The following is a 57,671-nucleotide window of genomic DNA, read 5'->3' as shown; positions in this document are numbered from 1 at the left end:
TGCATATACAAAAACCATAAAGACAGACAAAGGATTTGCGGACAAGCCGGAAACCGCTCCTGCTTACGACCCATATGACCTGATGCAAATCATGCAGCTGCAACAAACAGAAATCCTCTCGGAGAATCTGGTGCTGGCGTTCAGCAAGGAAACGGTGGGAGTGGCACGGACCAGCTTGCAGCACCAACCCCTGGTGCCGTATCTGTCCCTGAAAAGCGGGGAAACAAGAACTGCTGCCGAGATAGCGGGGAAGTTATATGAATGGCTTACCTATACCGCCGGAAAAAGAGGTATCTGGCTGAATGGCTGGACGAGAAAATAATATTTAAAAATAAAAACTCCGCGCATGCGCGGAGTTTTTATTTTTAAGGTAAGCTCGTACCGGCTATCCTATCAGCCCATTCTTCAGCAGGTACTCGCCAATCTGAACCGCGTTGGTGGCGGCACCTTTACGCAGATTGTCGGCTACTATCCAAAGGTTCAGCGTTTTCGGCTGGCTTTCATCCCGGCGGATTCTGCCTACAAACACTTCGTCCCTGCCATGCGCATTCATCGGCATCGGATAGATAAAGTTCGCCACATCATCCTCTACCACTACACCCTCGGATTTTTCCAAGAGGGAACGTACCTCTGCCAGGTCAAAGTCATTTTCAAACTCGATGTTCACGCTCTCACTGTGACCGCCCATCACCGGAATACGGATGGTGGTTGCCGTCACCCTGATATTGTCATCGCGCATGATCTTATTGGTCTCTTTCACCATCTTCATTTCTTCCTTGGTGTAGCCGTTTTCCAGAAACACATCTATCTGCGGAATCACATTCAGGTCAATCTTGTATTTATAAGCCATCTCATCCGAGGAGCCGTTTGCGCGTTCGTTCATCAGCTGGTCCACCGCTTTTTTGCCGGTACCGGTCACCGACTGATAGGTAGAAACCACCACGCGTTTGATCTTGAATTTCTGATGCAGCGGATTCAATACCACCACCATCTGTATCGTAGAACAGTTCGGATTGGCGATAATCTTGTCGTCTTTTGTCAACGCATCCGCATTGATTTCCGGCACCACCAGTTTTTTCGTCGGGTCCATTCTCCAGGCGGATGAATTATCCACGACGGTAATGCCCGCTTCGGCAAACCGGGGCGCCCACTCCAGCGACGTGGAACCGCCGGCGGAAAACAACGCCAGATCCGGCTTCATCTCAATGGCCGTTTGCGGCGTGACCACCGTATATCCTTTTCCCTGAAAGGTGATGGTCTTTCCGGCGGAACGCTCCGAAGCTACCGGTATCAATTCCGTAACGGGAAAGTTTCTTTCTGTCAGGACTTTCAACATTTCTCCACCTACCAGACCGGTGGAACCTACTACTGCTACTTTCATTTGTTTCTTTTTTTATGGCGTAAATACAACATCTTTTTTGGTTTTCTGCAGCTATGCTGCATTATACCGGATTATTGCATAAACTGTTTATAATAACTTACAAAAATATGCAATTGGCGGCATTCATATTTTTAATTTAATATTACCAAAAGGCACGGTTTTTGAACACTTCGATGCAAGTTATATTTTAAATGATTAATTTGTTGTATCAATCCATCCTGAAACAGATGTTCCGCCCTTTTTCCATATCTCTACTTTTTTGCATGGCTGTATCAACTTTCGGAACAACTTCGTGTAAAAACAACAGTTCGAAAGCCGAAACCATACAAAGCAAGGTGCTGATTCCAAAAGATGAAATGGAATTTCAGAAAGACATGTCAATTGTTCTGGGCGAGTATATCGGTACATTTCCCGCCTCGGATAAAAACAATACACGATACCTCGGATGGCAGGAACTGGTGAGAACCATATACGAACAGCATAGTTTTCACCCTGTCTGGGTGAACAAGGATGGTTTGTCCGCCAAAGGGAAGGAAATGCTGCATGTCTTGAGTACAGCCGAATTTCTGGGGTTGAACAAAGAATTGTACGGATATGAAAAACTGCGGAAATTAGCGGATTCCGTTGCGCTGATCCAGCCTGGCATAGATTTCAGCATATCCAAACAACTGGAAGTCGGGCTGACGCGCTCCTTCCTGCAGATAGCATTGCACATGGATGACGGTATGTTTGCGGACACCAGCATCGGCATTACCTCCAATTTTATTAAGCATAAAGAAGACTATATCGCCTTACTGCAGAAAACCACCACCGACTCCATCGCACATGTCATCGCCTCACTGGAACCCAACAACCCGATGTACAACCGCTATATGGCGGCATTAAGGGATTTCGTAGCGAAAAACAATATTTCTTCCAGGCCCATTCACATCCGTAATCCCAAGCAAGACTCTCTGGGTGCCGTAACTGATACGCGAATGGCATTGGTCTATCATCATTATCTGATTGATTCCCTGAAAAACAATGACTCCGCCTACCTTATTGCCATCAAACGTTTTCAAAAAGACAACAACCTGAACAACGACGGGGTGATTGGCGCGAATACGATAAAGGCGCTGGAAAGGGATAATGCCAAAAAATTCCAGTTGCTGGCCATCAATGCGGACCGCTGGCGCAAAGAACATATCCTTCAACTACCCGAACGATATGTATGGGTGAACCTTCCTTCCTACAAATTAAAGATTGTGGAAGCAGATACCGTGCGGCTGGAAAAACGGGTAGTAATCGGAAAATCCAACAAAAAAAATGAAACACCCATTCTGGAAAGTGCTATCAACCAAATTGTATTATGGCCCACCTGGACCGTTCCGCAAAATATCGTAAAACAGGAGATGAAAAGTTTCAGGGGGTTTATAGTAACCCGGCATGGAAACTGGACAACGGTAGTACAACCTCCGGGCCCCAATAATGCCCTGGGTACCGTAAAGATGCTGTTCCCCAATAAGTATTCCGTGTATATGCATGACACACCTGCCAAAAGTTTTTTCAACTCTGATGTTCGGGCGGGCAGCCACGGCTGTGTGCGTTGCCAGGATGCACTGGAAATCGCCTATAACCTGATGGTGATGGATACCTTTACCATATCAATTGATACCCTAAAAGCGATTAGGGACAGAAAGATTGAGACACAAGTCTTGCGGCTGAAAACACCGGTTCCGGTCTATTTCCGCTACTTTACGGCAGAAGCAGATTTTAACGGCGTAATCAGATTTTATGCAGACGTGTACAATAGGGATAAACAGATGATCAATTTCATTTTTAATGGCAAGAAACCGCATGTTTATACAAAAGAAGAACTGCGCGAACGGGCCGTGGCGGACTCTCTGTCCATCCTTAAGAAAAAGAAAGCAGATGCTGCTTTGGCGGAAGCAAAGCTGAAACAGGAAAAAGAAAGGCTATTGAGCCCGAATGTAATGAATTACCCTTCTAAGCCGGATACCACTTCTGCCAGGCATGATTCACTGTAGTGTTTTAAGATTGGTGAATGTGTTCTGTAGTAATTGTTCGGATGATAAATAAAAAAGCAGGAGCCGCCATTTATCAGGCTGATGATTTTCTGGTACCTATCCATCGGCAAAGCGGGACACCCCTGGCTTCTGCCTAATCTTCCGGTACTGTTGATGAAGGATTTGCTGACATAATCCGCGCCATGTACTACCACACCTCTGTCACGAGCCTTGTCGTTGATACCGGCTTCTTCCCCGTCTAAGCGCAGCGAATAACCGTGTTTGCCGTCATAGGTTTCATTGGCGATATAGAAGCCTAAACTGCTCTGATAGGATTCGGCATTGTTGGAGAATTTTTCTGCGAAATTTTCCCCGCTGTTTCTGCCGTGGGCGCATAAACTTTTAGCGATGATACTTTTAGTTTTAAGGTTGATGACAAACAAGCGTTCCTGAGTGGACGGTTTGCTGAAATCAACGATTGTGATGATGTCTTTTTGCAGAATTCTGCCTGCTTCATTCAAGGCCGCATAGCCGGTCAGGGCATATTTCATCGCCTCTGCAGAAACGGCGGAAAACCCATCCAGAAAACAGCTGACAGCATTTCCCGAAACTTTATCAGATATATTATCAGGCGTAAAAAGGTAAGGAGACGATATGCCTGCCATTGCATCCTCCGACGATGCATCTGATGCATACGAGGGGAGGTTATTTAACGGAAAAAATATAACCAACGCTATCAAAAAGATAGTTCTTTTCTTCATGCCAATAATTCTTAAAAATGTTTACGTCTAATAAAAGAGCCTATAGCTGCGTTTTGTGTTTTAAAGTTAATCATCTATGCCTGCAGCGCCAACTTATAGCTGTTAGAAAATACTTAAATACTTGTTAAATGGATGTTTTTTAAGAGTTTTTTAAGACACCTTTTGATATATGTCAAACAAAAAAATGAGCTACTGGAGAGTTATAATAGCAATCCTTCGAAATAGGATCTCTGCAACAACCAAAGAGTGGAAAGATTGCGGTGGTATTTCCCGCTGAACAGAAAACGGAGATTCATCCTGAAAAAGAAATAAAGGATATTGTACCACGCCCTCAGTGTCTGTTGCTTGCGCAGATAATAGACGTGGTTCCGTGTAATAAGATGTATGTAAAAATCATTGAATTTGAATTTTCTGGCATTACCTTCCTTCATATTGGATAACCCACCAACTTTATGATAGAATTTTACAAACGGATAATAATATAAATGATGCTTTCCCTGTTTATAAATCCTGTAGAAGAAATCGGTATCATCGTAATAGGCGAAGTATTTTTCATCCATTAAACCAATGTCATCCATCACTTCTTTCCTTAGCAGCACACAACATGTCGGGGCATAATCCATCGGTTCGGTCTTGTCAAACTGCCCCCTGTCTTCCTGTTGTATGCCGATATGGTTTGTCATACAACCATCTTTATCAATAAACTTCGTTCCTGCCCACCAGATCAGGTTGGTCTCCGGGTAATACATCATCTTGGGCGCCACCAGACTGCAATTCAGTTCTACCAGTTGTCGGGATAATTTCTCGAGTAAGGTATGCTCAAATTCAACATCGTTATTGATGATTAAGATTTCTTCACATCCATCCTCCATGGCGCGTCTGATTCCCTGATTATTGCCGGCAGCCACCCCTACATTCTTGTCATTTGCCAGCAGAATAATCCTTTCATCCTTGTATTTGCGCAGCAAATCAAGCGTATCGTCGGAAGAAACATTGTCTATGATATACAAAATAAAATGGGAATGCGTCTGCCGCAATACACAATCCATAAAAGGCTCAATGACCTGAGCGCTGTTGTAGGTAATGGTAACAATGCCTATTTTATTCATAGGATATCTTAAATCTGAATCGATTGTTCTATTTCATCAGGCCTTTCGCCTTCATCTCCGCGAGAGATTGTTCGTACTTATCCGACTGGATGGCCTGTATGCTCACCCATTGGCAGAACTGTCGGATACCATCTTCGAAAGAAACTGCCGGAGCAAAGCCGAGTTTATTTCTAATCAGCCCTAAGTCTGCAAAATTATGGCGAATATCTCCTTTTCTGTATTGCCCTGAAACTTCCAGCGAAACCTCTATACCGTAATTGCTCATCAGCGCTGTAGCCACATCCAATACACTGCTTGCTGCGCCTGTGCCCACATTAAAAGAATAGAAGTCCGCTTCCTGTTTCTCTATTCCGAGCATCGTTGCCTGTATCACATCATCTATGAACACAAAATCCCGGCTTTCCTTTCCGTCTTCAAAAACATTGATTGGCTTTTGCTGTTTGATCCGGTTTGAAAAGATAGACAGGATACCCGTATATGGATTGGTCAGCGACTGACCGGGCCCATATACATTTTGATAGCGGAATGCGACGCAGGGAATATTAAGGGATTTACAACAAATCATCAACGCCTGCTCTTGATGGTATTTCGTCAATCCATAGATAGAATTAGGCTGAATACGGCTCTGTTCGTCCGTAGCACAAACTTCCAGAAACTCACTTTCATCATCCGGATTGCGCAGTTCAAAAATTCCGTTCTGCAAATCCTGTTCATCTCTGCCGGCTGGATAATAATATTGATTTTTTTGTGCGGAAAAATATTTTCCTTCGCCGTAAATGGCGCGTGAACTTGCCACGATTACCTTTTCCACTGCATGTTGCTCATTGGTCAGATAATCCAGCAAGATGGCTGTTCCGCCCACGTTGACATGCGTGTACCGTTCAATTTCATACATGCTCTGTCCGGTACCGGTTTCCGCAGCAAAATGAACGATTATCTGCTGTTCGGGCAGGGACTTTTTCCAATCGTCTTTATCGGTGACATCCCCTTTGATAAATCGTACCTTATCTCTTAAAGAGCGATACAATGGAGAGGTGGTTTCAGGGTCTTCACCATGAATCTGCGGATGAAGATTATCCAGAACGGTCACCTGATAACCTTTCTCTGTCAATGCTAAAGAAAGATGGGAACCGATAAAACCCGCGCCGCCTGTAATAAGAATATTCTTCAAAATGGTTTACGTTAGAATGAATGGCAAAATAAGACAAAATTCCCCAATCTAAAAATTTGCCTCTGCCAAACTGCAGTTTATGCCCTCAAAATCATCTTGAGGCTATGCAGGAAGGTAGTCCGGTAAAATCTATGTTTTATAAATATTCTCTTTCTGCTAAAGCCACTGGTATTTTCCAGTTGAGAAAAATCTTTAAGCAGTTGCGTTTGTTCGGCTGTAATCAGGCCGGCCGTTCTTTGCAGCAGCGCTTTAGCCTGCTGTACCCTGATGTGAATAAAGTAGTCATACTCATCGGTGGAGAAAGCGTTGGCAATAAACCGTCTTAACTTATCCGCGACACCGGTTTGTTTCCTCGTCACATTTGAACCGTGATTTCTCAGCAAAACGGTTGGCTCCGGAATGGCAGCCCATTTGCCGCAGGCTGCTGCCAGCAACGCTATCCAGTGGTCGTGCAGGATGGCTTCCGCCGGAACCGGACTCGCCAGATTGCGCATGGATTTATTGATAACCATCGTACAACCATGTGGAATATTTTGAATGAGTAACCGGTTCAGCGTGAAATATCCTGTTGCCAACATTAATTGCCGCCAAACAGAATCTGCAATGACAATACCTTCTTCGTCGATGGATTTCATATCGGTAAAAACCATACACGGTACTGTCGGACCGTCTTTCTCCAGCCGCTTGATTGTTTCCAGCGAACGCTCCATCTTATCTTCCAGCCAGACATCATCCTGATCGCAGAAGAATATATAATCGGCAGCAGACTGCTCTAGCAGCAAGCCAAAATTCTGCGCGGCTCCGACATTGTTTTTCATGTCCTTCACCAGTTGAATTCTATCCGGAAACCGTTGCTGATAACCGGCAATGATTTCTGCTGTATTGTCAGATGAACCATCATCCCTGATTAATACGCTAAATGCCTGAAATGTCTGCTTAAACAGACTGTCCAGCTGCTCCGCTAGAAATTTACCGCCGTTATACGTAGCTAATACTATTTGAATGGCAGGCTCTTGCATCACAGGTGACCGTACCCCAATTGCTGCATCAGGGGATTGATTTTTAATTGCTGATAAACCCGCATATATTCTTCGTTATTCATAAATGCAAAGGCTCTGGCTGGCTGAATTCCGGCAATGGCGGCATTTAACTGCTCCTCTGAAGGCTTTAAACCGGAAAAAAGTGCCAGTTGTTTCAGTTTTTCTTTGGGTTGTTCTAAAAAATCTTCATACCGCACCGCTGTGTACTGTCCGAATTCATCTTTTAAGGAAAGCGCCTTGCTGACATACTCTTCCCATAAATCATATCCTTCGTTCAGGTTATACAATCGGAAGTTTTCGTGAAAATTCTTACTGATGAGCCAGTCACGTTTCAGCCTTTTTTTCCAGTTCCACTCAAACCTGTTCTTTAGTGCCAGGTCGCGTTCTATATAACTGGAAACAGAGTCGATGGGGTTTCTGTAAATATGGATTATTTTCGGATTTGGAAAAACATGTTTCCAAAAGTCAATGGTAAACGTATTTTTCGGATCTTTCCAGCCAAACGGTACATCTACCTCTTTTATGTTTTTATAGCGGGATGTCAGTCCGCCGAGATAGTGCTTCCGTTTTCCGGACTGTACAAAATATTCAAGTGATTCGTGAATTATTTTGCGGCATGCCGGATTGGAATATCTTAAATTATGGGGCTTTTCGGGCGTGGCCGTGTGGATGTCAAATATCCAGTTATTGATTTTCCAGAAAAACAAGGCTTCGTGGTTTATCTCCTTTTCTACGCCGACAAATAACCCGAGGCTTTCAAGCATTTTGGTAATCATCGTGGTACCGCTGCGATGCATGCCTAAAATTATGACCGGCTGATTATTCATTCTACGAATTTAAGCTAACTTTGGTAAAGTTTAAAACATTACCCGTTCGTTATGCCGGAAATCTTATACGAAGACAATCATATCATCGCCGTCAACAAAAAAAGCGGTGATATCGTACAGGGGGATGAAACCGGCGACAAGCCGCTGGTGGATTTTATCAAAGATTATATTAAGGAAAAATACCAGAAACCCGGTGAGGTGTTTTTAGGTGTGGTGCACCGCATTGACCGGCCGGTGAGCGGCATCGTATTGTTTGCACGCACCAGCAAAGGGCTGTCCAGACTGAATGAACTGTTCCAAACCAAAGAAATTACCAAAACCTACTGGGCGGTGGTGAAAAACAAACCCGGGGAAGATTCCGGCACCTTAATTCATTTCCATTTGAAAGATTCCGCACAACGCAAAGCCAGGCTGTTTGACAAAGAAGTGGCACATTCCAAAAAATGTGTACTACACTACAAATTATTGGCAAGTTCTGACAACTATCACCTATTAGAAATACAATTAGAAACAGGGCGTTTCCATCAAATCAGGGCACAACTGGCAAAAATCGGCTCACCGATAAAAGGGGATATAAAATATGGTTTCGACAGGCCCAACGAAAATACAAGAAGCATACACTTGCATGCCAGAAAAATAGAATTCATGCATCCTGTGAAAAACGAGAAGTTAGTAATTTCTGCTCCCGTTCCGGAAGAAGTTATTTGGAAATTTTTCGAGAAAAAAATGTAATCCGATGCTTAAGAGCGCTGCCGCAAGGCCTCAAACAACACTACTGCCGCAGCATTCGATACATTCAGGGAATCATTCTGTCCGCGCATGGGAATAATAATGTTGGCCGTGGAATGCTCTTCCCAAAAAGCATGCACACCCTCGGCTTCCGTTCCAAATACAAAGGCGGATGGCTGCCGGTAATCTTCTTCCAGATAATTTTTAGCCGCTTTTAAGGATGTGGTATAAACAGCATTATTATTTTCTTTCAGGAAAGCCAGACATTCTTCTTTACTGCTGACAGCTATTTGTTTGGTAAATACACAACCCACCGAAGAACGAATGGTGTTTGGGTTGTAAATATCGGAATGCGTATCGCAACAAATGACGGCATCCACACCGGTGGCATCTGCGGTGCGCAGGATTGCACCCACATTGCCGGGTTTTTCAATTCCATCTAACACTATAACCAATGGGTTTTTCGATAATTTTAAATCAGACAGTGTATTGTTTTTAGGTTTGGCGAGTGCCACCACTTTACTCGTGTTTCCCCGGTACGAAATCCGGTCGAACACTTCTTCCGAAATTTCCAGGACATTTTCAACCTCCAGTTCGTCAAAGTTTAATCCAAATCCTTTTCTGAACAGGATGGTATCCATTTCAAAACCATTGGCAATGGCCAGTTGAGTTTCCTTCCATCCGTCTATTACAAATAAATTTTCTTCCTTGCGTTCGCGGGATTTTTCCTGCAAGAGCAGGACTTTTTTTATCAATGGATTTTGCAGGCTGGAAATCGTCTTCACGTTACAAAATTGCACAAAGATTTTTGTAGTTTTATGTTATGGGTAAAAAAGAAATCATCCGCTGCAACTGGTGTGTCGGGAAACCATTATATGAACAATACCACGACGAAGAATGGGGTGTTCCCGTTTATGACGACCAGAAACAGTTTGAATTTCTGGTGCTGGAAAGCGCACAGGCCGGCCTGAGCTGGTGGACCATCTTACAGCGCAGGGATGGTTACCGCAAGGCATTTTCCAACTTCGATTACAGGAAAGTAGCCAAATTCACTCCTGATAAGGTAGAAAAATTATTGCAGGATAGCGGCATTATCCGAAACAGGGCCAAGATAGAAGCGACCGTCAATAATGCACAGCGATTTATGGAGGTACAGAAAGAATTCGGTTCATTCAGTAAGTACATCTGGAGTTTTGTCGGCGGAAAACCTATGGTCAGCCAATTAAAACAGCTTAAAGAAATTCAGCCCACATCTCCGGAATCGGATGCACTGGCGAAAGACATGAAGAGACGTGGGTTTAAATTTTTAGGTTCCACCACTTTATATGCGCATATGCAGGCCACCGGACTCGTGAATGACCACCTGATGGATTGTCACCGGTACAAGAAATGCAGGTAAGCTATCGAACGGGGCTTCTTAAATAATCCTCTCTGGATAACCCATATCGATAGGTTTCCACCATCGTATGATCGTGCATCGTGTGACTTTTAAAGAATGCCCCCTCATATTTCAATCCTGACTTCTCCGCTGCTTTCTGGCTGGCGATATTATCGGAAACGATACGTGCAAAAACGTGATTGAGTCCGATATCTTCGAAACAAACGGAAAGCATCCGGCAAATGACTTCCGTTGCAAGGCCTCGTTGTTCGAATCCCGCATCAATAAAATAAGCAATCTCGCCCACGCCTGTCTTCCAGTCTATTTCTTTCAGGTTAAAATGCCCGATCAATTCGTGGTTTGACTTATACACGATTATCAGTGCATAGTTTTTATTTTTATTCCAGTCATTTATTTTCCGCTGCATAAACTCTTTTGTGTCCGTATCGGTTTCCGTAGATTTCAGCAGATTCGGGAAGCTGTCGGACAGTCTGGTTTTATTTTTCTGAATGAGCCGGAAGAACGGTTCATAATATTTTAATGCATATGGATACAGCTGTATTCTCTCGGTTTCTATTATTCGTCTGGAAAATTTTATCATTAAATCCTATGCTATAGTTATAAAAACAATTTTAAATACTAAATTTAAGAAGACAATTTAACCAACAAGATAATGAACTTAACGTATTTTTCAGAAAATGAGAAACTGCCGTTCCTGGTAACACCTGAAAGGGAAGAACAAGGGAAACAACACCTGCTCAACTGGATAGGCAACCATCATTCCATGATTGATGAGAAGCTAACGACATCCGGCGCTGTCTTATTCAGGGGATTTGATATTCAGACACCGCAGGATTTTGAAGATGTCGCCAAATCTATAGATAACGACCTGAAGGATGATTATATGGGTACATCCCCGCGCGACAAGAAGTCCGGCTTTGTTTTTTCTGCCAGTGAATTACCGCCGCATTATCCCATCATGCAGCATTGCGAAATGAGCTTTCTGCCTTCTGCTCCTAGGCGTCTGTTCTTTTATTGTCACATTGAACCGGAGTACGGAGGAGAAACTCCGATATGTGACTTCAGGAAAGTATACCGGGACGTAGACCCTAAAATCCGGGAAGAGTTCGAGTGCAAAGGGGTAAAACATATCCGTAACTATTCATCACCCAACAACAAAAGTACAGCCGGGTTTCAGCTGAAAAGCTGGCTGGATATGTTTCATACCACTGACAAGGCCATCATTGAAAAAAAATGTGCGGAGAATGACATTATCTGTGAATGGAAAGAAAATGACGGCCTGCGGTTAATTAATAAAAGCGATGCCGTCAAAAAGCATCCCGTCACCGGTGAAATGGTCTGGTTTAATCACACACAGGTATTTCATCTGAGTGCCGCTGCCATTGAATACCATAAAATCCATGAGCGTCAGAAGAGATGGGAAACTTTTAAAACCTGTTTGTTGCTGGAAGCTATGACTTGGTACAAGAAACTCACCAAGAATCCGCATGAACAAAGCATGCATGTCACCTTTGGAGATGACTCATCCATTCCGGATGATTATGTGAAACATATTCAGGATGTCATCTGGAAGAACATGGTCATACAGCCCTGGAAAAAGGGAGATATTATCTGTATCGATAATTTTTCCACTTCACACGGAAGGCTGCCTTATTACGGACCACGGGAGATAATGGTAAGCTGGACATCTTAACGGGCTGCTAAACGGACACTGCTGGCAACCCCTTAACCGTTGGCTTAGGTTTTAGAATTGTCTTTTCCTTGATTTCTTCCTGTTTTTCTCTGTCTGCTAAAATAAATAATGCAATAAAATAGAAAGGCATTAAAGGAATCTTATAGCGAACCAGCGAACCGAAGTTATAACTGGTAAAACCTACAGAGAAGGCGAAGATGAGAGAAAATACCAAACAAAACTGAACTTCCGGATTTGTCAGAATGAGTCTGGTAAAACGAATGAAGCCGGACTTGTACAGCAAGCGTATAGTCAGGAACAGGGAAATCAATCCCTCCAATGCTGCCGGAATAAGTATGGGCTTTCGGGCCTCCCAGATATATGGCCTGAACAATGTAACATTTATGGCCTTAGGGGCTATTTTTAATAACCCCTTCAACGTGTAATCCACCTCCCCCAGAGTATAGCCGGACCCCCCCTGCATTTGGGAAGAATAATAAATCCAGTTTTGCGTGTCTTTGGCTGTACGTACCAAATTCTCCAGTGCATATTTATTAGAAATCTGTGCAATCTTTATAAATACAAAAACGCCCATTATGCTGGAAGCGGCAAACAACATCGGACTCATCAATGCTTTTATAAATTTGCTGTTAATATTTTCCTTAAAATGAAAAATCAACCAGAAGGAGTAAGCAGGAAGAAATGAAAGCAGAATATACACCTTTATCACCTTTATCATTATCAGGCAAATCGCTATCATGATTACCCTCCTTACTACTTTATCTCTGTCAAAGAAAAGCCGGTAGGCATGATATGTCAGTGCTCCCAATGCCCCCATACACAAAGGATCCTTGAGGATGCCGCTGCCCCAGAAACCTACAGATGGCAGGAAAAGGCAGGCTACTGCCAGTTCTTTTTCCAGATGCGGGTATAATCTGTGAAAGAGCTCAAATATCTTCCAGCATCCGTACAGGCAGAACATGGAAAATGTCAGCGCTATCAGCATATATGTCTTTAAAAGCGGGAAACTCAGCAATGCACCAATACGAATCACAGCATATACGCTCGGATCTGCATAAAAATAGGTGGAACGCCCCAGGTATTTTTCGTATTCAAAGAAATCGGGTTGTATGGAAAATACAATCTTAAAAAACATCAGCGGGTTTTCATAAAAAACATTGTGAACATTCTGTATATTCAGGAAATAGGTATTGGTATCTCCTCCTCTGTAATAATACTGGTATATGGCGGCAAAAAATATGGTGCAGAAAACCTTAAACCAGAATGCCTTCAACAGGTATCTTCGTTTAACTTCTGAGGGCTTTATGTTTATCCTGTACCTGACCAGGAGCATTAACAGGAAGATGAATATGGGTGCGAACAAATAATCATTTAAAAAAATAAATCTGTTTTGTTCAACATGTGTAAACCAACTACCCATCAATAAAATAATTTGTACATTAGTATATAAAAATCTATACCTTCAGTTATATGTGTAAATATAAGCACTTTGCAGTAATAGTTGGCGGTTTAATTATCCTGGCGGTTATAGGTTGTTTTACATTATCCTACGACGGAAATGACGATCAGCTAATGCAGTTTATTGTTTCCGGCACCCTCACCGGCACACCGGACAGCAATATTATTTTTCAGCATACCTTGATCGGAATGATGCTGCGTTTTCTTTATACCCTTGCGCCAAACATAAACTGGTATGTATTCTTCTTAATCAGTATTCACTTTCTCTCCGCAGGCATGATTATCACCGGTTTGTTCTGCCGGAAAAACACCCAACACAGACACCTTCTTCTCTGGGCACTCTTCTTCATCTTTTTATTCGGCTATTATGCCTTATACCTTGTTGCCATCCAGTATACCACCACTTCCTTTCTTATAGGCATCGCAGCTTTAACTTTGCTTTCCAGCGAATTGCAGCTGTCAAAAAAACTGTTCTTCGTAACTGTCGGATTTCTTTTTTGCATGCTTATCCGGGAGCAGGTCTTTTATCTGATTTTGGTTTTCAGCATTCCTGTTCTATTTCAACACTGGACCTCAAAAGAAAGGAATCCGCTGTTAATCACATTAGGCATCTCTGTACTTATGTTTTTTATCTTAAGCCATATCAACAAAAGTCATTCGGCATACCTGCAAAGCAATTACTCCCGCTATATTTCTGCAAGTGAAATTATCATCAACCGTCCTTTGAATATAACTTCTCAGGCATTGGAAAAATATCACCTGACCATAGATGACATCCTGCTGATTCAAAACTGGTATGGAGCTGATGTGCATTACAACACCCCTGATCTGTTTAACTTTGCTGAAGAAACATTGACCGTCAGGCCTTTTGATGAGGCCCTGCCGCTCTTTAAGTCATTTATCAGAGATGAGCGTTATATGCTGGCGATGTATCTGCTTTCACTTGCAGCTGCATTGCTCTTCTGTGTACAAGAAAAAAAATGGGCCATCTTGAATTTCATCCTGTTTTCTGTCGTTTTTATCTACTTGTTATATAACATGCGCATTCCCCGGAGAGTTGTATCTCCGCTCCTCTTCTATATCTCCTGGTTTAATTTAATGCTGTTACTAAGAAGCACTGCTCCATCCCCCTTAAGGACGACGGTTCTGACTTTACTCGTTTTATTATCCGGGTATAAATTCTATTGCGTATATCATCTAAACTTAAAAAACAAAACTAACGCTATTAGGTTTGAAGCGCTGACTGCTGAGATCAACCGGAACCCATCATCCTTGTTTATCATACAGTCACTCCCTCTGGAATTGATGAAAGTGAATTTTCACAATCAGGATATTTTTACACAGAATAACATCCTCTTCACAGGGTGGTATATCAATACTCCGAATTATCTCCAATTGCTCAAACAGCATCAGCTCACCAACTTAACATCAGGCATAAAAGGAAGAAAGGATATCCTGTTCCTGACTAATTCCAATGCCTTTGAAGCTGCGTTCATCCGCGTAATGCAGCAGCGTTACGCCTCTAAATGTCATTTTGAAGATGCGAAGGCAGGTTTCACCTTTCTCCATCCCAGGAAATTGGTCTTTGATAATTAGGCCAATACTGCCGCATAGATGGCTGCGTATTTTCCAACGCCCTGTTCCAGCGAGAAATAATCCTGTGCGCCGTTTAGGATACCCGCTGAATTAAAATTACCATCCATCTCCCGGATGGCCGTTCCATAGGCTGCCGGAGTAAAATCAGTTACAAGCACCCCGCTGTGATAATCTCTCACTATCTTATCGGTATCTCCGACATTGGTGTTGCAGACAATTGGTTTTCCCATCGCCATTATTTCCCCCTGTTTGGTCGGAGAGGATGCCTTTTTAGAGTAGGAAGGTAAAATAAAGAAGATGGAGGATGAACAGATTGAAATCAAATACGGAATCTCCTCCCGTGCTCCGGGCCGCAGAATGATGGCGTCCTTCACCCCATACTTATCTGCCGTCTGTAAAATGCGTTCCTGTTCATCTTTGGTTACAAATAAGAACCTGGCGTGTGGTTTTTGGTCTTTTAATTTCCGGAAGAACTCCAGCATCTCGTCCAGCATATACCATGTCCCGATTGAACCCAGATATAATAAAACATAGTCTTCCGGCCGCAGCTTCAGTTCCTGCATAAACTGCGCCTGTCTGTCTTTCTGAATTTGTTTGGTATTGAATAGATTTAAATCCACGCAACAGGGAATCACTTCCATCTTCACCCTGTTTTTATCTAAATGCTTCCATGACAAGATTTCATTCTTTGCATTGTGCGTTAAACTGACCGTATAATCGGCATTCTCTAAAAACTGTTTTTCCTTTCTTTTAAAATATCTGTAAACCATCTTGTATAAGGGATTCTTTAAATTCCATAATTTTCCATCCACCCGCTCGTCCGCCCACAAGCCACGCATATCAAAGATGAATTTCACACGAAACCGGTATTTCATCTCCAATCCAACGAGTGAAGCAATATAACTCCGGCAATGAATGATGGAGAAGCGGTTCTTCTGATGTAATTCGATTGCTTTTCTTTTAAGCCTGCTTACATCGTACATTGATGATAATACCGGTGGGTTTTTGGTATAGGATAAAGGCTGCCAGTCTATGGGGTATGCCGAGAGAAGCTTTTCAATTTTAGCTTTGTTATTTTGGAAATTGACTTCCTTCTCACAGCTGAGCAGCGTGAATGAATATCCCCTCTTTGTTAAGCCTATTAAATAAGGTATGACCTGCGACTGTCCAAGTGGGTCTGTCATACCATCATAAGAGATATATAGTACAGAAACCGCCATCATGCATTCTCTTCCAGCCACCAATGCAATAAAATGATTGTCCACAAACGGCCATATAAATAATCTTCCCCCGCCATAAACCGATCCTTCAGGTCCTGAACATATAAATTGGTGAGAATATCGTAATTATTTATAATCGTGCTGTCCAGGTATTTATCCAGCAGGTAATTGAATCTGCCTTTCATCCAGTGCGGCAACGGAAGTGCAAACCCCCACTTTGGCCGGTCAAATAATTCGCGGGGCAGATAATCGTATAAGATTTCCTTTAGAATGTATTTTGATATGCCCTTATGATATCTCAGGTCTGCATCAATATTGACGGCATATTCCACCACGCGATGGTCTAAATAAGGAACCCTGCTTTCCAGAGAGTATCGCATACTCGCCCTGTCTACCTTTACCAGTAAATCATCCTTCAGGTAATAATTAATATCCCAGAAGGACTGTTTTCCTTTTGGCGTCAGGGTTCTTTTACCGGAATCCCCTTCTTTGTTAAAGCGGTCAAAGGAAAAATTCTCCTCCAGCAAGATGTGCTTCAGGTCTTTCTCACTGTTCAAATACTGTTCCTGTGAAAAAATATGACTGCGTATATGTTCAAGAGATGAATAATCCAGGAGCAACCCTCCTCTTTTGATGATGGAATCCGCATGTTGGGTAGCAAAAAATACGGGTTTTCTGAGTAGCTGAACGGCAGGATTGGCTAATCTGGATGCCCATTTATACATACCATATCCCAAAAATAATTCATCGGCACCATCTCCGGACAGTGTTACGGTAACATGCTGTCGCGCCAGTTTGGATACGATCATCGTCGGGTATGCCGATGAGTCGGCAAAAGGCTCATCGTACTGAAAGATGATGTCAGATAAAATTTCCTCCACCTCGTCTTCCGTTAAACGAAACGCGTGATGTTCCGTGCCCAGATGTTTGGCAACCTGTAATGCATATTCCGACTCGTCATATTTTTTAGTGTCGTATCCGATACTGAACGTCTTGATCTTATCTTTCTTTAATTTGGAGGCAATTGCGGTAATAAGGCTCGAGTCTATCCCTCCGCTCAGGAAAGTGCCTACAGGCACATCACTGATAAGTTGCTTCTCTACCGAATCTATCAGCAACTCTTTTAATTGTTTTTTGGTGGCCGTAAAGTCTTTTACGGCAACAGGCTCAATGGCATCTTTCAGTCTCCAGTAGCTGTTTAGCGGAATGGTAAAATTGGGTTTATAAATATCCGTCAGTGAAAAGATACTGAAATGCGCTGCCGGAAATTTGGATACATGCTTATAAATCGTGTATGGCTCCGGAATAAACCCAAGATGCAGAAACTCAGGAATGGAATCGTTGTTTATGGCTTTGTTAAAGCCTGGCAATGCTTTCAGCATCTTTATTTCAGAAGCGAACGCAAACTGTATTCCGTCCCAATAATAAAACAACGGCTTAATTCCGATTCGGTCCCTGCATAAGATTATCTTCTGTTCGAGTATGTCAAAAATGGCAAAAGCAAACATACCATTGAGCATCTCAAATGATTTTACACCTATCTTGGCGTAAGCCTCAAAAATTACTTCGGTATCACCGGTGGTTCGCGTTTCAAGCTGCAGCTGTTCTTTTATTTCCTTATAGTTATAGACTTCTCCGTTGTACACCATGACATATCTTCCGCAACCGGAAAAAAACGGCTGATTGGAGGCGGGAGAAAGGTCAATTATGCTTAATCTCTTATGCCCCAGAAATAAGGAGTGCTGTTCATTCTCATAATAACCTTCCGCATCCGGGCCCCTGTGCCGGATAGCATTTGTGGCACGGACAAAATCTTGTTTATCCAGTTTTCCGGGTGAGGAGATATATCCTGAAATGCCGCACATAAGTTACTCGAATGAAGCTAAAATATTTCTTTTGATTAACGTCTTGATAATTCCGAAAAAACGTTTGTCCAGCATCGTTCTTGGGTTTGTCTTGATGGCTCTCAGTAAATAATTAAATGAAGACCTGTTTATTTGGGCAATTGCCAAATGCAACGAAATATATAAGAGACAGTGTGATACAAACACATCTTTCTTAACTCCATATATTTTTCTGACGACCTTATCTCCGAAGGAATACTTAATCAGAAGTTCAATTCTTTTGACCAGCGTTTCCTCTTTAATGTTATGAATCACACTCCGTTCTTCGTGTGAATGCAAGGAGCAGGTGATGACATCCTGCGTATGAACCCTGAAACGCGCCGCCATTCTCAGCCACAGTTCGTAATCCTCCGAACCGGATAAGTCTCTGTCTCCGTTAAAGGCATATTTCACCGCCACGTCTCTTCTTAATATAATACCGCTGCAGCCCATAAAATTGCCGTTTACCATACGGTCGTTTACATGTTCGGGCATTCTGGCAATCTGCAGGGTATGTTTATTCGAATCTACCACATCATAATTAAACCGGATAACCTCCGGGTTTTTATGAGAACGGATATAATTGGCTGCCGCCTCCAGGTGATTCGGATAAAAGTAATCATCTGAATCCAGCAGGGTGACATAATCGCCCTTTGCCAGGTTAAAACCCGTATTTCTGGCAATCGCCCTTTCTTCGTTCGCTTTTTTGTGATAAACAAATCTCGGATCTGTGACAGACCTAATGACCTCCACGGTATTATCTGTACTTCCGTCATCTACCAATATGACTTCAAAGTGCGGATATGTTTGGGCAAAAGCAGATTCCAATGTCTCCAGAATCATGTGCGCCCTGTTATATGCCGGAATAATTATGGAGAAAAACAAATCCCTTTCCATCGTCAGCTGCTGTATATCTTTTCTAATTTATGAATCATCAAAGGTAGTGAAAAAAGTTGTTCAACATCTTTTTTACCGTTTATGGACAGTTTATCCCTTAATTCTTTATGTCCCAGTATATCGCATATCGATTCATAGATCTGTGCTGAATTCTGGAATTCAACCACCAGCGCATTTTCTCTGTGCCGGATAAATTCACAGGCAATACCGGACATGGTAAATATGCTGGGTACTCCGACGGCCAATGCCTCCACATAGATTTGGCCGAATGCTTCAATCTCCGCGTCTATCGGAACATGTACAAATACATCAAACAGCTTAAACAACGCTGCATTGTCCTGTTCAAATACTATCTCTGTATAAGTTTCCTTTGGAAATTTTGTTATAGTCAATCTGATTTCTTCATCCTCTCCCTTGGCGTTTGCCAGCACCAGCAGGGCGTTGGGATATTTTACCAATAATTCTCTATACGCACTCAGAACATATTTTATCCCTTTCCATTCGGTGTATCTGGAAATAACCCCGATTACCGGATGTCGATTGTTACGATTGTATTTTTGTCTGATTCGCTCGAGCCTTTTATCCGAAACGTCATTAAACAACGGCAAGTCAAATCCATGATGGATAAGAAACACTTTCTCCGGCGGAACCTGTTCTTTTACAATCAGGATGTTTTTTACATTTTCACTAATGGCAATAATATGCGTTGCCAGCCTGTTGCAGTATCTGTCATACTTAATTCCCTTCGGAGAGGTGGTATGGTGAAAGGTAGAATGGTGTCTGGTAAAGATTCTTTTTTTTACTCCGGCCAGCCATGCTGCAGAGAGCCCAATAATATTGGCTTCAAAAATATGGCAATGTACGGCATCGGGCTTTATTGCCCTTAAGATAGCATATGTCTTATAAATGGCGGCAGGCATGTCTTTTTTACCCTGATAATCAATTCTGTAAAAAGGCATCTTCCTGTCTGAACAAAACTGTTCCAGGGGCGAATTTTCCGGAACGGCAATGGAGATGAAGGACAGTTCAAAACGGCTTTTATCAATATGGTCAATAATCCACTCAAACGCCAGCGCCTTGTTTATTTGAAATAAAATATAGGTAATCCTGGTTTTCAATCTTTAATCGTTGTATATCCCTCAAAAATAGCGGTTGCCAGTAAGACATTCGCTATTTTTTCATAAAATCTGTCCATTCGCTCTGTATTGGGCAATAACTGCAATAACCACATCCAAAGAACTTTTGTGCACACCAGAAAGGATAAGACCATTTTCTTTCCTCCCGAGTAGTCTAATGTCAGTTCCTCATTTCCCCTCAAAACGGCATGCTTGCGGGTTTCTCCGCCCCTGCGTTTTCTGTCCAGCCAACGCTTCAGTTCCAGCCGGTCCGTTTCATTGTGATAGATGGTATCCTGCGGCCATACAAAGAAGCGGATTCCTTTTTCTTTCAGCCGTTTGGCAAAGTCATAATCTTCAAATCCTGCATGCGGGAATGTTTCATCGTATCCGTTTACCAGATGGAACGTCTCTTTATAAATACAGAGAAACTGGCTGGTAACGCCATGGTTCTCAAACAACTCCGTATCACTCCAGGGTTTTCCGATATTCCAGCCCTTCAGCGTTGTGAACCCTGTATGATGCAGATACCTGCCAAATTTTGTTTGCAAAATTTTTTCCAATAGTTCCGGAGGATATACCCAGTTGATATTGATGGTACGCTGCGGGGTTACCAATTCCATTGCTCGTTTCACTGCATGCTCATGAATCAGCATATCGTCATCCATGAAAATCAAAAGCTCCGATTTGGCATTCTTTGCTCCAAAATTCCTGGCGGAAGCGACTCCCGATTTTGGGTTTTTAACCACCCGAACCGTTTCCTGCCATACATCCGGAATCAATGGCTCATTTCCTCCGTCATTAACTATGATAATCTCCGCATTCAATTTTTCAATCGCTTTCACGGCATATTGCAGCGAATGCAGCAGTATTTCTTCTCTGTTCTTGGTGGGTATGATGATGCTTACTTCCACTATCGGGGGTTATCGTTTATTGACAATTTTTTTCAGCCACGCCGGCATCAGCGCCGTCCTGATTTTCAGCTGACGGAGTTCGCTCCTGTCTTTGGCTTGTAACATTCGCTTATCGACCAGCTTTAAAAACCTGGCCGCTAATGCCAGTTCATTATCGGCATACTTCAGCCGACCTTCCAGAAAAAGAAAATAATGAATGATTTTTTTGAGCAAAGTCATATCTGCTATCTGATTATATTGCAGAGAATCGATGTATGCCACTTTAAATTCAGATTCCAGCATACAAACCTCTTCCTTAAGATTGTTCTGCCGGGCGATAGAGTAATACACATTCAAGGCTTCTTCGCTGAATAGATTCTGGAAGTTATAAGACTTGGAATTCTCGTGTAACCGGAAATTCACCAAAAGATCCTCCACCTTTTTTACCCTGTCCTGCCCGAAATGCAGCAAAAACCGTATCCACCACTCTCTGTCCATCACATAATGCAAGTCCGTATTCAGCAATCCCATCTTTATGATGGCGCTGTGCCGGAAGAATGTTTCCGGCTGGTCAATCCGCGCCCAACCTACCGTTTTTTCAAATTCCGGATAAATATCTGCTCCCGGATTGGTATTTCTTATCCTATTATCCTGCCAGACACTCCCTTTACCGCTGACAACCAGGATATTTTCATCTTCAAAAGCCGAGGCCACCTTATGCAGTGTATCGGGATAATACCAGTCATCACTGTTAATCCAGTTCACCACTTCTCCGGTTGCTAACTTGAGACCTTTATTAATGGCATGACTTTGCCCCTTATCTTTTTCACTTACCCAATAAGTGAGGTATTTTGCATACTTTTTGATAACCTCGACAGAATTATCCGTACTTCCCCCGTCAATGATGATATATTCTAAATCCGGATAATTTTGAGACAACACACTGTCTATGGTTTTCTCAATGTAATTCCCTTGATTGAATGATGGGGTTATGATGGATATTTTCACCGGAAAAGAAAAAATTAAGCTTTAAAGATAAAAAGAATAACGCTATTTGCATTACACCGTATAAGTTACGGCAAATAACGTTCATTTTGATGGTGTTTTATTTCTGCCATTATAAAAATAGTTTCTTAGATTTGTGTGCTTGAACAGACATGATTAACATAGCAATTATAGGATACGGATACTGGGGTCCCAATTTAGTCAGAAATTTCTCATCCACCGCCGGATGTTTCGTGCATACCGTTGTCGATTTCCGGGCCGAACGGCTGGAGGTTGCCAAACGCAACCACAACAGCATCCAGATATCTTCCGACACAGAAGATGTCTTTAGCAACAAGGACATAGACGCCATTGTGATTGCCACCCCGGTCTTCACACATTATAATCTGGCCAAAAAAGCGCTCGAACACGGCAAGCATGTACTGCTCGAAAAACCCATGACCAGTAAAGTAACAGAAGCAGAGGAGTTAATAGAACTGGCAGCCAAATACAACAAGGTATTAATGGTAGACCACACCTTCCTCTATACAGGTGCCGTCCAGAAGATGAAGGCCATGATTGAATCCGGTGAAATCGGGAAAGTGAAATATTTTGATTCGACGCGTATCAACCTGGGATTGTTCCAGCCGGATGTCAATGTGTTATGGGATTTAGCCCCGCACGACATTTCCATTCTAACCTATCTGGTACCCGAAAAGCCTTATAGTGTTCAGGCTACCGGCATCTCGCACACCAACAACGGCATCGAGAATATCGCCTACCTGACGGTCAATTACCATTCAGACTTTATCGCACACTTCAATTGTTCCTGGACATCCCCTGTAAAAATCAGGATGATGCTGATTGGCGGAGATAAAAAAATGGTGGTGTATAATGACCTGGAGCCAACGGAAAAGATAAAGGTATATGACACCGGTTTCAGTCATAAAACCGACGAAGAAAAAAACAGGATCCTGGTTGACTACCGTGCCGGAGATATCCATATCCCGAAAGTAGATTCTAAAGAAGCGCTGGCAGGCATGGCTGCCGATTTCATTTCTGCCATCACACAACAGACAACTCCCATCTCCAACTATCAATCGGGGTTAGAGGTGATACGAATACTGGAAGCGGCTCAGGAATCCATCAAAAACAAAGGTAAAGAAATCATCGTCTAAATGGAAAAAATAACCCAGAACCATCCCAAGCAGTCCCTGAATAATGTTTCCGTCGGAAGCAATGTAAAAATTTATGACTTTGTAAATGCCTACCATTGCAGCATCGACGATAATTCCAAAGTGGGCACCTTTGTAGAAATCCAGAAAGGGGCCAGCATCGGGAAAAACTGCAAGATATCTTCCCACAGCTTTATATGTGAGGGCGTTCACATTGAAGATAATGTATTTATCGGGCATGGGGTGATGTTTACCAATGACCTGTTTCCGCGCGCCACCAACCCGGACGGTTCCGCACAAACGGATGCAGACTGGACCTTGGTGGAAACCTTTGTAAAAAAGGGAGCCTCCATTGGCAGCAATGCCACTATCCTGTGCGGCATCACCATCGGAGAAAATGCGCTGGTGGGAGCCGGCGCCGTGGTGACCAAAGATGTTCCGCCCCATACCATCGTTGCGGGAAATCCTGCAAGAATTATTAAAACTATCGACTAAAAGATTATGGAGAAAATACCTTGTTTAGACTTGAGGGGACAACACCAACAGGTGAAAGCGGAAATATTCGAACTATTTGAAAAAGTGTATGAAAAAACTGCTTTTTCTGGCGGCCCGTTTGTGGAAGAATTTGAAAAGAGTTTCGCCCGGTATTGCAATACGTCTTATGCAGTGGGTGTCAGCAACGGAACCACTGCGCTCCATTTGGCCATGATAGCCTTAGGCATCGGTGCAGGAGATGAGGTCATTATTCCCGCTAACACATTTATTGCGACTGCATGGGGACCAAGCCATGCAGGCGCTACACCGGTATTTGTAGATTGTACGGCAGACACCTGGGAAATCGACACTGCAAAAATTGAAGAAAAAATTACCCCAAAGACCAAAGCCATCATTGGCGTTCATCTATATGGACAACCCTTTAATATTGATGCGGTGGCTGCCATTTGCAAAAAACATCAGCTGCTTTTTATTGAAGATGCCGCACAGGCACAGGGCGCACGCTTTAAAGGCCAGCCTGTAGGCGGTTTTGGTGAAATGGCCTGCTTCAGTTTCTATCCCGGCAAGAACCTGGGTGCCTGTGGAGAAGCCGGTGGTATCACGACCAATCATGAATCATACTATACACACCTGCAAAGTTTGCGTAACCATGGCTGCAAGGTTCGGTATTACCACGATGAAGTAGGATACAATTACAGGATGGGTGGCCTTGAAGGCGCATCGCTGACCGTGAAACTGCGCTACCTGGAAGGATGGAACAACCGGAGACGGGCTATCGCCAAACGTTATCAATCCGAAATTACCAATCCGAAAATAAAGATGCAGGCACAGCCGGAATGGGCGGACTCTGTATTTCATTTATTCGTGGTGACCACTGAAGACAAGGATGGTTTTTGCCAATTCCTGAATGAACATAACATTTCACCGGCATTCCACTATCCTGTACCTTGCCATCTGCAAAAAGCATACGCCCATTTAGGCTATAAAGAAGGTGACTTCCCGAATGCAGAATACCTGGCAGCACATTGCGTCTCGTTGCCGATGTACGCTGAACTGACCGACGAACAAGTCAGTCATGTAATTGAGGCCATAAACAACTACTAATGCAGGAATTACTCATTTTCCCCTACAATGGCAATGGATTAGAAGCATTAGATTGTTTAGGGTAAAATTTCTCCTTTATCGGATTTGTAGATGATACCAAAGAAAAACAAGGAATGGCACCCGGCGGTTTTCCGGTATTCGACAGAAGTGCTTTTGAAAAACACCCGAATGCCAAAGTACTGGCGGTTCCGGGAAGTCCTGCCAGCTATACCATCCGTAAACAGCTCATTGATTCATTGGGAATTCCAGAAAGCAGGTTTGCTACTGTCATTCATCCGAGAGCATCCGTTTCAGAAAATGCGCAGGTGGGCACCAACTGTTTAATTTATGCAGGCGTGGTGATTACTGCCAATGCAACAATCGGCAACCACATCTGCATACTGCCCAATACCGTTATCCACCACGATACCACTATCGGCGATTACACCTTGATTGGCTCCAATATATGTATTGCAGGCTATACAGCTATAGGTGATAACTGTTATATCGGAAGCGGGTCCAATATTATCAATAACATCCGGGTCGGAAATAACGTACTGATTGGAATGGGCAGCAATGTCATTAAGAATGTAGAAAACAACAGCAAAGTCGTCGGTAATCCGGCCAGAGCAATATGAAGAAAGGCATATCCATAATTATTCCTTTGTATAACGAGGCTGAAGGGGTACCTGTATTGGTAACTGCCTTGAACGCTTTTTTTTGCCGACAAGCAGACGCTGCCTATTGAAATTATTTTTATCAATGACGGTTCTACAGACGGTTCATTTGAAATACTGCAACAGCAATCATTCAAAAACTATTCCACGCAGCTTATTTCTTTTTCCAAAAACTATGGCTCACATGCCGCCCTACGCGCAGGCATTCTTCATGCGAAGATGGAATACATTACATTCATGTACGCCGATTTGCAGGACCCATTGGAACTGGTCTATCAGATGTATGAAAAAGCGAAACAAGGTTTTGATATCGTATGGGCAAACCGAAACAACACGAATAACTCTTTGTTTGAAACGTTATTTTCCCGTTTCTATGCGCGGATGATGCAAAAATTTGCCTTTTCTAATTTCCCTGATAAAGGTTTTGATATCGTATTCTTTAATTCCAAAGTCACCCGACAACTCAACGATAATATAGAATCCAATTCCTCCATTTTCTTACAGATACTGGGAATGGGATTTACACAAGCCTCTATTCTGTATAATAAGAAAGAAAGAGCCATCGGAAAATCAAAATGGACACTGGGCAAGAAAATAAAACTATTTATCGATTCCTTCGTGGCATTCTCCTATGCACCTATCCGTTTTGTATCGCTGATGGGAATGCTGTTTTTTACTTTCGGGATTTTCTGGACCATTTATATTGCATCCCGTAAGATAATGTATGATGACCTGGCCTCCGGATGGCCTGCTCTGACGTCTATCTTATTGCTTGGTTTTGGATTAACTAATATCGCACTGGGCATAATCGCCGAATATTTATGGCGGACACTGGATGCCAGCCGCAAAACGGCCTGTTTTCATTATTGATCAAATCATTGATTTAAATCCTTCGAACAATAAGATGTACGACATTATCATTATCGGCGGCATTGTGGGATTGGCTACAGCCCTGCATCTGCTAGAGCAGCAACCCGGTTTAAACGTCCTGATTTTAGAGAAAGAAGGGGATATTGCCCGGCATCAGACCGGCAACAATTCGGGCGTGATCCATTCCGGTATTTATTACAAACCCGGAAGTTTGCGCGCTGTCAACTGTTTGCGCGGCTACAAGATGTTGCTGGAATTCTGCGATGCGGAAAACATTCCGTATGATATCTGCGGCAAGATCATCGTTGCCACCCGCGAAGACGAATTGGATCGCCTTCAAAATATCTACCAGCGGGGTTTGGAGAATGGCCTTGCAGGAATGGAATTATTAAATGCCGCCGACATCAAAAAGCATGAGCCGCACTGTGCCGGCATCCGGGGAATTTTCGTGCCGCAAACCGGTATCATTGACTATACTGCCGTATCCAAAAGATACGCCGAAAAAATAAAGCGCCTGAACGGATCGATTGCCTGCAACCAGAAAGTGACCGGCATTCAGGTTGCGGCTCAGGAGATAAAAGTAAAGACGACAGATGCAGCTTATTCCTGTAAACTGCTTATCAACTGCGCCGGATTGTATTCCGATAAGATTGCGCAAATGACACAAAATAACGTGTCGGTAAAAATAATTCCGTTCCGCGGCGAGTATTATACGCTGAAAAAGGAAAAGGAACACCTGGTGAATCATCTTATCTATCCTGTTCCGGATCCCAATTTCCCCTTCCTGGGCGTACATTTCACCCGCTTTATTCAGGGCGGCGTAGAGGCGGGGCCGAATGCCGTGCTGGCCTACGCCCGCGAAGGATATCATAAATCCGATATCGTGTGGAAGGAGTTTTTCGAATCTGTCACCTATCCCGGATTTTTAAGGATGGCCTTTAAAAACTGGAGAACCGGCATCGGCGAGATGCGCCGTTCCTATTCCAAGAAAGCGTTTACTGCGGCACTGCAGCGCTTACTGCCCGAACTGCAGCTAGATGACCTGCTGCCGGGTGATGCCGGTGTACGGGCCTCCGCCATGGACAGAAACGGCAATGTGGTGGATGATTTCATCATAGAGAAACAGGACAACATCATCCATGTGCTGAACACGCCCTCGCCAGCGGCAACAGCCTCGTTATCCATAGGTCTTACCATCGCTGAAATGGCATGGAAAGAACTTAAATAATCTTTATCTTTGCAGCATGAACAACAAGATTACCGATGCCACTATTCTGGCAACAGGCGGAGCCGGATTTGTAGGCTCTTATGTAGTGGAAGAACTGTTACAGCACCAGCCCAAAAAGATTATCATTATCGACAACCTGATACGAGGTTCGCATTACAATATGCAGTCATTCATCAGCAATCCCGTGGTGGAATTTATTGAAGGCGATGTACGGGATGCCGCCTTGCTCGAAAAATGCATTACCTACAGAGATGCTGTTCCTTTTTAACAAATCTATTGTTTAACACTTTAAACTTCCACCTTACGATTTAACGTTTTGAAAATAACCCAAATTTTAATACCTTTGAAGCAATAGGAAAATCCTCATAAGATTTTTTATATTGAAACTTTTATTGATGTAAGCTAAATTTTACAAACAACATAAAAATATATTTAAATTTTGCGATATAAAAGTCCATATATTATAGAGTTCGACAAGATTGGTGAGAGTTCTATTGGTTATATCTCAGTTGCCCAAGCACAGGAAAAAATACCTTTCAATATTGAACGAGTTTTTTGGACGTACTATACCCCAGAAAGCATTGTAAGGGGGCGGCATGCCCATCATCGTACGGAACAGGTATTGGTGGCTGTGACCGCCAAGACCATTTTAACAACGGAATCGCCCAACGGGAAAACAGAAGTGTTTATTCTGGATACACCCAATAAGGGAGTTTATATCCCCCCGCATGCTTGGCATACTGTGCAATATTCACGCACCGCCGTTCAATTGGTATTCGCCTCCACGAAATTCGACGAAAAAGATTACATAAGGGAATATGAGCAATTCAAAAAACCGATTATCACCCATAATTCGGCAGAAGTTAAAACCCAAATGGTCGGTGCCGGTACTGTCATTTGGCAGTTTGCTGTTATATTAGAAGGAGCGGTAATTGGGCAGGACTGCAATATCAATTGTCATACCTTTATTGAAAATGATGTTGTGATAGGTAATAATGTTACATTGAAATGTGGAGTATACCTCTGGAATGGAATTACGCTGGAAGATAATGTTTTTGTTGGCCCCAATACAACATTTACAAATGACAAGTATCCCAGGTCGGGGGTACACCTTGGGCCACGGCTTCGTACTATTGTCAAAAGCGGGGCTTCCATTGGCGCTAATGCTACCATACTGGCAGGAACAGTGATTGGTTCATATGCATTGATTGGTGCTGGTGCCGTAGTAACCCGGTCGGTACCTGGTTTTGCCCTTGTAGCAGGTAATCCGGCCAGTATAATAGGATGGGTGGATGAAAAGGGAAATAAGATGCAGTTGGATGGAAATACCTGGGTAGCCATTGATGGCCGTCGTTTTAAAGTGGAGAATAACCAGTTAATGCCAATCTAAATGCAGGTGCCCTTTTTGTCTTTTAATGAAATGAACCAGTCGATCAAACGGGAAGTTATGGTTGCGTTTGAACAATTCTTTGACAGTAATTCTTATGTGCTGGGTAACAGGCTTCGCCTATTTGAAAATGAATATGCGAATTTTAACGGAATTGCACATTGTGTGGGTATTAGTAATGGGTTGGAAGCCCTGCACATAGCCTTGAAGACCTTAAATATTGGGAAGGGTGATGAAGTGATCGTTCCATCCAATACGTATATCGCAACGGTTATGGCTGTTTCGTATGTCGGTGCAACGCCAGTTTTTGCTGAGCCGGATGCACTCACCTACAATATTGACCCCCTAAAAATTGAAGAGAAGATTACCGGCCGGACGAAATGCATTATGCCGGTGCATTTATACGGACAGAGTTGTGAAATGGATAAGATAATGGATATCGCAAAACGACACGGGTTATATGTGGTGGAGGATAATGCACAATCGCAGGGAGCTGTATGTATGGGTAAAATGACCGGTAGTTTTGGAAACATCAATGCTACCAGTTTTTATCCGGGTAAGAACCTGGGTGCGCTGGGTGATGCCGGGGCTATTACCACCAATGATGCAGCGTTGGCCGGCAGGGCTGAGCTCTTAAGAAATTACGGATCAAAAGAAAAATATTATAATGAAGAGATCGGGTTAAATGCTAGGCTGGATGAATGTCAGGCGGCCATATTGAGTATTAAGTTGAAATACCTGGAGGAATGGAATAAGGAACGAAACCGGATCGCAGGCTGGTATATGGAGCAATTGAAAGAGGTTACCGGAATTATACTTCCGGAAGTAGCAGATAATTGCACCAGCGTATATCATTTGTTTGTGATACGGACAGCAAAACGCAGCAACTTACAAAAATACCTGGCAGAGAATGGGATTGGTACCCTGATACATTACCCGGTTCCGCCCCATCTTCAAAAGGCATATTCATATTTGAATTATAAACCCGGAAGTTTTCCCATTGCAGAGAATATGGCTGCAACATGTTTGAGTTTACCGCTTTATATTGGCCTTAAACTTGATGAAGTGACCTATATTTGTGATACTATAAAGAATTTTTGCTCCAAATAAAATACAGATGCCAAAGATCAGTATCATCATCCCTTGTTATTTCAATGAACAGAATATCCCTGTTTCTTCTAAGGTACTCGTGGAAAATGAGGCCAATTTTCCCCCAAGCACCTTGTTTGAATACGTAATGGTAGATGACGGATCAAAAGACAATACCTATCAGGAGCTCCTTACATTTCACCGGCAATACCCTTCAAAAGTGAAGATCATCAAACTAGCAGGAAATGTCGGCTCCTATAATGCGATACTGGCGGGCATGAAACACGCTACCGGCGACTGCTGTTGTATTACATCCGCCGATCTACAGGATCCAGTCGAGTTGATACCGAAAATGTTTGCACATTGGTCTAATGGGGTAAAATTGGTAATGGCCAACCGGGAGAAAAGAGAAGATTCTTTTTTTCAAAGAAACTTTTCGAATCTCTTTCATTTCCTGGTACGAAAATTTGCCCTGAGCAATATCCCCTCCGGAGGTTTTGATTTTGTGCTATTTGACAAAAAACTGAAAGACGAGGTCATTAAAATGAATGAGAAAAACACCAATACCCTCTATTTGCTTCCCTGGCTGGGATATGACTTTGTAGTCATTCCTTACACCAGGAGAAAACGGACATTGGGAAAATCCCGATGGACACTGGCTAAAAAATAAAACTCTTCATAGATTCATTTGTATCGTTTTTCATTTTTCCCGATTCGAGCCATTTCATTCATGGGGTTTTTGATGGCTTTCTTAGCTATTATTTATATGCTGGTACTTTTTATAAATAAACTAATAGGAGGAATAGATGTAAAAGGATGGACGACCATCATGATTCTTATATTGATAGTTTCTTCTTTCCAGATGATAGCTTTGGGCATTATTGGTGAATATGTGTGGCGCACACTTGATGCAATACGCAATAGGCCTATTTATATCATAGAAGAAATCGTAGACACAAACAGAAAAATATAATCTAACCAACCGCCAATGATTTCAAATAATAAACCAAGCTCAGGTTTTTATGTAATTTTATTTTTAAATTTAACCTTATAACCTTCTATTAAATTGCTGAATTCAAGTAATAAATGTAATTTTGTTTAAAATAGGTTTATCGTTAGTAAAAATAGCTTTTGCTATTTCATTTGGGGTATAAAAACTGAGTTTTTTTCTAGGTCTGTTGTTGAGTTTTACTTCTATTTCGTTCAACCTTTCTTGTGTTAAGTTCTCAAAGGATGATTTTTTAGGAATATATCTGCGAATAAGACCGTTGGTATTTTCCACGGTTCCACATTCATAGCTGGAGTAGGGATGTGTAAAATAGTATTGAATATTCAGCTCCTTTGTATTACTTGATGCATAGTAAACTCTTTGCCATTATCGGATGTAATAGTGTGTAGGTAAGGTTTATATTTTTTCAGGGTTTTGGTTTGTTGGGACAATTGCATGGCATTTTTGCTTTCCAACAACACTAATTTGGTGAATAATGTCTTTCTATCCACCAAGGTTAAAATGGCTCCTTTGTGATTAGCACCGATGATGGTATCTTGTTCAAAGTCTCCGAAACGCATCCTGTTGTTGGCGGCTTCCGGACGCAGTTCAATACTGATTTTATTCGCTATCTGCCCCTGTTGCTGTCTTATTCCCACGTTTTTTCTGCCTCTTTGCTTGCGAGCCAGGTATTGATAAAGCACACCACCCTGTTTTTTGTTCTTCCAGATATACTGATAAATGGTTTCATGGCTGACCGTAGGTTTCCCTTCCAGTGTCAGGCGACAGCTGATTTGCTCCGGGGATAATTCCTGCTGTAAAAGATGGTCTACTTGAAGTTGAACGGAGGAGGTGAAATTAGTATGCTTCTGCTTAGTCTGATGCCTGAACACAGTATACTGATGCGCGTTTGCAGCGTCATACTTGCCGGAGTACATCTTATTCCTGCGAATTTCTCTGCTAACACAGGATTCACTCTTGCCAATATAGCGCGCAATCTGTTTTTGGCTGAATTGTTTTGACAATAAGGTTGCGATTTGATACCTTTGCTCTGCGGTGAGTTGTTTAAATGTACGATTCATTTGCAATTAAGTTTAAGCACTTCAAATATAGTGGGTGAAAGCCCACTATGTTTGAAACTTTTAATTGCATTTATGATTTGAACTTAGGATTAGGCTATAAGGTTCTTTAACAAGCCCCTTAATCGTATTTAATTTTAAGCCATACAACGAATTTGCAGGGAATGGCATGGAAAGAACTTAAATAATCTTTACCTTTGCAGCATGAACAATAAGATTTCCGATGCCACTATTCTGGTAACAGGAGGAGCCGGATTTGTAGGCTCTTATGTAGTGGAAGAACTGTTGCAGCACCAGCCCAAAAAGATTATCATTATCGACAACCTGATACGGGGTTCGCATTACAATATGCAATCATTCATCAGCAATCCCGTGGTGGAATTTATTGAAGGCGATGTACGGGATGCCGCCTTGCTGGAAAAATGCATCTCCGGCTGCGATTATGTCTTTCACATGGCAGCACTGCGCATCAATGCCTGTGCGGCCAATCAGCAGGATGGTTTTGATGTGATGCTGCAGGCGACGTTTAATGTGGCGGAGTTTTGCAAGAAACATGCCGTTAAAAAGGTGATCTACAGTTCAAGCGCTTCCGTTTACGGGCTGGCACAGCATTTTCCGACACCGGAAACAGATAATCCGTACAATAACCAGACGTTCTACGGAGCGGCAAAAATGTGGGGTGAACAGCTATTCCGTTCCTACAAATTCATGCACGGCCTGGATTACGTCGCTTTGCGTTATTTCAATGTTTACGGGGAACGAATGGATACGGACGGAAAATATACGGAAGTGATGATAAAATGGCTGGACTGCATCCGCGACAACAAGCAGCCGGCCATCTTCGGTGACGGAACCGATACCATGGATTTTGTTCATGTGAAAGATGTGGCGCACAGCAATATCCTGGCATTGCTGGCGGATGTGACGGACGAGGTGTTTAATGTGGGCGTTCAACGGGAAACTTCCCTGAAAGAATTGCTGGAAACCTTACTGAAGGTAAACCACTGTCAGTTGGAACCGGTATTTAAAGAAGCCAACTCCGTTAACCCGGTCAAGAAAAGAATCGCCGATTTAAGTAAAATAAAAACACTGTTAGGCTACCAGCCAAGCATTACACTGGAAGAAGGGCTGAAGGCTCTATCGGACTGGTATTTTAACTTACAAGAACAAAAATAACACCTCATGATTCCTGTTGCCAAACCCTACTTAGACAAAGACGATGCGCAGAACGCTTATGACACCATCTTAACCGGATGGGTGACGCAGGGGCCGCGAGTGCAGGAATTTGAAGAAAAATTTGCGCACTATGTGGGCAGTAAATATGCCGTGGCATTATCCAACTGTACGACCGCGCTTCATCTTGCGATGATAGTGGCCGGCGTTGGACCGGAGGATGAAGTGATTTGCCCGTCCATGAGTTATGTGGCCACGGCGAATTCGATCCGGTATGTGGGCGCTAAAGTGGTTTTTGCGGAAGTGCATCCGGAAACCTATAACCTGGATGTGGAGGATGTGCGGAAAAGAATCACCTCCAAAACCAAAGCGATATTGGTCGTACATCAGATTGGTATGCCCGCCGATATCGACGCCTTTAAGGCATTGTGCACGGAGAAAAACCTGATACTGATAGAAGATGCCGCCTGCGCCGCGGGTTCTTCCTATAAGGGTAAAAAAATCGGCAGCCATTCGGATCTGGTTTGTTTTTCCTTTCATCCGCGCAAGGTGATTACTACGGGTGATGGCGGCATGATTACAACCAGCAAGGAGGCTTACAGGGACCGCATCAAACTGCTGAGACAGCATGCGATGAGTGTGAACGACCGGGTGCGTCACGAATCGAATAAAATTATCTTTGAAGACCATATCGAATTGGGCTACAACTACCGCATGACCGATATTCAGGCGGCAGTTGGCATTAAACAGCTGGAAAAACTGGACTTCATCGTGGCGGAACGCAGAAAAATAGCACATCAGTACAACGAAGCATTTAAAGATATTGAAACCGTAAGATTACCTTTGGAGGCGCCGGGTTATTTCAGCAATTATCAGTCGTACAGTGTCTATTTAAAACCGGAATGCCGCATCAGCCGGAATGACCTGATGCAGGCGATGCTGGATAAGGGAATTTCCACCCGAAGAGGTATCGTCACCTCTCACCACGAAACGGCGTATAAAGAATACAGTCAGGGGTTATCCCTTCCTGTTTCGGAAGATGCCAGCGACAGAAGCATTATCCTTCCCTTGTATTACCCGATGGAACGGAAGGATGTGGAATATGTAATCAGTGTTTTTAAATCATTAGTAGTATAAATAATTCAAATATGCGTATTGGCTTTTTCAATAATATCGGTTACACACTTTTAACCTTTATAACTACTTATATAATAGGTCATTTAGTTTATGGATTAATTTCAGGGGGAAGTAAATCATCAACAAAATCTGAGTTTGTCAAAAATGCTATTGGAACAGTAACAATTATTGTCTTGTACTCAACGTTCAAAACCAAATTAATTACTATTAATATTGGTTTTTTCTTGTTGTTTCTGCTTTATTGGTGGCACAATCGGCCAAAGTTAAACACTCAATTTAAAATAGACGGAAAAATAGTATTGGTTCAATTATTAATATTAACCATTCTTTATACTTTCTTGTATTTACTACTATTTGGAATCAAAGAACGTCCATATATCTGGCTAATGATAGATCATACGCTTTATGCTACTTATATTGACAAACTTAATGCAATTGGCGTTGAAGGAAAAGAATCCGACCTATTCTTTAAGGAGCCCGTAAGAAATATATATCACTTCGGAGAGCTTTGGTATACTGCTTTTTTTTCCTGGATATATAAACACAATACTTTACAGGTGTTATATTTTTCTGTATTTCCCAGCTTCCTTACTACAATATTTGTTGGAGGAAAGGCGCTGACTGAATATTATTTTAAGAAAAATAAATCGTATCAATGGATTGCTCCATTTTCAATTATTATTTTATCCGGCATTGTGTTCTATTTTCCAAAATCTGTTGAATTCTTTAGCCTAAGCTGGGGAAATGATACTATTTTATCTTGTATTAAATACTCTCCACTGACTATACTTTTCATAGCAGCATTTTTTTATATTATCGATAAAAATTTTTATAACGCTATTTTAATAATGCTTGCATGTACATTAATAAATTCAGCAACATCACCTGCCGTTTTTATTGGACTTACAGTATTTATTTGCGTATTGTTTTGTTTAAAAGACATTAAAATAAAAGACACACTATTGGCTTTTATACCAATACTGTTAATTGGTCTCTTTATAGCAAGCTACGCTATCTTAATAGGCGTTCTTAATAAAAAAAATTTATCTTTTGATAACTCTTATGAAGCCAATTTTTCTTTAACTGACAAACTTACAGATTTACTGTACTACAAAACGTTCTTCAATTGTATGATTGGTACTTTGATTAAGTTTTTTAAGCGCCCTTCCTTTTGGGGTACTAGTGTTATTCGTAGGGAAAAAATGGGTTATGGAAAATAAATACCTGTTAATTTTTTGTGGTTCTTTTATTTTGTCAACATCTGTAGCTTATGGTATATTTCATTTCGATTTTGATGGTACTCAGTTTTGGACTGTAGTATATATTCCACTAATGGCTGTATTTCTTTTCTCAATTATAATATCAACGAATGCATTCAATCCTTCTTTAAAAACAAAAGCTATAACCAGTCTTCTATTTATACTATTATTTTATCCCTATTTATTTATTAATAAAACAGGTTTAAATTTCAGACAGTATACTACTTCTTTAAGATTCATCTCAGACAATATACCACCTAACCATAAAGAAAACATTGCAGTTTTTTATCCAAAAGCTGTCCCTGTACATGTTGCAGGTTATGACAAAAATAATTATTATCCTTATAGTTATATAAAATTATACATAAATAATTACCATCCATTTTGTCTTTCTGAGTTTGACACTTTATTAAGCCAAGATCCATATATACAAAATTATCAAATTAACTATCTAAAGCGCTCTGTCTTTTACCGATATGTCGAACTACAGAAGCAGCACAAATTGTTCTCCTCTATAGAACAAAGCCAGCTCGACTTTATAAAAGAAGCTCGTGTAAAATATGTTCTGACGCAGTACGGTGCAGCGCTTCCCGGATTGATATTGCCCTTGGTGGAAAAAGAAATCAAGGACACATTGTCCCCTTCGTCGATGGATAAGCTTTATATCTTAAAGGATTTTAAATAAACTTTGCAGCAGCAATATAGTTATTGATTATAATGCCCCTTATTAATACCTTTGTTATCTGTATGAGAGAATAGAGAGGTGTTAATGCCATCACGCCAACTTAAAACAGCTATCACAATCTGAATACATGGAATCCATCTTTTTATCTAATTTCTTATTCGTGCCGGTTTCATTTTTGTTGACGTACGCTGCCGGCCATACAATCATTTCCTTTATAAAAATGCCGGAAAACCGTCCCTTCTTAAAGGAGTTCCTGACGCTGACAGCCGGATTGTTTACCTTAATCACTCTCTACTCCCTTTATAAGACATCCGGCATCACCATCAATGCGGGTATCGCACTTCTCTCCTTATGTATGGGCTATTGGTTATATACGCATCATTTTTTAAAGGATCCCGGGACAGCGCTTCAGTCCTTCCGCTCGGACATAAAATTCTCTTTCGTCTTTTTACAACTAGGCATCGTTGTATCAGGGTATCTGTTTCTGCTGCTTAAGCTGTATCATCCGCTTTCGGGTGACCTCTACCAGGTGTATGGCGACTTCTACAATTATGCCAAAAACATCCGGCACCTGAACAAAACCGGCATTGAAAGCTACTACTCCGACTGGTACAGCGGCGTGGCTTCGGCAAGAACCCTCTATCATTACGGGGAATTATGGTATGGCGCTTTCGTCAGTCAGGTATTTAAACAACCTCCGTTTATTGCCTTCTATTTTCATGTATTTACCTTTTGCATCGTTCTTTACATTATGGGTGCCGCTGCCATTATAGAATATTTTTTTCCACCCAAAAAGAAATACCTCTATCTGACCGCCATCTGTGTCTTATTCGTATGCGGCCTTTCCTTCTATATCCCCCGTTCCAATTTGTTTACGCGCGGCGACTGGTGGGATAATGGATTATTGTTTCAGCCTAAATACCTGTTTGGTGCACTGGCTACGTTTTATGGAATACTGCTGAGTCCTTCTAAAAAAATCATTCCGTTGGTTTTTATTTCCATGTTATGCGTGCTGTCTTGTGTCGTGATTGCACCGGCAGTATTTATTTGTCTGGCTGTCTATATCCTTTTATTGTTTGTATTAAAAGAGACCGGCTTCAGGGATTTCATTTTTCAGGGTATCTGGATGGCAGCAGCGCTCATCCTGATAGGACTGTATGCATTAGGCATCCAGCATCTCAACGAGCAAACGGCATTCCGTACGGCAGTTGCACCTGAAACAGGCAGGCTTTCATTACTGTATTATTTTAAAACCGTCTTCAACTGTTTTGCGGGACAAATAATCAAGAGCCTGCTGAGCATATTGCCTTACCTGGCCCTGAGTTTATTCGTTATATATCCCAATTGGAAGAAAGTCAGCAAACACTTCCGGGCGATTTTGTTTCTCGTTGTTCTGCATTTCTCTTCCATCCTTGCCTATGCGATCTTCTTCAACAGGGTGGATGCCGTTCAGCTGTGGACCAATATTTATGTTCCGCTGTCAGCGATGGTGTGTTTTGTTTTATTTTTCTATACCCTCAATCATGGGAAAATAATACTCCGGCTCACAGCCGTTATTTTACTGCTGCTTTCTGTCAAACAGGCGGGTATTCTTTCAAGAGGGCCTGTCATTGCTCCATCTTCCCTGCAAAATAGCAGGAACAGCTACACCGGCAAAGCCGCCGTATTTTTTAAGTCCGGCAACGATTTCACTTCCGTATTCAGTAAAAACATAAACATGTACGCTCCCTATCCGTATCTGACTATTTTTTATCCCGATTACAACCCGGTTTGCCTGAGTATTTTTGATATTCCTGTAAGCGACAACCCAATTCTAAGAAAGACAGAAGTGGAAATAATAGAAAACTCGACCTTTAATAAATTCATGCAGGGACAAAAGAAAAAAAATCAATTTGTTTCAACCGGGCAGAGTCAGCTGGATTTCATCCGGCAGCATCACGTTGAATTTGCCTTTGTTTACAGACATTCCCAATTGCCGGCGCTGTTACAGCCTTATGTATTGCAGCGTGTAAAAGATGAAAAGGAAGGGATTACCCTTTACCGGCTTAAAAAGATTTAAGGCTTTTTCATAAAATCGCCGCGCGAAAATTGTTTCTCAATCCAGCAGTACATCAGGATAAAAAAATAACGGCTGCCCATCTCTTTTATTTTCAGTTTTGATTCTCCGTATTTTCTGTTGGTCCACGAATTGGGCACCACCGCATACGAATAGCCTCTTACAATGGCTTTGAGCGGCAGCTCCAGCGTAAGATTAAAGTGCGGGGATAAAAATGGTTTTAACCCTTCCATCGTTTCACGGCGGTAGAGTTTAAACGCATTGGTACAGTCATTGTATTTAAACCGGAAAACAAGTTTTATAATAAAATTGGCAAGACGGTTAATCCTTCTTTTCAATACGGGGTAATCAACCACCCTTCCGCCATTGCTCCACCTGGTTCCAAACACACAGTCGTAATTTCCTTCGAGGGCTTTTCTGTAAAACCTGACCAGATCATTCGGGTCGTCTGACAAATCGGCCATCATCACCGCCACATAATCACCGGTATACCGTTCCAGTCCATACCGCACGGCATACCCGAATCCGTTTGGTCCTGAGTTTGTATAATAGACCAGCGTAGGAATCGATTTAGCCAACTCTTCCAGAACCTTCAGGGTATCATCGGCGGAGTTGTCGTTCGTCACCACAATCTCATGTTCGATATTTTCCCGCTGCAGGGTAGCATATAAGGTGTTCAGCGTTTCTGGCAGGCTGTCCTGTTCATTGTACGCCGGTATGACCACACTCAGTTTCATGATTCTTTCTGTTCTGAATTAAAAATATATTTTTCACACACCGCCTTCAGCTTATTCATATCCGCAGTAATATCATCGTTGTTTTTGTAGCTGAAGTTTCCGGCTCCCGGACACTGGAAATAATAACAATCCGTGCCGTACATGTTGGTCAGATTAAAGTAAGCGTCGTCCGGATGTTCTTCATGAATAATGGTAACAAGAAGTCTGGCGTGAACGGCATATATCATATTCGACATGCCTGCTCCCTGTGTACCGATAACATTTCTCGCATTCACAAACAGTGCTATCTGTTCCTTAACCGTCAGGTCTTCCAGTGTGACAATCTCAAATCCTTTTCCGGATAAATAGTCTATCACCTCCGCTTCATTCAGCAGCCTTCTGTATCGTGCATTTTTTCGGGTGATGAAAATATTCTTCGTCGCTTCCGCAGGAACCGTTACTTCAAATTTTTCGGTTATCCATTTTGCCATATCCCGCAAAATGGGTTCGTACATGGCCAGTCCGCGTGAAGTATAACCCGGGAAAATCACCTTCTCTGCTTTCACCAGATAATCTTCCTGAATGTAACTAACATCCTTGAATCCAAACAGCGCCACATATTGTTTGATAAATCCAGGCGAATCTGCATTTAATATAAGGGTGAGGTTAGGGGCTTCCTCTTTCATTACATAAAGCCTTGGCACCGCCTCCAGCAGCCAGTGATAGTAATTCTGAAAATAGGAATTGTGCGCAATCAGGCAGTCGCCGGATACCTTCACCACCTTGTTCAGCAGGCGTTTTTTGAAAAAACTCAGGTAAAAGGAATTCGGCTTAAACATGGAATAAACGGACTCCCTCACTACCCTGCCATTTTTATATACCACCCCGAAAGGCGACACATAAGCATTGCTGATTTCAAGGCGGCAGACGGCAGGGAACGTTTCTGTCAAATGGATAAATGTATCCTTTAGCGGATGCATCTCCTCGTAATTGGGAGGCGGTTTGCGGGTAATCGTCAACTCAGGATATAGTACCGTTCTTTTCAATGCATTATTTTAAAATGGACTCCAGTTGAGACGCGTTCGATTGTATCCAATCGTACACTTCCTGTATAATTTGTTTGGGCGAAATAATCGGTTTCCAGCCGGTTCTTGCGGTCACTTTTGAATTATCGGTTAAATAGATTCGTATATCGGCGGTTCTGTTTTCCGGCACTTCCTGTATCGCAATTTTATTCCCGCTTACTTCTTCACACAGCTGTGTCAGTTCCTGCAGGGACACGGATATTTCTCTTCCGCCGCCCACATTGAAAATCTCTCCGTTTATGTCATCCAGGTGATGCAGCTGCCAGTCAATCAGGCGGTACAAATCATCGGTATGCAGCATATCGCGCACCTGCTTTCCTTTTCCTCCATACCCTATGTAGCTGAGCGGTTGTTTCCAGAAATGCCTGGCCACCCACAACACCACTACACCCTGATCAATTTTGCCCATCTGCCAGGGTCCTGTCAGTACTCCGCAACGGTTGATGACGGTCCTCAATCCGAAAAACTGCTTATACTCCTGGATAAAATATTCGGAAGCCAGCTTGGTGGTCCCGTATAAGGAACGGTAGCCTTCCAATGGGAAATCTTCTGCAAGCCCCTTTGGGGAAATCCCTGTAAATGTTTGCTGTGCCGCTACTTCAAACCGCGTATCCGTTTCCTCATAAGCGATACTTTCTATGCGTTCAATCGGATAAATCCGCGAGGTAGACAGGAAGATGAAATCAGATTTGTTTTTGGTGGCAAAGTTCAGGCAGTTAATGGTACCGTTTAAATTGGTATTCACCAGATAATCCGGTGTGGAATCTATACCGGCCAGCACGGAAGGCTCTGCGCTGGCTTCCAGAATGCAGTCTATCTTCGGCAATCCGTCAAAGTCTTCCTTATTGCGGATATCACCGTGAATAAAATGGATGCCCGCTGATTTCAGCCTCGGAATATTCAGTTCAGAGCCTCTTCGTTTCAGATTATCCAATACATAAATCTGATACTCCGGATAGTTGGCCTTAAGGGATAATGCCATGGATGAACCCACAAAACCCGCGCCGCCTGTAATTAGAATATTTTTCGCTGCCATATAAATCCTGCTAAATTAAACAATTCCTGCTTTTTCTATCAATTATCTATCTTCCTGATATCCTGTTCTTTATTTTTTTGCTTATCTCCAAAATTTTATCCGCAAGAAAAACCATCCGATTCTTCCGGAGGTATTTAAAATATTCCGCTCTCAGCGGATGGGTGCAATAGGGAATATTCCAGGGTTTGTGCGTTCCTGTAAAATGGATGATTTTAACATCCAGAGAAGGATGGAGCGTATAAATATGCTGGTCCACATTCCATTCTTTGCTCAGCGCAACCCTCTTGTCGTACAACAATGCATTCAGCACATCCTGATCCCAGTATTTTATTTTTCGGCATTAGCGGTAACATATTTCGTAAACAGTTCGGCCAGCCTCTCGCTCCTGAAATAATCCAGGTTCACCAGCAGCACTCCTGAATTAAAATATTCATATCCTGCGGGAATATTCAACAGCGCATTCGTCTCTTTGGGTGATGTCGTTGCCGATACCGCCGCTATCGCATTTCCGTCTAACGAGACATCATATATTTCTGCAACATCTCCCAGAACAATCATGTCAACATCCAGATACAAAACCTTACCAATCTTTTCGTCCAGTATTTCAGTCAGAAACAATCTGTAATAGTTGGCAAGCTGCGCATGATTGGAAAGTTTAAAATGTTTCATCCGGTCAATAAAAGCATCATCCAGGCAATAGACGGAAAAAGAGTTTCCATACCTGCGGATAACCGACTTCAGCAGCGATAATTTTATACTCTTAAAGTCCGTAATGATATGAATCTGAAATGTTTGCTGAGGATTATTTTCCTGGAGGGAGGTCAGCATCACACAGGCCGGTATCAGGTATTTCTCATTTAGTGTAATGGCAATATGTATCGGCTGTTTTTCCAATGGATCATCTTATTTAGGAACAGCCACTATCCATTCCATGATGGCCGGACGCATTTCTTTTACTGCCTCTCTCCGTTGTCTGATATCCAGCCCCTCCAGCTCCCTGTAGGAATAATATTTTGCTTTGAGAATATCGTCGGTACTTTGAATGAGCTGAATGGTATGGCTTTTCCCGAGTAACTGCTGCAGCTGAATGGAAATCTCCGGATTCAGGAAATCGTGCGTTTCTATCAGCAGGGTGGCATGAACCAGATAAGGCAGGCAGGATTCTGTAAATAAATCCAGTTCATAACCCTCACAATCACAGATGATCAGGGTGTCTTTGCTTTGCGGAATCTGTTTAAAGGTTTCCTGCGTAAACGCCGTTTCTATGCACACCCTTTCCTCTACATGATTCAGCACACTCATCTGTCTGCATAGTGTTCTGGCGGTATCATTGATGTCATACGCGAATATCTTTGTTTCCGGATTTCGCAATGCAAACCCTATGGCATAATATCCTTCGGCACAACCGACATCGTACACATGTTCAAACCGCCGGCCAATCAATGTCTCGACGGTGGTATGCAATTCCGCTTCATAGCTTCCGATGATCTTCGGGAAAATCGTACTGCCCACCGACTGAAAAGACGGATATGCCATTCCCTGGAAGGGACCGTTCTTTACAACAGGCTTTCCCAAATGCTGTATTAAAAAAGGATTCAGCACCACTTCCTGCGGAGTGTTGTTTTTTTTATTCGCCTGAATGTGATTTGACAGATAGATGAGCGGCGTGGACAGCTTCCATAAGAAAGTAGAGCCGGCAATCCATTTAGCTATTTTTTCGAGCAATCTTTTTATCATCGGAGCAATTCCCATTTAGGATAAAACAATATTATGCCTGCACTCGGCTTGTAAAGCGCATCTTCGTTTTCATTTATTTTCGGCAATATTTCTATACTGGCCACACTGGGTATGTATTCCAGAATCCCGTAAAAGCTGGCAGCACCCAGGTTTAGCTGATAATTTCCGGAGCGCAGCGGAAGATTAAAGGAAGCAGCTATCGTGTACTCCACATCGGCCTCCACATTCATGACCGGATAGTTTTGTGTCGACCGGCAGTCCATTAACGTACTTCCGTGCAGATCAGAGATTGTAAAAGCAATCACACAATCCTTGACGGCCTGTGTGCTGATAAAGGTAATCTCCAGTACTATCTTATCCTCTTCCGTAAAGACCTGCTCATCTTCGTTCGTGAGATTCTTTATGCTCACTTTCGTGATGTTAAAGTAGGATGCCTTAGGCCCAATTCTCGGAATTTTGGTGATGTCAATCTCATTGTTTTTTCTGCCCGCTATCGTATATTCACTTACCACCTTGTTGATATCACCCGTCATCTTTAACTGCCCGTTTTCGAGCAGCATTCCTTTCTTGCACAATCCCTGCACCTGCGATAAATTATGGCTGACGAATAAAACCGTCTTGCCTTCATTTGCAGAAACCTCATTCATTTTTCCCAGGCACTTGCGCTGAAAGCTGGCATCACCCACCGCAAGCACTTCATCTAAAATCAGGATATCGGTATCCAGGTGGGCGGCAACGGCAAACGCCAGACGAACATACATACCGGAAGAATAACGTTTCACCGGCGTATCAATATATTTCTCCACCCCGGAAAAGGCAATGATTTCATCCAGTTTGGAAGCGGTCTGCTTGTGTTTCATGCCCAAAATGGCGCCGTTCAGGAAGATGTTTTCCCGTCCGGTCAACTCTCCGTGAAACCCTGTCCCGACTTCCAGCAACGAAGACATTTGTCCCTTAATCTTTATCTCCCCGGTAGTTGGAGAAGTCACCCGGGATAATAGTTTAAGCAGGGTAGATTTTCCCGCGCCATTTTTTCCGACCACACCCCATACTTCTCCTCTTTTAATTTCAAAGTTGATGTCTCTCAACGCCCACACATATTTGGAATCCCCTTTTTGGGTGCGGTCATTAATTTCACCAATTTTGAGATAGGGATCTTCCTTGCCTCTGATACGGTGCCACCATCGGTTCAGGTCGTGGCTCAGCGATCCCGTTCCGATTTCTCCGAGCCGGTATTGTTTACTTAAGTGTTCAACTTTAATGACGGTATCACTCATATCAGACGGTATCGGTAAACGTTTTTTCCGTGTTACTGAAAAAATAAAATCCTGCAATCAACAAAACCAGCATCGCCAGAAAACTATATCCCAGGTGCATCCAGTCAAAAATCCCCTTACCCAAAAAGGCCACCCTGAATGTCTCAATAATGGGTGTCATGGGATTGGCCAGAATTAAGATGCTGTATTTGCTGTTGATTACCGTGGACAATGGATAAATCACCGGAGTGGCATACATCAACAACTGCACTCCGAACTGGATTAAAAAAGACAAATCGCGGTACTTGGTCGTCAGGGAGGTAATAATCATACCTGATCCCAGCGCTATCCCGGCCATCATAAGCAGCAGGACCGGAACCAGCAGGATGGGAAGGCCGGGGGTCAGATGAAACGAATCCGTCAGGATATAATAAACCAGGATGGCTAAAAACAGCCCGAATTGAATCAGGAATTTCAACAAGGTGGATACAATAACGGACAACGGCAGAATCAGCCTCGGGAAATAGACTTTCCCGAAAATATACGCGTTGTCCTTAAAGGTGGTGGATGTTTTGGTCAGGCATTCCGAAAAATAATTCCAGGCCGTTACACCCGATAAATAAAACAATACCGGCGGTATTTCATCCGTGGAGAGTTTCGCCACCCGATTGAACACGATGATAAACATCAGGGTGGTCAGTATCGGCTGTATAAAAAACCACAACGGCCCCAGAATGGTCTGTTTGTAGTTGGTAACAATATCGCGCTTTACAAATTTGAACAACAAATCACGATACTGCCATACTTCTTTTAAAGAGCGGAAAGAAAATGCATGATGGCTGCGGATGGTATATGACCAGTTTTCTTCTTGCATGGTTAATTATACTAAATACAGGCTTTTGTGTTTTAAAGAATAGACAGTATTACAAAACAAAGATATCTCCAAAGGTAACTATTTTTTGGCGACTGCTAAAATTTGGCTTTTAATCTTTATGGCTAATATTCAGCGTGCCCATCAGCTGCCGGATCTTTAGCCTTATCCTTTTTATATAGGGCGGGGAATACATACGCCTTACCGTAAAATCAAAATCCGCCTGGTCTGCCACCTGGTTGACGGCAACCACACCCGGGTGACTGGTAATCGTTACCGGTTCCGTTTTCACATAATGGTACCAGTACGGAGCCTGTTTGGTATGGGTGGCAGATCCCTCAAAGCCGATATTATACACCAGATTTTTTGACGGAGCAATACAGACGGCCTGTTCGTTCAGCACACTGTAACAGAACGGATATGCCCAGGAATTAATAGTGTCCAGGCGCTGGCGCATGTCTTTATAAAAGGCTGTCCAATGGGATTTTTCCGCCTCTGAACAGGGATAAAAATCTATCTTGTTTTTCCCGATAAAATCGGGAAATGTCTTCATCTCAAAATCATATTTTTCCCAGGAACGCCTCCACGACGCCCAGCCCCAGGAATGAAAATATTTGGAAAAATAATAGCTCTCCGGAATCTTCACTGCATCCAGTAAAAAGTTATCTCCTGAGATTGCAAACACCCTCTCGTCCTGGGCATACTTTTCAAGCAGGGTGTCGCAAAACGGGAAGAAGCTGGCATCGGGGATACAGTCATCTTCGAGCACAATACCACGTTCTTCCTTGCTGAAAAACCAGTCAAGCGCCGCTTTCACACCATGGCGGCAACCCAGGTTTTCCGGCTGATACAGCGTATATATTTTTGTTGTCCGGAAACGGGTTTCCTCCACCCGTTTTTTCACCAGCCCAATCTGACGGGCATCATCCGGATGGGAAAGCCTGGGACCGTCAATAGCAATGTATACGGCGGAAACGGGAATGCTCTCCATTCTCTTTAAAAGAACTTCTGCGTAATCGGGGCGGTTAAACAATAGCAACAATACCGGTGTATGCACAAAAAGGAATTAGATGGCCAGGCAATAAATACGAGGCAAATGTAAGCGTATTTGCACTTTTTTTGTTCATTCAGATAGCTGTTTCTTTTTTCTATCTTTGAGCGCCAAGAGATGAAGGTTGTACATATCAATACATTTCCGGGAGGAGGTGCCGCCGTTGCCTGTATCCGCCTGCATGAGGAGCTGCTCCGAAGGGGTGTTCATTCCTCATTCATCTGCATCAGCAACGACCCTATTCCGGTCGAAAACAGCATTCCCATCCCGTTCAAACATCCCACATTCTTTCAACGGATGAGCAATAAGGCAGGAATACCATTGGCCGCCGGGCATATTCGCGAGCGGCTGCTGAAAAAATACCAGCCGAAATGTGAATACCTGGGAACGCCTTACAGTGATTACACCATCGAATCGCTGCCGGCGGTTCGGGATGCAGACATCATCAACCTGCACTGGATTCCGCGTATCATCAATTATCCTGCTTTTTTTAAAAAAGTTAAAAAACCTATCGTCTGGACCATACACGATGTCAGTCCGTTTATGGGTTGTTTCAACTATCCAACCGACCAGCGGAACAACCCCCAGATGGCCGCGATAGACCGTAAATTCATGGAGATCAAATCGTCTATCGTCCGTCATTTCCAGTATCCCATTCATATCGTATCTCCGTCGGTATGGCTGCTGGAAGAAGCCAAAAATCGTTCGCTGATTCAGCACTTTACCTACCATCACATTCCCTACGGTATCGATACGGAAAGGCTGAAGTACATAGAACCCTCTGAAGCAAGGCAGCAGCTGGGACTTCCGCAGGATACCTGCATACTGCTTTTTGTTTGCGAACGGCTGGAGACGAGACGCAAACGATTCGATTTAATTCAACAACTGGCACAGGAGTTATCGGGACAGAACATCCGCCTTATTGCCATCGGCGGCGGCAATTCCGATGAACAAACCGGCAACATCTCCTTTGCAGGCAGAATCAACTCCCTGGAAAAACTGAACCTCTATTATGCCGCTGCAGATTATTTCTTAATCCCGTCGGAGGAAGATAACTTTCCGAATGTGGTGCTCGAATCGCTGTTCTGCGGTACGCCTGTTATCAGCAACAATGCCGGCGGCATGAAAGATATCATAAACGATACGAATGGATTACTGGCAGACGGATTTTCCGTGGAGGAAGTAAAGGCGCATATCCTGTCACATCCGCACAGTGCCGGCTTTTACAATCGTGCGGAAATCAGTGCTGCTACCAAGATGAAATATGACGTGAAAATCATGGCGGACCGGTATATGGAAATCTATCAGGAGTTGTTGAAGAAGTAGTCTTTTACCCACCCCTAACCCCCTCTGAGGAGGGGAAACGCACGGCCCAACCTCCCCTCTTGAGAGTGGATTAAGGGGAGTGTCTCGACTGCCGTGAGAAAGAGTTTAAAAAAAGTCAGAGAAATTTTATGGAAATTCTCCGCTTTCTGTCTCTATATTGATATGAGGCGAATCATTATTCCATACAATCCCAGACTAAAAGAGTTTGCAAGACAACTGAGAAATAATTCCACTAAAAGTGAAATCAGATTGTGGCATTATCTGAAAGGAAAGCAGCGGATGGGCTATGACTTCCATCGTCAGAAACCAATTGATAATTATATCATAGACTTTTATTGTTGTGAGATCATGTTGGCAATAGAATTAGATGGCATTATTCACACTTATGAAAACGCAATTGTGCGGGATAAAATCAGGGATGAACGCTTAAGGAGTTTAGGTATTACTGTTATAAGGTTTGATAATGCCTTCGTTTTAAATCAAATTAATTGGGTTCTGGAAGAAATTGATGAAACAATTAACAGGCTAATAAATCAGTAACCCACCCCCTATCCCCCTCCGAGGAGGGAAAGCGCACTGCCCAACCTCCCCTCTTGAGAGGGGACAGAGGGGTGTGTACTCCTGTTTTTGCCGAACGGCAAATATATTAAGCTGTACATCCATATTGTTGTAAGATGCCGGTTGTATATACGGACGGGGTTGTCCTACACAACCGAAAGTAGACAGGTAATACCGAAAGTTATGTCTTGTAAGTATCCGGAGAATAACATCCAGCGTCTGAGGCTGCCCAATGAATGAATGGTATTCTATAAACAGGTTCCGCACGGACGGCAAACGGGATTCGATATCCAGCAAAACATTCGTTTCTGCACCTTCAATATCCAGTTTTAAGAAATCCACTTCCGGAAAAGTCAGGTAATCCCTGAGCTGAACGGTCTCAATGCTATGAACGGTGGTGTTGTCCAGTTCGGCGTTCTGTATGCTGCCGCTGTCAGCTCCTTCGGAGAAGAAAGACAGCGTCGTGGTTTCGTTCCAGAGGCCTTTATTTACCAGTTCAACATCCGAAAAGCCGAAGGATGCCACATTCTGAGACAGGATGGGAAATAATTGTTTATCGGGTTCGAAAGCGATGATTTTCGCCTGCGGGAATAGTTTTTTAAAATAAATGACACTAAGCCCTATATTGGCTCCGCCGTCAATAATGACGGGTTGTTTTTTATCAGATGGGAATCGGTAAATTTCCTTTTCAAAAATTCCGGGATAGGTAAACAGGAAAGAAGCGGTATCGGGAATCGTTAATTTTTGCCCAGCAAGTCTGATTCTGCTGGCTGATAGCGTGGATATCCTTTTAGCCTGCGCAACTCCAGATAGGTATGCCTGAAGGCCGGCCGGACAATGAGTTTTACTAAAAATCTAATGGTTGCAAACATTCCTGAATTTCACAAAAACAAAGGTATACATTAATTATTTGAACAGAAGGACAAATATATACCAAATGGTGGATTTGCCGGGCTTTAATTAAACCGAAGAAAATCCATGTATACCCACAAGACTGTATTCTATTATTTTGATAATTACTTTATTCTGTATCTTTGCCCTGAACAAAATAATCATTTATTATTTAAGTGATTATGCAAACTTGCAAGTAATGATACCATTTAATAAAGTTTATTTATCCGGTAATGAAATAAAATATATCACCGATGCTGCCAATTCGGGTAAATTGTCCGGTGATGGAAACTTCACCAAAAGGTGTCATGAATACTTTGAAAAAGAATACTCTTTTTTAAAGGTATTGCTCACCACTTCCTGTACTCATGCATTGGAGATGGCCGCCTTGTTGCTGGATATTCAGCCCGGAGATGAAGTCATTGTCCCTTCCTTTACGTTTGTTTCTACGGCGAATGCCTTTGCCTTGAGAGGAGCCGGCATCGTGTTTGCCGACAGCCTTCCCAACAACCCCAATATAGACCCGAAAGAGATTGAACGGCTGATTACCCCCAAAACGAAAGCCATCGCCATCGTTCATTACGCCGGATTTGCCTGCGATATGGAAGCCATTATGGCCATCGCCAACAAGCATCATATTCCCGTCGTAGAAGATGCCGCCCAGGCTATCGACAGCTATTACGACGGCAAGCCTCTCGGAAGTTTTGGCGATTTGGCGGCTTTTTCCTTTCACGACACCAAAAACATCATCTGCGGAGAGGGAGGGTTATTGGTTATCAATAAAGAAAAATATATTCAACGCGCGGAAATCATACGGGAAAAAGGAACCAACAGAACCCAGTTTTTCAAAGGGGAAGTGGACAAATACGGCTGGGTGGATATCGGTTCTTCCTACCTGCCCTCCGAAATCAATGCCGCCTTTTTACTGGCACAGTTGGAGAATTTGCGGAAAATCCAGGAAAAACGCACCGAAATCTGGAATACGTATTATAAGGAACTGACACCACTGGCTGAAGGGGGCAAAATCGTTTTACCTGATATTCCGGCTAAATCCACCGTAAACGGTCATTTGTTTTATTTGCTTTGTAAAGACATCAAAGAAAGAGACGATTGATTAACTTAAAGGGAGAATGGGGTTTATTCTGTATTCCACTATTTGCCCTTGCATAATAGTGCCTATTTTATGGATAAATACAAAGGGGTCGATCTTCCGAATGCTCGAAATTTTGCTGATTGCATGATACGACTGCCTTTGTTTTATGAATTAAACGATGACAGTCAGATAAAAATAATTGATTGTATAAAAAGTTTTTTCTAAATTGTAATTGTTGCTTTTTAAATATTGTCGTATTTTATGTTCGGGACACCTATATTGTTTATTGTTTTTAATCGTCCGGATACTGCGGCAAAGGTGTTTGAACGCATCAGAGCGGCACAGCCTAAACGATTGTATATTGCAGCTGACGGTCCAAGGCAGCATATGCCGGAAGACGCAGAAAATTGTAGAAAAACAAGAGCAATTGTAAGTCAGGTGGACTGGGAATGTGAGGTCAAAACATTATTTAGAGAAGAAAATTTGGGTTGTGGCGTTGCACCTGCACAAGCAATTACCTGGTTTTTTAATCATGTAGAACAAGGAATTATATTAGAGGATGATTGTTTTCCAGATTTAAGTTTTTTTTCATTTTGCGAAACATTATTGAATTATTATCATGATGATGAATGGGTGATGCATATTTCCGGCAATAACTTTCAATTAGGCAGGCAAATAGGCGACGGCAGTTATTATTTTTCGCAAATAGCCCATATTTGGGGTTGGGCTACCTGGAGAAGAGTTTGGAATCAATTTAGTTTTAACTTGAATAATCTTGAAACATTTATTGAAAAAAATACCGAATTAGACCCCTTCTGGATAGATTCATTCAGGTATGTGCAGAAAGAACAACCAAAAGATATATGGGATTGCCAATATAATTATGTATTGTTTAAGAATGCAGGAAAAGCTATTATGCCAAACATAAATTTAGTAACAAATATTGGTTTCAATGAAGATGCCACACATACCAAAGGTGCTGTATTATATTATTACAATCAGGATTTTGGTTCTATAAACCATATCAGACACCCCACAATCAATACAATCAATAAAGCAGCCGACCAATTTACCGTAGATACTTACTATGTACAGAAAAATACATTAGCCATTAAAATAAGATATAATATAAAACGAATTAAGGACAAGATTTTTCGGACGTTTTGCAAAAGACAAATCCCTGCTTAATAAAACATGAAAATTTTATTTGACCATCAGGTATTTATTTGGCACAAACGCGGTGGTGTTTCAAGGTATTTTGCTGAATTGATGAAGCAAATAGCTACGATGAAAGATGTGTCGTATGAATTGCCATTAATAAACAACCAAAATATACATCTGGCTGAAAATGGCATAAAAAATTCTTTCTTTAATCGTTTGGCTAGTCATTCTTTTATAGCCGACTCTAAACTGAAACAATATCTGGATTATACAGATACCTATAATGTTATCCGCACCTTAAAAAAACAACAATTTGATGTGTTTGTACCCACATTATATGAGACCTATTTTTTACCCTATATAGGGAATAAGCCATTTGTAATTACAATTCATGACATGATACATGAGCTGTTTCCCGAATATTTCGGGGAAACGGATTTGTATTTAAAACAGAAGAAGGAACTGATAAAAAAAGCAAGTAAGATAGCCGTAGTTTCGGAAAACACAAAGACAGATTTACTGAGAGTCTATCCTGAAACCAATGCCGACAAGATTTATATAACAGGCACTAACCACGCAGTAAAGCCTTATACATCTGATGTTGGACACAAATTGCCAAGCAGGTATATCTTGTTTGTTGGCGAAAGAGGTGGTTATAAAAATTTTAATTTCTTTATAAAATCCATGTCAAAAATACTTGCCGCCGATAAAGAATTGTTTGTGCTTTGCATGGGTGGAAGTGCTTTTTCAAAAGAAGAAATAACGTTATTTCAACAATTAACTATCCAAAAACAAGTAGTGCATTATATCGCTGCCGAAAAAGAACTATATACTATATACAATAAAGCGTTAGTGTTTGTTTTTCCGTCGTTGTATGAAGGATTCGGCTTGCCTACCTTAGAAGCTATGACGAGCCAATGTCCTGTTGTGCTTACCGATATTGCGGTTTTCAGAGAAGTTGCACAAGATGCAGCGGTATATTTTGACAGTAATAACAGTGATGAACTGGAACATGCGGTAAGGGAGTTGATTTATTATAATACCAATAAAGAAATACTTATTAAGAAAGGGTTAGAGAATGTTAAACGATATACCTGGGAAGAGATTGCAAAGAGATGTGTTCATCTTTACCAGACGGCAATGGAATAATCAGGTATACATGTTTAGAACACAGTTTTTAATCTTACTTTCTAACGTATTCAATATAAGATTCAAAATTCCTAAACAAATATAGCAGGTCACGAAGACTAAATGCGGAATACCTAACATTCCACATCAGTAAGACTAAATTCCTGGAATATGCCCAACGGTTATTTTCTGTTCTGTTCAGCGCAAGTGTTTCTTGCAGCCTGCGCGCATACATTTTTTTTGCCAATACAGGTGATGTGACATTTTCTTCCAGTACTTTTAAGGTGGGGATAGTTACTTTTTTATACCAATCCAAAACAGACTTGTCGTGATAACTGCCATGCACATGAATTGTATAACGAGCCATTATCCTATCAATATATTTAAAATGTCCATTTTGGCTCAAAAATAGTACCATTGCCCAGTCTTGAAGCGGACAACTCATTGTACACTCGGGATAATTATGCTTATATACATTTCTGTAAACCAAAGATATTGATTGAGTAGGATTATATTGAATAATATCGTCTATCGTAAAGACGTCTTTTGTATGGGTCCAATAACCCCCTTTTTCATGCAACTTCAGATTAGTAACGGTGCCGTCGCCAATAATGCTATGGTCGTGGAATGTGCCAACAAACTCGGCATGGTTTTCCAAGAAATCTACTTGTATTTGCAATTTGTCAGGGTCTGTCCAACAGTCATCACCTTCAACATAGGCAATATATTTTGATGCCGGCGCGTTGAGTAAATCTATATAATTTTTAGCGGCACCTACATTTTTCTCTTGTAATATAAGTGTAATTAAATCCGGATATTTTTCCTTGTATTCCAGCAATATTTCGCGGGTTCCGTCGGTGGAACAATCGTCGGCTATAATGATTTCATAACTAAATTTAGTTTCCTGCATCAAAGCACCTTCTATGGCTTGCCGTATATAATTTTTGTGATTATACGTAATAATACAGACGGACAAAAGCGGAATATTAGTCATTTGTTTTTTCCTTTTTCACATTAAAAAATATACTACTGCATAAGTCAGGATATTGTTGGCCAAGCTGATAGCATCCCTCTAAATATTCAGGAGAAATAATATCAGTTCCCAGTAATCTATCCCATTGGAAATTAGCTAGTGCTTTAAAGAAAATACCCGAACGATGAATTACATTTAATCCGGCAGCTTTTGCATCTCTTTCTAAAGTATCCAACGTAGAGGTAATGTTGTGCCCGTGTTCTTTTGCTGCAGGAGTAACGGCTGAATTATGACTAATTAATCCCATCTTTACTGCAATTTGTCGGGAGGGAGCGTTTGCATTTGGACAAACTAAAAAGAATCTACCATTATCACTTAACCACTCGTCATTAATTCTTTTTAAGACAGCTATAGAGTCATTGATGTGCTCTAGAACATGAGTCAAAACAATATTGTCGTATTTTGTAGGTAAGGTAACTGTTTCAAATAATGAATTGAAAAATTTTACTTTATTACCAAACTCTTTTTTAGCGATTTCAATTGCTACATCTGAAGCTTCAACACAAGTGATATCTTCAAAGTGTGGTAAAAAACGACGTGTAAAATCACCTTTAAAACTACCTAATTCTAAAAAATTTCCATTTCTGAAAAAGGGAGCAAATGATTTTAACATATAAGGATGCATGACATCAATGTCAAATCCATATGAATATTTTCTGCCATCGTTATCCAATAATTTCTTTATTATAATCTCTTTTATTTTCCATGCTAATTTTTATGCTAGTTAAACCCAATAATTTGTTTTTTGCAATAGTTCTTCATAGTCTTTTCTGGTTATACCCACAATAATTTCATCCCAATACCTTCCTTTTCTGTAATAATAATTTCGCCTTACACCTTCTTTTTTCCAACCTAATTTATTACAGTAAAAAGATATAGAAACATTATTGTACTCAATCATAGAACCATCTAATCTTTCAAGATGCAGCTCATCAAAAGCATATCTCATTGTTGCCATTACCGCATCTATTCCATAGCCTTTACCTCTAATGTCCTTGTCACCCAAAACAATTCCATGCCAAGCATGATTGTTTTTCCAATCAATTTGCATGATACTAGATAATCCAATTATACCTTGATCTTTTGTCTCAATTGCAAATCTTTGATTTAACAAATCGCTTTGAAGATGTTTAAACCATGTCTTTTGATATTCAAAAGAGCTTGGGAAATTAATGTTTCCAATAATATCTTGTGTTTGTGGGTCATTTGCCCATTTATGAAGAGTACTAAGATCAGATTCTTCAACTGCTCGTAGAATTACTTTATTTCCTTGTATATTCATGCGTTAGTAAATTAATTCTGCTAATCCAAATCCATATCGTCCAAATTCATTTCCATTATAGAACATATATACTTTACCATCAAGTTCAAATATATGAGGATAATGCATGTCTTGTGAATCCCATCCTGTCTCTGAGAGCTGAATTCCAGCATTTGCATCATCACGAGTCCAGTTTATTAAATCATTAGAATAAGCATAGCCTACACGATACCCTCTGTCATTATTTCTAAAATCAAGACCATATCTGTAACTAAAATACATGTGATATTTTCCATCATAAAAAAAGACATCAGGACCTGCTTGGCATTCATCATGTTCAAGAATTGAATCAAGTATGTTTCTCCCATTTCGATTCCAATTTAACCCATCTTCAGATGTAGCTAACCTGATTTTATATATTGACTCTGATTTACCTTCATTATTTAATACCCACTTTTCTCCAGCTATGTAAAACATATACATTTTATTGTTAAATACCCTCACTTTGGGTCCACTTGCTTGAAATGGTTCATTTAGTGTTCTAGATAGTATTGGCCCTTTACCTAACCTTCTAAATTTTTCACCATCCTCGCTAACTGCAACACCAATTTCCACGTTTGAAAAGATTGATACAAGTCTAGTCCAACCTGCATAAATAAAAATATATCAAGTTATTAAACCTTATTGTACAACTTGGATAGATGCCAAATTCATCAAAAGTTCCTAACTCTCCTAACTCAATATTGGCTTATCAGCTACTCTAATAATTCTCTTAAGGTTTTTCCTGTCAAAATCTACAAAAGAAGTGTAGCTAACAAATTGACCGTTTGCATCTTTAGGAGGTCTGCACGAAAAGTAGACTCTTACAAAATCATCAAAAATAATTGTTGATGTACACTGAGCAAATTCATGCAACCAAGGTCTATCCTTGATAGTTGTAGGATCAAATATTCTTCCTAATTTATTCCATTTCAACATGTAAGATAATTATAGTGTAAATTCAACTAATATGCCACAACAAAGCTCAGGTAGTTTATGCCCAACTCACATAATCATTAATATATTTTTCTTCCAACTTTAGTGAAATCATTTGAGAAGTAGATAAAGGTTTCAAATAAATTCCCTCCAGTCGCTTGATTTTATATCCATGTCTTTGGATTAGACTAGTTAGCGTCTCAACAGTATAATATCTTTTGATGCCCACAGATTTTATCATGTTCGGATAATAACTGCATATCAGGTAAATCGCCAGCAAGATTTCCAAGTCTTCTATTCATAACCTCTGCATTAGGAACAGAGATATACATTTTCCGTCTTCCTTGAGGTACTTTTATACTTTTCTAAAATAACATCAGGGTTATCGACATGCTCCATAATATAGCCCAATATGATTATGTCAAATATCTCCTCTGTTTCAAATTTTTCAAAATAAACTTCCTCTATTTCGGCATTGCATTTAGGGGAACGCTACTCTAAAGTTTTCAATGACCGCAGGTGAGGCATCAATAACTAAATACTTCTTAAAAAAATTTGAAAAGTAGTTTGTAGAGATACCGTGTCCTAATCCCAATTCTAAAACAGAACTGTTTGGATTAGAAAATCCAGTAACCCTTTTTGGATACTAATTCATTTGAATTTGATTGTCAAATTCGTAAATAAACTTTCCCTGATACGCATCTAAATGTGAATCTAATTGGTTCATTCTATTTTGAAATTATTTAAGTAAGGAGTTAAAGCACTCTTCGGGTTAAACATTATTAAGTCAATTATTGAAAGCCAAGGTAAGAAATCATTATCAAACTGCACATAGCTAATTTCGTTAGACCGTATGAATTGCAAATCAATATTTGCAGACTTGAAATTTGGGCTGGAGTATAACGAACGCCCTCCAATAGCATTTATGTATATATCTGCCTTTAAGTATTTGCAGATTGCCAATACTTTTTCTTCAGATTTAAAATTGTGGTTAATATCAATAGTTGATGACAATAAACTCAGTTTTCATATCGAGGTACTACAGATTAATTTAATGGAATTAAATACAAACTCAAAAAGATTATAATTGCTAAAATTAAAAACTTCTTCTATAACTTGGTATGCATCATCAAAACACGGAGCCTTACGATAACTTTCTTTTATTTTTCGGAGAATTTTTTGCTTATCGTTTGTAAAAGAGTCAGCCAAATATCTTTGACATACATGCAAATAGTCAGAGTCCTTTTTTAGGGGCAGTGTTATAAATTCATCCTTGCCATTTACTAAAAATCCTGTTTCTGTTAATCCATCCTTTTTTTGTAAATTCTATATTGTCATAAATCACAAACTTATCTACCGCATTGATCAGCTGAAAGTAGCCGATGTAAGGGAAAAAATAAGGCTGCATGATGGCTACTTTCATTTTACACTTCATTATTAATCTCAACAATCAATTTTAATTCATTAACAGATAATCCAGCATACAAAGGCAAACATAAAATACAATTGGCAATATTTTCTGAAATCGGCATGGGTTGCCCATGAGTATATGGAATGGTATTCAATGATGGGTAAAAATATCTCCTTGGAAGAATATTACATTCGAGCATTTTTTTCTGAACAGAGAGCAGTTGTTCTTCAGTGGAAAAAATAATCGGATAATAGCTGTTATTCCAGATAGTATGTGCGCGGATGCTGATTTTTCTGATTTTTTCAAAGTCCAGATGGGTATCATAAAAATCCACCACCTTTTTCTTTCAGAAATGATTTTTTCCATATAGGGCAGCACTGCCAAACCCATAGCTGCCTGTAATTCGGATATCTTACCATTGATGCCCACACCATAAAAATCTATTGGACCTAAATGTCCAAAAGTATGACTGTAAAACATCTGATGGTGTAAATCAGCATCTTTTGTAAACATGGCACCACCTTCACCGGTATGAAAAA

General features: G+C 41.6%; 54 protein-coding genes and 6 pseudogenes (1 of these 60 running past the window's edge). 27 read left to right on the top strand and 33 right to left on the bottom strand.

Going from position 1 to position 57,671, the window contains the following annotated elements; translation table 11 throughout:
• Nucleotides 1-322 carry the end of a caspase family protein gene (locus IPM95_11360; GenBank protein MBK9329873.1) on the top strand. It extends 1,754 nt beyond the left edge of the window, so only the last 322 of its 2,076 coding nucleotides appear in the window; the start codon falls outside the window, past its left edge; the stop codon is at nt 320-322.
• A 63-nt stretch (nt 323-385) separates the two neighbouring features.
• Here the strand turns inward: IPM95_11360 and IPM95_11355 are convergent, their stop codons facing one another.
• On the bottom strand, nt 386-1,381 hold the full coding sequence (locus IPM95_11355) for an aspartate-semialdehyde dehydrogenase (protein ID MBK9329872.1): 996 nt from the start codon (nt 1,379-1,381) through the stop codon (nt 386-388).
• A 263-nt stretch (nt 1,382-1,644) separates the two neighbouring features.
• Between IPM95_11355 and IPM95_11350 the strand changes: the two genes are divergently transcribed.
• Nucleotides 1,645-3,408 (top strand): L,D-transpeptidase family protein, encoded by a 1,764-nt coding sequence (locus IPM95_11350; protein MBK9329871.1) that lies wholly within the window; start codon nt 1,645-1,647, stop codon nt 3,406-3,408.
• Here the strand turns inward: IPM95_11350 and IPM95_11345 are convergent.
• From IPM95_11345 to IPM95_11325, 5 genes are all read right to left on the bottom strand, one after another.
• Nucleotides 3,360-4,052, bottom strand: a complete 693-nt coding sequence (locus IPM95_11345; GenBank protein MBK9329870.1) for a murein L,D-transpeptidase catalytic domain family protein — start codon at nt 4,050-4,052, stop codon at nt 3,360-3,362. The genes IPM95_11350 and IPM95_11345 overlap by 49 nt on opposite strands.
• A 296-nt stretch (nt 4,053-4,348) precedes the next feature.
• Complete coding sequence (locus IPM95_11340; protein ID MBK9329869.1) at nt 4,349-5,257, bottom strand: glycosyltransferase family 2 protein; 909 nt, start codon at nt 5,255-5,257, stop codon at nt 4,349-4,351.
• Between the two features lie 28 nt (nt 5,258-5,285).
• The gene (locus tag IPM95_11335; protein ID MBK9329868.1) at nt 5,286-6,428 is read right to left on the bottom strand and encodes an NAD-dependent epimerase/dehydratase family protein; all 1,143 of its coding nucleotides are present in this window, start codon (nt 6,426-6,428) and stop codon (nt 5,286-5,288) included.
• A gap of 77 nt (nt 6,429-6,505) precedes the next feature.
• Nucleotides 6,506-7,450 (bottom strand): glycosyltransferase family 2 protein, encoded by a 945-nt coding sequence (locus IPM95_11330; GenBank protein MBK9329867.1) that lies wholly within the window; start codon nt 7,448-7,450, stop codon nt 6,506-6,508.
• Nucleotides 7,447-8,295, bottom strand: coding sequence for a sulfotransferase (locus IPM95_11325; protein MBK9329866.1), 849 nt, complete (start codon nt 8,293-8,295; stop codon nt 7,447-7,449). Before IPM95_11325 ends, IPM95_11330 begins: the two co-directional genes overlap by 4 nt.
• Before the next feature lie 51 nt (nt 8,296-8,346).
• On the opposite strand from IPM95_11325, the gene IPM95_11320 reads away from it, so the two are divergent.
• The gene (locus IPM95_11320; protein MBK9329865.1) at nt 8,347-9,027 is read left to right on the top strand and encodes an RluA family pseudouridine synthase; all 681 of its coding nucleotides are present in this window, start codon (nt 8,347-8,349) and stop codon (nt 9,025-9,027) included.
• An 8-nt stretch (nt 9,028-9,035) separates the two neighbouring features.
• Here IPM95_11320 and IPM95_11315 read toward each other — a convergent pair whose 3' ends face one another.
• Nucleotides 9,036-9,809, bottom strand: a complete 774-nt coding sequence (locus IPM95_11315) for an RNA methyltransferase (protein ID MBK9329864.1) — start codon at nt 9,807-9,809, stop codon at nt 9,036-9,038.
• A gap of 38 nt (nt 9,810-9,847) precedes the next feature.
• Between IPM95_11315 and IPM95_11310 the strand changes: the two genes are divergently transcribed.
• A complete protein-coding gene (locus IPM95_11310) occupies nt 9,848-10,423 on the top strand; it encodes a DNA-3-methyladenine glycosylase I (GenBank protein ID MBK9329863.1) in 576 nt (191 codons plus the stop codon).
• Nucleotide 10,424: 1 nt separating this feature from the next.
• Here IPM95_11310 and IPM95_11305 read toward each other — a convergent pair whose 3' ends face one another.
• Complete coding sequence (locus IPM95_11305) at nt 10,425-11,003, bottom strand: GNAT family N-acetyltransferase (GenBank protein ID MBK9329862.1); 579 nt, start codon at nt 11,001-11,003, stop codon at nt 10,425-10,427.
• Nucleotides 11,004-11,075: 72 nt separating this feature from the next.
• Here IPM95_11305 and IPM95_11300 point away from each other — a divergent pair, with 72 nt between their 5' ends.
• Nucleotides 11,076-12,116 carry a TauD/TfdA family dioxygenase gene (locus tag IPM95_11300; protein MBK9329861.1) on the top strand — a complete coding sequence of 347 codons (1,041 nt, stop codon included), beginning with the start codon at nt 11,076-11,078 and terminating at the stop codon, nt 12,114-12,116.
• A gap of 7 nt (nt 12,117-12,123) precedes the next feature.
• Here IPM95_11300 and IPM95_11295 read toward each other — a convergent pair whose 3' ends face one another.
• Nucleotides 12,124-13,479 (bottom strand): hypothetical protein, encoded by a 1,356-nt coding sequence (locus IPM95_11295; protein MBK9329860.1) that lies wholly within the window; start codon nt 13,477-13,479, stop codon nt 12,124-12,126.
• 107 nt (nt 13,480-13,586) lie between these two features.
• On the opposite strand from IPM95_11295, the gene IPM95_11290 reads away from it, so the two are divergent.
• The gene (locus IPM95_11290) at nt 13,587-15,170 is read left to right on the top strand and encodes a hypothetical protein (GenBank protein ID MBK9329859.1); all 1,584 of its coding nucleotides are present in this window, start codon (nt 13,587-13,589) and stop codon (nt 15,168-15,170) included.
• Here IPM95_11290 and IPM95_11285 read toward each other — a convergent pair.
• From IPM95_11285 to IPM95_11260, 6 genes are read right to left on the bottom strand one after another with little or no spacing between them, the layout of a single operon-like run.
• Nucleotides 15,167-16,435 carry a glycosyltransferase gene (locus IPM95_11285; GenBank protein MBK9329858.1) on the bottom strand — a complete coding sequence of 423 codons (1,269 nt, stop codon included), beginning with the start codon at nt 16,433-16,435 and terminating at the stop codon, nt 15,167-15,169. The two genes, IPM95_11290 and IPM95_11285, sit on opposite strands and share 4 nt — an antisense overlap.
• Entirely contained in the window at nt 16,390-18,255 is a 1,866-nt protein-coding gene (asnB, locus tag IPM95_11280; GenBank protein ID MBK9329857.1) for an asparagine synthase (glutamine-hydrolyzing), read from the bottom strand. The genes IPM95_11285 and asnB overlap by 46 nt, the downstream gene beginning before the upstream one ends.
• A 3-nt stretch (nt 18,256-18,258) precedes the next feature.
• Nucleotides 18,259-19,170: a glycosyltransferase gene (locus tag IPM95_11275; protein ID MBK9329856.1), complete on the bottom strand. Its 912-nt coding sequence runs from the start codon at nt 19,168-19,170 to the stop codon at nt 18,259-18,261.
• A 2-nt stretch (nt 19,171-19,172) separates the two neighbouring features.
• The gene (locus IPM95_11270; protein MBK9329855.1) at nt 19,173-20,288 is read right to left on the bottom strand and encodes a glycosyltransferase family 4 protein; all 1,116 of its coding nucleotides are present in this window, start codon (nt 20,286-20,288) and stop codon (nt 19,173-19,175) included.
• Nucleotides 20,285-21,199: a glycosyltransferase gene (locus IPM95_11265; GenBank protein ID MBK9329854.1), complete on the bottom strand. Its 915-nt coding sequence runs from the start codon at nt 21,197-21,199 to the stop codon at nt 20,285-20,287. The genes IPM95_11270 and IPM95_11265 overlap by 4 nt, the downstream gene beginning before the upstream one ends.
• A gap of 9 nt (nt 21,200-21,208) precedes the next feature.
• Nucleotides 21,209-22,201, bottom strand: a complete 993-nt coding sequence (locus IPM95_11260; protein ID MBK9329853.1) for a glycosyltransferase — start codon at nt 22,199-22,201, stop codon at nt 21,209-21,211.
• A 134-nt stretch (nt 22,202-22,335) separates the two neighbouring features.
• Here IPM95_11260 and IPM95_11255 point away from each other — a divergent pair, with 134 nt between their 5' ends.
• From IPM95_11255 to IPM95_11205, 11 genes and pseudogenes are all read left to right on the top strand, one after another.
• Complete coding sequence (locus IPM95_11255; protein MBK9329852.1) at nt 22,336-23,340, top strand: Gfo/Idh/MocA family oxidoreductase; 1,005 nt, start codon at nt 22,336-22,338, stop codon at nt 23,338-23,340.
• A complete protein-coding gene (locus IPM95_11250; protein ID MBK9329851.1) occupies nt 23,341-23,832 on the top strand; it encodes an N-acetyltransferase in 492 nt (163 codons plus the stop codon). It abuts the gene before it with no gap.
• A 3-nt stretch (nt 23,833-23,835) separates the two neighbouring features.
• On the top strand, nt 23,836-24,936 hold the full coding sequence (locus IPM95_11245) for a DegT/DnrJ/EryC1/StrS family aminotransferase (GenBank protein ID MBK9329850.1): 1,101 nt from the start codon (nt 23,836-23,838) through the stop codon (nt 24,934-24,936).
• A pseudogene (locus IPM95_11240) lies at nt 24,936-25,553 on the top strand (NeuD/PglB/VioB family sugar acetyltransferase). Before IPM95_11245 ends, IPM95_11240 begins: the two are co-directional and overlap by 1 nt.
• Nucleotides 25,550-26,478 (top strand): annotated as a pseudogene (locus tag IPM95_11235) (glycosyltransferase family 2 protein). The pseudogenes IPM95_11240 and IPM95_11235 overlap by 4 nt, the downstream one beginning before the upstream one ends.
• Before the next feature lie 18 nt (nt 26,479-26,496).
• Nucleotides 26,497-27,690 (top strand): L-2-hydroxyglutarate oxidase, encoded by a 1,194-nt coding sequence (lhgO, locus tag IPM95_11230; GenBank protein ID MBK9329849.1) that lies wholly within the window; start codon nt 26,497-26,499, stop codon nt 27,688-27,690.
• A gap of 16 nt (nt 27,691-27,706) precedes the next feature.
• Nucleotides 27,707-27,958: a GDP-mannose 4,6-dehydratase gene (locus IPM95_11225; protein ID MBK9329848.1), complete on the top strand. Its 252-nt coding sequence runs from the start codon at nt 27,707-27,709 to the stop codon at nt 27,956-27,958.
• Between the two features lie 192 nt (nt 27,959-28,150).
• Nucleotides 28,151-29,080 carry a WxcM-like domain-containing protein gene (locus tag IPM95_11220; protein ID MBK9329847.1) on the top strand — a complete coding sequence of 310 codons (930 nt, stop codon included), beginning with the start codon at nt 28,151-28,153 and terminating at the stop codon, nt 29,078-29,080.
• Nucleotides 29,081-30,187 (top strand): DegT/DnrJ/EryC1/StrS family aminotransferase, encoded by a 1,107-nt coding sequence (locus IPM95_11215; protein ID MBK9329846.1) that lies wholly within the window; start codon nt 29,081-29,083, stop codon nt 30,185-30,187.
• Nucleotides 30,188-30,194: 7 nt separating this feature from the next.
• Complete coding sequence (locus IPM95_11210; GenBank protein MBK9329845.1) at nt 30,195-30,836, top strand: glycosyltransferase family 2 protein; 642 nt, start codon at nt 30,195-30,197, stop codon at nt 30,834-30,836.
• A gap of 96 nt (nt 30,837-30,932) precedes the next feature.
• Complete coding sequence (locus IPM95_11205; protein ID MBK9329844.1) at nt 30,933-31,139, top strand: hypothetical protein; 207 nt, start codon at nt 30,933-30,935, stop codon at nt 31,137-31,139.
• Nucleotides 31,140-31,241: 102 nt separating this feature from the next.
• Here IPM95_11205 and IPM95_11200 read toward each other — a convergent pair whose 3' ends face one another.
• A complete protein-coding gene (locus IPM95_11200) occupies nt 31,242-31,502 on the bottom strand; it encodes an IS30 family transposase (GenBank protein MBK9329843.1) in 261 nt (86 codons plus the stop codon).
• Complete coding sequence (locus IPM95_11195) at nt 31,499-32,236, bottom strand: IS30 family transposase (GenBank protein MBK9329842.1); 738 nt, start codon at nt 32,234-32,236, stop codon at nt 31,499-31,501. Before IPM95_11195 ends, IPM95_11200 begins: the two co-directional genes overlap by 4 nt.
• Nucleotides 32,237-32,437: 201 nt before the next feature.
• Here IPM95_11195 and IPM95_11190 point away from each other — a divergent pair, with 201 nt between their 5' ends.
• The 5 genes from IPM95_11190 to IPM95_11170 all read left to right on the top strand — a co-directional run bounded on the left by IPM95_11190 (nt 32,438) and on the right by IPM95_11170 (nt 38,546).
• Nucleotides 32,438-33,409, top strand: a complete 972-nt coding sequence (locus tag IPM95_11190) for an NAD-dependent epimerase/dehydratase family protein (protein ID MBK9329841.1) — start codon at nt 32,438-32,440, stop codon at nt 33,407-33,409.
• A gap of 6 nt (nt 33,410-33,415) precedes the next feature.
• Nucleotides 33,416-34,543, top strand: a complete 1,128-nt coding sequence (locus IPM95_11185; protein ID MBK9329840.1) for a DegT/DnrJ/EryC1/StrS family aminotransferase — start codon at nt 33,416-33,418, stop codon at nt 34,541-34,543.
• An 11-nt stretch (nt 34,544-34,554) separates the two neighbouring features.
• Nucleotides 34,555-35,763: a hypothetical protein gene (locus IPM95_11180; GenBank protein ID MBK9329839.1), complete on the top strand. Its 1,209-nt coding sequence runs from the start codon at nt 34,555-34,557 to the stop codon at nt 35,761-35,763.
• Nucleotides 35,753-36,487: a hypothetical protein gene (locus IPM95_11175; protein ID MBK9329838.1), complete on the top strand. Its 735-nt coding sequence runs from the start codon at nt 35,753-35,755 to the stop codon at nt 36,485-36,487. The genes IPM95_11180 and IPM95_11175 overlap by 11 nt, the downstream gene beginning before the upstream one ends.
• Nucleotides 36,488-36,614: 127 nt before the next feature.
• Nucleotides 36,615-38,546 (top strand): hypothetical protein, encoded by a 1,932-nt coding sequence (locus IPM95_11170; GenBank protein MBK9329837.1) that lies wholly within the window; start codon nt 36,615-36,617, stop codon nt 38,544-38,546.
• Here IPM95_11170 and IPM95_11165 read toward each other — a convergent pair.
• The 9 genes from IPM95_11165 to IPM95_11125 form a co-directional block, all read right to left on the bottom strand.
• Nucleotides 38,543-39,280: a glycosyltransferase family 2 protein gene (locus IPM95_11165; GenBank protein ID MBK9329836.1), complete on the bottom strand. Its 738-nt coding sequence runs from the start codon at nt 39,278-39,280 to the stop codon at nt 38,543-38,545. The two genes, IPM95_11170 and IPM95_11165, sit on opposite strands and share 4 nt — an antisense overlap.
• Nucleotides 39,277-40,305: a glycosyltransferase family 61 protein gene (locus IPM95_11160; protein ID MBK9329835.1), complete on the bottom strand. Its 1,029-nt coding sequence runs from the start codon at nt 40,303-40,305 to the stop codon at nt 39,277-39,279. Before IPM95_11160 ends, IPM95_11165 begins: the two co-directional genes overlap by 4 nt.
• Nucleotides 40,306-40,309: 4 nt before the next feature.
• On the bottom strand, nt 40,310-41,380 hold the full coding sequence (locus IPM95_11155; protein ID MBK9329834.1) for an NAD-dependent epimerase/dehydratase family protein: 1,071 nt from the start codon (nt 41,378-41,380) through the stop codon (nt 40,310-40,312).
• 46 nt (nt 41,381-41,426) lie between these two features.
• Nucleotides 41,427-41,690: a hypothetical protein gene (locus IPM95_11150; protein MBK9329833.1), complete on the bottom strand. Its 264-nt coding sequence runs from the start codon at nt 41,688-41,690 to the stop codon at nt 41,427-41,429.
• Between the two features lie 17 nt (nt 41,691-41,707).
• Nucleotides 41,708-42,274 carry a hypothetical protein gene (locus IPM95_11145; protein MBK9329832.1) on the bottom strand — a complete coding sequence of 189 codons (567 nt, stop codon included), beginning with the start codon at nt 42,272-42,274 and terminating at the stop codon, nt 41,708-41,710.
• A gap of 9 nt (nt 42,275-42,283) precedes the next feature.
• Complete coding sequence (locus IPM95_11140) at nt 42,284-43,117, bottom strand: methyltransferase (protein MBK9329831.1); 834 nt, start codon at nt 43,115-43,117, stop codon at nt 42,284-42,286.
• Complete coding sequence (locus IPM95_11135; GenBank protein ID MBK9329830.1) at nt 43,114-44,394, bottom strand: ABC transporter ATP-binding protein; 1,281 nt, start codon at nt 44,392-44,394, stop codon at nt 43,114-43,116. The genes IPM95_11140 and IPM95_11135 overlap by 4 nt, the downstream gene beginning before the upstream one ends.
• Nucleotide 44,395: 1 nt before the next feature.
• The gene (locus tag IPM95_11130; GenBank protein ID MBK9329829.1) at nt 44,396-45,247 is read right to left on the bottom strand and encodes an ABC transporter permease; all 852 of its coding nucleotides are present in this window, start codon (nt 45,245-45,247) and stop codon (nt 44,396-44,398) included.
• Nucleotides 45,248-45,356: 109 nt separating this feature from the next.
• On the bottom strand, nt 45,357-46,301 hold the full coding sequence (locus IPM95_11125) for a hypothetical protein (GenBank protein MBK9329828.1): 945 nt from the start codon (nt 46,299-46,301) through the stop codon (nt 45,357-45,359).
• Nucleotides 46,302-46,412: 111 nt separating this feature from the next.
• Between IPM95_11125 and IPM95_11120 the strand changes: the two genes are divergently transcribed.
• Nucleotides 46,413-47,621, top strand: coding sequence for a glycosyltransferase (locus IPM95_11120; protein MBK9329827.1), 1,209 nt, complete (start codon nt 46,413-46,415; stop codon nt 47,619-47,621).
• Nucleotides 47,622-47,783: 162 nt separating this feature from the next.
• Nucleotides 47,784-48,161, top strand: coding sequence for a DUF559 domain-containing protein (locus IPM95_11115; protein ID MBK9329826.1), 378 nt, complete (start codon nt 47,784-47,786; stop codon nt 48,159-48,161).
• Here the strand turns inward: IPM95_11115 and IPM95_11110 are convergent.
• Complete coding sequence (locus tag IPM95_11110; protein ID MBK9329825.1) at nt 48,147-49,034, bottom strand: FkbM family methyltransferase; 888 nt, start codon at nt 49,032-49,034, stop codon at nt 48,147-48,149. The two genes, IPM95_11115 and IPM95_11110, sit on opposite strands and share 15 nt — an antisense overlap.
• 235 nt (nt 49,035-49,269) lie before the next feature.
• On the opposite strand from IPM95_11110, the pseudogene rffA reads away from it, so the two are divergent.
• From rffA to IPM95_11095, 3 genes and pseudogenes are all read left to right on the top strand, one after another.
• Nucleotides 49,270-50,388 (top strand): annotated as a pseudogene (rffA, locus tag IPM95_11105) (dTDP-4-amino-4,6-dideoxygalactose transaminase).
• A gap of 36 nt (nt 50,389-50,424) precedes the next feature.
• Nucleotides 50,425-51,351 (top strand): nucleotide-diphospho-sugar transferase, encoded by a 927-nt coding sequence (locus tag IPM95_11100; protein MBK9329824.1) that lies wholly within the window; start codon nt 50,425-50,427, stop codon nt 51,349-51,351.
• Nucleotides 51,352-51,357: 6 nt separating this feature from the next.
• Entirely contained in the window at nt 51,358-52,473 is a 1,116-nt protein-coding gene (locus IPM95_11095; protein MBK9329823.1) for a glycosyltransferase family 4 protein, read from the top strand.
• 34 nt (nt 52,474-52,507) lie between these two features.
• On the opposite strand, the gene IPM95_11090 is transcribed toward IPM95_11095, so the two are convergent.
• From IPM95_11090 to IPM95_11065, 6 genes and pseudogenes are all read right to left on the bottom strand, one after another.
• Nucleotides 52,508-53,446, bottom strand: a complete 939-nt coding sequence (locus IPM95_11090) for a glycosyltransferase (protein MBK9329822.1) — start codon at nt 53,444-53,446, stop codon at nt 52,508-52,510.
• Entirely contained in the window at nt 53,439-54,110 is a 672-nt protein-coding gene (locus IPM95_11085) for a class I SAM-dependent methyltransferase (GenBank protein MBK9329821.1), read from the bottom strand. The genes IPM95_11090 and IPM95_11085 overlap by 8 nt, the downstream gene beginning before the upstream one ends.
• A 99-nt stretch (nt 54,111-54,209) precedes the next feature.
• Nucleotides 54,210-54,767 (bottom strand): GNAT family N-acetyltransferase, encoded by a 558-nt coding sequence (locus tag IPM95_11080; GenBank protein MBK9329820.1) that lies wholly within the window; start codon nt 54,765-54,767, stop codon nt 54,210-54,212.
• Between the two features lie 3 nt (nt 54,768-54,770).
• Nucleotides 54,771-55,724 (bottom strand): annotated as a pseudogene (locus IPM95_11075) (glycosylase).
• A gap of 720 nt (nt 55,725-56,444) precedes the next feature.
• A pseudogene (locus IPM95_11070) lies at nt 56,445-57,144 on the bottom strand (WbqC family protein).
• 1 nt (nt 57,145) lies between these two features.
• Nucleotides 57,146-57,671, bottom strand: a pseudogene (locus IPM95_11065) (DegT/DnrJ/EryC1/StrS family aminotransferase).

The organism is Sphingobacteriales bacterium, assembly GCA_016719635.1.
Classification (GTDB): domain Bacteria; phylum Bacteroidota; class Bacteroidia; order Chitinophagales; family JADIYW01; genus JADJSS01.
This window is presented reverse-complemented; position numbering and strand designations above follow the sequence as displayed.

Excerpts from the sequence above, each read along its gene's own strand:
- IPM95_11355 (MBK9329872.1), bottom strand. The coding sequence starts at position 1,381 with ATGAAAGTAGCAGTAGTAGGTTCCACCGGTCTGGTAGGTGGAGAAATG.
- IPM95_11350 (MBK9329871.1), top strand. The coding sequence starts at position 1,645 with ATGGCTGTATCAACTTTCGGAACAACTTCGTGTAAAAACAACAGTTCG.
- IPM95_11345 (MBK9329870.1), bottom strand. The coding sequence starts at position 4,052 with ATGGCAGGCATATCGTCTCCTTACCTTTTTACGCCTGATAATATATCT.
- IPM95_11340 (MBK9329869.1), bottom strand. The coding sequence starts at position 5,257 with ATGAATAAAATAGGCATTGTTACCATTACCTACAACAGCGCTCAGGTC.
- IPM95_11325 (MBK9329866.1), bottom strand. The coding sequence starts at position 8,295 with ATGAATAATCAGCCGGTCATAATTTTAGGCATGCATCGCAGCGGTACC.
- IPM95_11320 (MBK9329865.1), top strand. The coding sequence starts at position 8,347 with ATGCCGGAAATCTTATACGAAGACAATCATATCATCGCCGTCAACAAA.
- IPM95_11310 (MBK9329863.1), top strand. The coding sequence starts at position 9,848 with ATGGGTAAAAAAGAAATCATCCGCTGCAACTGGTGTGTCGGGAAACCA.
- IPM95_11305 (MBK9329862.1), bottom strand. The coding sequence starts at position 11,003 with ATGATAAAATTTTCCAGACGAATAATAGAAACCGAGAGAATACAGCTG.
- IPM95_11300 (MBK9329861.1), top strand. The coding sequence starts at position 11,076 with ATGAACTTAACGTATTTTTCAGAAAATGAGAAACTGCCGTTCCTGGTA.
- IPM95_11290 (MBK9329859.1), top strand. The coding sequence starts at position 13,587 with ATGTGTAAATATAAGCACTTTGCAGTAATAGTTGGCGGTTTAATTATC.
- asnB (MBK9329857.1), bottom strand. The coding sequence starts at position 18,255 with ATGTGCGGCATTTCAGGATATATCTCCTCACCCGGAAAACTGGATAAA.
- IPM95_11275 (MBK9329856.1), bottom strand. The coding sequence starts at position 19,170 with ATGGAAAGGGATTTGTTTTTCTCCATAATTATTCCGGCATATAACAGG.
- IPM95_11255 (MBK9329852.1), top strand. The coding sequence starts at position 22,336 with ATGATTAACATAGCAATTATAGGATACGGATACTGGGGTCCCAATTTA.
- IPM95_11250 (MBK9329851.1), top strand. The coding sequence starts at position 23,341 with ATGGAAAAAATAACCCAGAACCATCCCAAGCAGTCCCTGAATAATGTT.
- lhgO (MBK9329849.1), top strand. The coding sequence starts at position 26,497 with ATGTACGACATTATCATTATCGGCGGCATTGTGGGATTGGCTACAGCC.
- IPM95_11225 (MBK9329848.1), top strand. The coding sequence starts at position 27,707 with ATGAACAACAAGATTACCGATGCCACTATTCTGGCAACAGGCGGAGCC.
- IPM95_11215 (MBK9329846.1), top strand. The coding sequence starts at position 29,081 with ATGCAGGTGCCCTTTTTGTCTTTTAATGAAATGAACCAGTCGATCAAA.
- IPM95_11210 (MBK9329845.1), top strand. The coding sequence starts at position 30,195 with ATGCCAAAGATCAGTATCATCATCCCTTGTTATTTCAATGAACAGAAT.
- IPM95_11205 (MBK9329844.1), top strand. The coding sequence starts at position 30,933 with ATGCTGGTACTTTTTATAAATAAACTAATAGGAGGAATAGATGTAAAA.
- IPM95_11195 (MBK9329842.1), bottom strand. The coding sequence starts at position 32,236 with ATGAATCGTACATTTAAACAACTCACCGCAGAGCAAAGGTATCAAATC.
- IPM95_11190 (MBK9329841.1), top strand. The coding sequence starts at position 32,438 with ATGAACAATAAGATTTCCGATGCCACTATTCTGGTAACAGGAGGAGCC.
- IPM95_11185 (MBK9329840.1), top strand. The coding sequence starts at position 33,416 with ATGATTCCTGTTGCCAAACCCTACTTAGACAAAGACGATGCGCAGAAC.
- IPM95_11180 (MBK9329839.1), top strand. The coding sequence starts at position 34,555 with ATGCGTATTGGCTTTTTCAATAATATCGGTTACACACTTTTAACCTTT.
- IPM95_11175 (MBK9329838.1), top strand. The coding sequence starts at position 35,753 with ATGGAAAATAAATACCTGTTAATTTTTTGTGGTTCTTTTATTTTGTCA.
- IPM95_11170 (MBK9329837.1), top strand. The coding sequence starts at position 36,615 with ATGGAATCCATCTTTTTATCTAATTTCTTATTCGTGCCGGTTTCATTT.
- IPM95_11165 (MBK9329836.1), bottom strand. The coding sequence starts at position 39,280 with ATGAAACTGAGTGTGGTCATACCGGCGTACAATGAACAGGACAGCCTG.
- IPM95_11155 (MBK9329834.1), bottom strand. The coding sequence starts at position 41,380 with ATGGCAGCGAAAAATATTCTAATTACAGGCGGCGCGGGTTTTGTGGGT.
- IPM95_11140 (MBK9329831.1), bottom strand. The coding sequence starts at position 43,117 with ATGATAAAAAGATTGCTCGAAAAAATAGCTAAATGGATTGCCGGCTCT.
- IPM95_11135 (MBK9329830.1), bottom strand. The coding sequence starts at position 44,394 with ATGAGTGATACCGTCATTAAAGTTGAACACTTAAGTAAACAATACCGG.
- IPM95_11130 (MBK9329829.1), bottom strand. The coding sequence starts at position 45,247 with ATGCAAGAAGAAAACTGGTCATATACCATCCGCAGCCATCATGCATTT.
- IPM95_11120 (MBK9329827.1), top strand. The coding sequence starts at position 46,413 with ATGAAGGTTGTACATATCAATACATTTCCGGGAGGAGGTGCCGCCGTT.
- IPM95_11115 (MBK9329826.1), top strand. The coding sequence starts at position 47,784 with ATGAGGCGAATCATTATTCCATACAATCCCAGACTAAAAGAGTTTGCA.
- IPM95_11100 (MBK9329824.1), top strand. The coding sequence starts at position 50,425 with ATGTTCGGGACACCTATATTGTTTATTGTTTTTAATCGTCCGGATACT.
- IPM95_11095 (MBK9329823.1), top strand. The coding sequence starts at position 51,358 with ATGAAAATTTTATTTGACCATCAGGTATTTATTTGGCACAAACGCGGT.
- IPM95_11090 (MBK9329822.1), bottom strand. The coding sequence starts at position 53,446 with ATGACTAATATTCCGCTTTTGTCCGTCTGTATTATTACGTATAATCAC.
- IPM95_11085 (MBK9329821.1), bottom strand. The coding sequence starts at position 54,110 with ATGCATCCTTATATGTTAAAATCATTTGCTCCCTTTTTCAGAAATGGA.
- IPM95_11080 (MBK9329820.1), bottom strand. The coding sequence starts at position 54,767 with ATGAATATACAAGGAAATAAAGTAATTCTACGAGCAGTTGAAGAATCT.